At 68.4% G+C, this 57,671-nt stretch carries 45 protein-coding genes (1 of these 45 running past the window's edge); 44 read left to right on the forward strand and 1 reads right to left on the reverse strand.

All coding sequences use genetic code 11. The features are described from left to right. The first annotated feature begins 210 nt into the window (after positions 1-210). The 36 genes from pilB to VEW47_15485 all read left to right on the forward strand — a co-directional run bounded on the left by pilB (position 211) and on the right by VEW47_15485 (position 49,760). Positions 211-1,929 carry a type IV-A pilus assembly ATPase PilB gene (gene pilB, locus VEW47_15310; GenBank protein HYS06549.1) on the forward strand — a complete coding sequence of 573 codons (1,719 nt, stop codon included), beginning with the start codon at positions 211-213 and terminating at the stop codon, positions 1,927-1,929. 10 nt (positions 1,930-1,939) lie between these two features. Next, positions 1,940-3,070, forward strand: a complete 1,131-nt coding sequence (locus VEW47_15315; GenBank protein HYS06550.1) for a type IV pilus twitching motility protein PilT — start codon at positions 1,940-1,942, stop codon at positions 3,068-3,070. A 28-nt stretch (positions 3,071-3,098) separates the two neighbouring features. Continuing rightward, positions 3,099-4,301 carry a type II secretion system F family protein gene (locus tag VEW47_15320; GenBank protein HYS06551.1) on the forward strand — a complete coding sequence of 401 codons (1,203 nt, stop codon included), beginning with the start codon at positions 3,099-3,101 and terminating at the stop codon, positions 4,299-4,301. Between the two features lie 8 nt (positions 4,302-4,309). Beyond that, complete coding sequence (locus VEW47_15325; protein ID HYS06552.1) at positions 4,310-5,992, forward strand: ATP-binding protein; 1,683 nt, start codon at positions 4,310-4,312, stop codon at positions 5,990-5,992. Continuing rightward, positions 5,977-7,374, forward strand: coding sequence for a sigma-54 dependent transcriptional regulator (locus VEW47_15330; GenBank protein ID HYS06553.1), 1,398 nt, complete (start codon positions 5,977-5,979; stop codon positions 7,372-7,374). The genes VEW47_15325 and VEW47_15330 overlap by 16 nt, the downstream gene beginning before the upstream one ends. 47 nt (positions 7,375-7,421) lie before the next feature. Further along, entirely contained in the window at positions 7,422-9,839 is a 2,418-nt protein-coding gene (locus VEW47_15335) for a YfhO family protein (protein ID HYS06554.1), read from the forward strand. Then, positions 9,836-11,632 (forward strand): hypothetical protein, encoded by a 1,797-nt coding sequence (locus tag VEW47_15340; GenBank protein ID HYS06555.1) that lies wholly within the window; start codon positions 9,836-9,838, stop codon positions 11,630-11,632. The genes VEW47_15335 and VEW47_15340 overlap by 4 nt, the downstream gene beginning before the upstream one ends. Before the next feature lie 198 nt (positions 11,633-11,830). Next, positions 11,831-12,283 (forward strand): prepilin-type N-terminal cleavage/methylation domain-containing protein, encoded by a 453-nt coding sequence (locus tag VEW47_15345; GenBank protein HYS06556.1) that lies wholly within the window; start codon positions 11,831-11,833, stop codon positions 12,281-12,283. 82 nt (positions 12,284-12,365) lie between these two features. After that, the gene (locus tag VEW47_15350; GenBank protein HYS06557.1) at positions 12,366-14,039 is read left to right on the forward strand and encodes an O-antigen ligase family protein; all 1,674 of its coding nucleotides are present in this window, start codon (positions 12,366-12,368) and stop codon (positions 14,037-14,039) included. Next, complete coding sequence (locus VEW47_15355) at positions 14,036-15,982, forward strand: O-antigen ligase family protein (GenBank protein HYS06558.1); 1,947 nt, start codon at positions 14,036-14,038, stop codon at positions 15,980-15,982. The genes VEW47_15350 and VEW47_15355 overlap by 4 nt, the downstream gene beginning before the upstream one ends. Before the next feature lie 102 nt (positions 15,983-16,084). Continuing rightward, on the forward strand, positions 16,085-18,028 hold the full coding sequence (gene asnB / locus VEW47_15360; protein HYS06559.1) for an asparagine synthase (glutamine-hydrolyzing): 1,944 nt from the start codon (positions 16,085-16,087) through the stop codon (positions 18,026-18,028). Beyond that, positions 18,028-19,713 (forward strand): glycosyltransferase family 4 protein, encoded by a 1,686-nt coding sequence (locus VEW47_15365; GenBank protein ID HYS06560.1) that lies wholly within the window; start codon positions 18,028-18,030, stop codon positions 19,711-19,713. Before asnB (VEW47_15360) ends, VEW47_15365 begins: the two co-directional genes overlap by 1 nt. Further along, positions 19,704-21,770, forward strand: coding sequence for an alginate lyase family protein (locus VEW47_15370; protein ID HYS06561.1), 2,067 nt, complete (start codon positions 19,704-19,706; stop codon positions 21,768-21,770). The genes VEW47_15365 and VEW47_15370 overlap by 10 nt, the downstream gene beginning before the upstream one ends. After that, on the forward strand, positions 21,767-23,998 hold the full coding sequence (locus VEW47_15375) for a bi-domain-containing oxidoreductase (protein HYS06562.1): 2,232 nt from the start codon (positions 21,767-21,769) through the stop codon (positions 23,996-23,998). The genes VEW47_15370 and VEW47_15375 overlap by 4 nt, the downstream gene beginning before the upstream one ends. Further along, positions 23,995-25,194, forward strand: a complete 1,200-nt coding sequence (locus tag VEW47_15380) for a glycosyltransferase (protein ID HYS06563.1) — start codon at positions 23,995-23,997, stop codon at positions 25,192-25,194. Before VEW47_15375 ends, VEW47_15380 begins: the two co-directional genes overlap by 4 nt. Continuing rightward, positions 25,191-26,396, forward strand: a complete 1,206-nt coding sequence (locus VEW47_15385; GenBank protein ID HYS06564.1) for a glycosyltransferase — start codon at positions 25,191-25,193, stop codon at positions 26,394-26,396. The genes VEW47_15380 and VEW47_15385 overlap by 4 nt, the downstream gene beginning before the upstream one ends. Then, on the forward strand, positions 26,393-27,646 hold the full coding sequence (locus VEW47_15390; protein ID HYS06565.1) for a glycosyltransferase: 1,254 nt from the start codon (positions 26,393-26,395) through the stop codon (positions 27,644-27,646). Before VEW47_15385 ends, VEW47_15390 begins: the two co-directional genes overlap by 4 nt. Then, positions 27,643-28,653 (forward strand): MraY family glycosyltransferase, encoded by a 1,011-nt coding sequence (locus tag VEW47_15395; protein HYS06566.1) that lies wholly within the window; start codon positions 27,643-27,645, stop codon positions 28,651-28,653. Before VEW47_15390 ends, VEW47_15395 begins: the two co-directional genes overlap by 4 nt. Before the next feature lie 12 nt (positions 28,654-28,665). Continuing rightward, the gene (locus tag VEW47_15400) at positions 28,666-30,015 is read left to right on the forward strand and encodes an FAD-dependent oxidoreductase (protein HYS06567.1); all 1,350 of its coding nucleotides are present in this window, start codon (positions 28,666-28,668) and stop codon (positions 30,013-30,015) included. Between the two features lie 24 nt (positions 30,016-30,039). Further along, complete coding sequence (asnB, locus tag VEW47_15405) at positions 30,040-31,947, forward strand: asparagine synthase (glutamine-hydrolyzing) (protein ID HYS06568.1); 1,908 nt, start codon at positions 30,040-30,042, stop codon at positions 31,945-31,947. After that, positions 31,947-33,227: a glycosyltransferase family 4 protein gene (locus VEW47_15410; protein HYS06569.1), complete on the forward strand. Its 1,281-nt coding sequence runs from the start codon at positions 31,947-31,949 to the stop codon at positions 33,225-33,227. The genes asnB (VEW47_15405) and VEW47_15410 overlap by 1 nt, the downstream gene beginning before the upstream one ends. A gap of 84 nt (positions 33,228-33,311) precedes the next feature. Next, complete coding sequence (locus tag VEW47_15415) at positions 33,312-34,268, forward strand: ABC transporter ATP-binding protein (GenBank protein ID HYS06570.1); 957 nt, start codon at positions 33,312-33,314, stop codon at positions 34,266-34,268. After that, on the forward strand, positions 34,252-35,019 hold the full coding sequence (locus VEW47_15420; GenBank protein ID HYS06571.1) for an ABC transporter permease: 768 nt from the start codon (positions 34,252-34,254) through the stop codon (positions 35,017-35,019). Before VEW47_15415 ends, VEW47_15420 begins: the two co-directional genes overlap by 17 nt. Next, entirely contained in the window at positions 35,020-35,883 is an 864-nt protein-coding gene (locus VEW47_15425; protein ID HYS06572.1) for a tetratricopeptide repeat protein, read from the forward strand. 25 nt (positions 35,884-35,908) lie between these two features. Further along, positions 35,909-36,727, forward strand: a complete 819-nt coding sequence (locus VEW47_15430; protein HYS06573.1) for a prepilin peptidase — start codon at positions 35,909-35,911, stop codon at positions 36,725-36,727. Next, on the forward strand, positions 36,724-38,685 hold the full coding sequence (locus tag VEW47_15435; protein HYS06574.1) for an ATP-binding protein: 1,962 nt from the start codon (positions 36,724-36,726) through the stop codon (positions 38,683-38,685). Before VEW47_15430 ends, VEW47_15435 begins: the two co-directional genes overlap by 4 nt. Before the next feature lie 178 nt (positions 38,686-38,863). Continuing rightward, the gene (locus tag VEW47_15440) at positions 38,864-39,358 is read left to right on the forward strand and encodes a GspH/FimT family pseudopilin (GenBank protein ID HYS06575.1); all 495 of its coding nucleotides are present in this window, start codon (positions 38,864-38,866) and stop codon (positions 39,356-39,358) included. 16 nt (positions 39,359-39,374) lie between these two features. After that, positions 39,375-39,848 carry a hypothetical protein gene (locus VEW47_15445; protein HYS06576.1) on the forward strand — a complete coding sequence of 158 codons (474 nt, stop codon included), beginning with the start codon at positions 39,375-39,377 and terminating at the stop codon, positions 39,846-39,848. Between the two features lie 51 nt (positions 39,849-39,899). Continuing rightward, positions 39,900-42,614, forward strand: a complete 2,715-nt coding sequence (locus tag VEW47_15450) for a prepilin-type N-terminal cleavage/methylation domain-containing protein (GenBank protein HYS06577.1) — start codon at positions 39,900-39,902, stop codon at positions 42,612-42,614. 31 nt (positions 42,615-42,645) lie between these two features. Next, entirely contained in the window at positions 42,646-44,562 is a 1,917-nt protein-coding gene (locus tag VEW47_15455; GenBank protein HYS06578.1) for a hypothetical protein, read from the forward strand. Between the two features lie 162 nt (positions 44,563-44,724). Continuing rightward, entirely contained in the window at positions 44,725-45,636 is a 912-nt protein-coding gene (locus VEW47_15460; protein HYS06579.1) for a hypothetical protein, read from the forward strand. Then, complete coding sequence (locus tag VEW47_15465) at positions 45,633-46,823, forward strand: sigma-54 dependent transcriptional regulator (protein HYS06580.1); 1,191 nt, start codon at positions 45,633-45,635, stop codon at positions 46,821-46,823. Before VEW47_15460 ends, VEW47_15465 begins: the two co-directional genes overlap by 4 nt. 90 nt (positions 46,824-46,913) lie before the next feature. Beyond that, positions 46,914-47,432 (forward strand): GspH/FimT family pseudopilin, encoded by a 519-nt coding sequence (locus VEW47_15470; GenBank protein HYS06581.1) that lies wholly within the window; start codon positions 46,914-46,916, stop codon positions 47,430-47,432. Further along, positions 47,432-47,830, forward strand: a complete 399-nt coding sequence (locus tag VEW47_15475; GenBank protein HYS06582.1) for a prepilin-type N-terminal cleavage/methylation domain-containing protein — start codon at positions 47,432-47,434, stop codon at positions 47,828-47,830. Before VEW47_15470 ends, VEW47_15475 begins: the two co-directional genes overlap by 1 nt. Then, complete coding sequence (locus VEW47_15480) at positions 47,827-48,420, forward strand: prepilin-type N-terminal cleavage/methylation domain-containing protein (GenBank protein HYS06583.1); 594 nt, start codon at positions 47,827-47,829, stop codon at positions 48,418-48,420. Before VEW47_15475 ends, VEW47_15480 begins: the two co-directional genes overlap by 4 nt. Further along, positions 48,417-49,760, forward strand: a complete 1,344-nt coding sequence (locus tag VEW47_15485) for a pilus assembly PilX N-terminal domain-containing protein (GenBank protein ID HYS06584.1) — start codon at positions 48,417-48,419, stop codon at positions 49,758-49,760. The genes VEW47_15480 and VEW47_15485 overlap by 4 nt, the downstream gene beginning before the upstream one ends. 33 nt (positions 49,761-49,793) lie before the next feature. Here VEW47_15485 and VEW47_15490 read toward each other — a convergent pair whose 3' ends face one another. Then, entirely contained in the window at positions 49,794-50,354 is a 561-nt protein-coding gene (locus tag VEW47_15490; GenBank protein HYS06585.1) for a hypothetical protein, read from the reverse strand. 123 nt (positions 50,355-50,477) lie between these two features. Here VEW47_15490 and VEW47_15495 point away from each other — a divergent pair, with 123 nt between their 5' ends. From VEW47_15495 to tsf, 8 genes are all read left to right on the forward strand, one after another. Further along, on the forward strand, positions 50,478-51,755 hold the full coding sequence (locus tag VEW47_15495; protein ID HYS06586.1) for a hypothetical protein: 1,278 nt from the start codon (positions 50,478-50,480) through the stop codon (positions 51,753-51,755). A gap of 118 nt (positions 51,756-51,873) precedes the next feature. Next, the gene (locus VEW47_15500) at positions 51,874-53,187 is read left to right on the forward strand and encodes a cyclic 2,3-diphosphoglycerate synthase (protein HYS06587.1); all 1,314 of its coding nucleotides are present in this window, start codon (positions 51,874-51,876) and stop codon (positions 53,185-53,187) included. 8 nt (positions 53,188-53,195) lie between these two features. Further along, complete coding sequence (arcC, locus tag VEW47_15505; GenBank protein HYS06588.1) at positions 53,196-54,179, forward strand: carbamate kinase; 984 nt, start codon at positions 53,196-53,198, stop codon at positions 54,177-54,179. Next, complete coding sequence (gene argF, locus VEW47_15510; GenBank protein ID HYS06589.1) at positions 54,176-55,147, forward strand: ornithine carbamoyltransferase; 972 nt, start codon at positions 54,176-54,178, stop codon at positions 55,145-55,147. The genes arcC and argF overlap by 4 nt, the downstream gene beginning before the upstream one ends. 84 nt (positions 55,148-55,231) lie before the next feature. Then, positions 55,232-55,666 carry a 50S ribosomal protein L13 gene (gene rplM, locus VEW47_15515; GenBank protein ID HYS06590.1) on the forward strand — a complete coding sequence of 145 codons (435 nt, stop codon included), beginning with the start codon at positions 55,232-55,234 and terminating at the stop codon, positions 55,664-55,666. Positions 55,667-55,688: 22 nt separating this feature from the next. Next, on the forward strand, positions 55,689-56,081 hold the full coding sequence (gene rpsI / locus VEW47_15520; GenBank protein HYS06591.1) for a 30S ribosomal protein S9: 393 nt from the start codon (positions 55,689-55,691) through the stop codon (positions 56,079-56,081). 49 nt (positions 56,082-56,130) lie between these two features. After that, on the forward strand, positions 56,131-57,114 hold the full coding sequence (gene rpsB / locus VEW47_15525; protein HYS06592.1) for a 30S ribosomal protein S2: 984 nt from the start codon (positions 56,131-56,133) through the stop codon (positions 57,112-57,114). A 124-nt stretch (positions 57,115-57,238) separates the two neighbouring features. Next, a protein-coding gene (gene tsf / locus VEW47_15530) for a translation elongation factor Ts (GenBank protein ID HYS06593.1) crosses the window boundary here: on the forward strand, positions 57,239-57,671 show its 5' portion. 194 nt of this gene lie beyond the right edge of the window; only the first 433 of its 627 coding nucleotides appear in the window; its start codon is at positions 57,239-57,241; its stop codon lies off the right edge, out of view.

Raw genomic sequence — 57,671 nt, forward strand, 5'->3', positions numbered from 1 at the left:
ACCCGCATATCACGCTACGCCACAATAACTTAGATTCGATATCGCAAATGTCAACGTTTGCGTTGTCGATCCGTCAAATCTTTGTAGCCATATTTCCAGGAATCCCTTGACAGAAATTGTTCAGGTACATAATTTGTCACCCCGTACTCGAGTCTCCGCGTGATCACGCAAGGAGCCCCGTCCGTCGGCGGCTTCGCGGTGAGGTCCTGAATGGCAGTCAAACTGGGCGAGATGTTGATCAAGGCGGGGCTCCTTACCCCGCAGAAGCTCCAGGACGCCCTCGAGTACCAGAAGACCAACGGAGGCAAGCTCGGGCTGAACCTCATCAAGCTCGGCTTCGTCAAGGAAGAGGAGATCACCCGCGTCCTCTCCCAGCAGTACGGAGTGCCCGCAATCAACCTCTCGAAAATCGAGGTCGACGACTCGGTCGTCAAGCTGATCCCGAGCGAGGTGGCGCAGAAGTACCTGATCATGCCGGTCAGCCGCAGCGGCGCGACCCTGACCATCGCCATGGTGGATCCCACGAACGTGTTCGCCATGGACGACATCAAGTTCATGTCCGGCTACAACGTGGAGCCGGTGGTCGCCTCCGAGGTCGCCATCAAGGAGGCGATCGACCGGTACTACGGCTCGATCCATGCCCTGGAGCTGAAAAAGGTCATGGACGACCTGGCCCAGGAGGAGAACGACCAGAACCTGGAGCTCCTGGAGGAGGAACAGGAGGTCGACCTCGCGAAGCTGGAGGCGGCGACCGAGGAGGCGCCGGTCGTCAGGCTGGTGAACCTGATCCTGACCGACTCCATCAAGCGGGGCGCCTCCGATATCCACATCGAGCCGTACGAGAAGGATTTTCGCGTGCGCTTCCGGATCGACGGCGTCCTGTACGAGATCATGCAGCCGCCCATGAAGCTGCGGGACGCCATCACGTCGCGCCTCAAGATCATGGCGAAGCTCGACATCTCCGAGAAGCGGCTGCCCCAGGACGGGCGCATCAAGATCAAAATGAAGCTCCAGGGAAAGAACCGCGAGATGGACTACCGGGTCTCCGTGCTGCCGACCCTGTTCGGGGAGAAGATCGTCCTGCGGCTTCTCGACAAAGAGAACCTGATGCTGGACATGACCCGGCTCGGGTTCGAGCAGGAATCGCTCACCAAGTTCGAGAAGGCGATCTTCAAGCCGTACGGCATGGTCCTGGTCACCGGACCCACCGGCTCCGGGAAGACGAACACGCTGTACTCCTCGATCAGCAAGGTCAACTCGCCCGAGACCAACATAATCACCGCGGAAGATCCGGTCGAGTTCAACCTGCATGGCATCAACCAGGTCCAGATGAAAGAGCAGATCGGGCTCAACTTCGCCGCGGCGCTGCGCTCTTTCCTGAGACAGGACCCGAACATCATCCTGGTCGGGGAGATCCGCGACTTCGAGACGGCCGAGATCGCGGTCAAGGCGGCTCTCACGGGCCACCTGGTGCTGTCCACGCTGCACACGAACGACGCCCCGTCCACCGTGAACCGACTCATGAACATGGGCATCGAGCCCTACCTCGTGGCGACCTCGGTCCACCTGATCTGCGCGCAGCGCCTGGTCCGGCGCCTGTGCAAGGACTGCAAGGAGGAGGTCAACATGCCAGCGCAGGCCTTGATCGACATCGGCTACGGCGCCGACGAGGCGCCCAAGGTCAAGCTGTACAAAGGACGGGGCTGCCCGACGTGCAACAACACCGGCTACAAGGGACGCGTCGGACTGTACGAGGTGATGGAGATCACGGACGGGATGCGCGAGATGATCCTGACCGGCGCATCCTCCATCGAGCTGAAGAACAAAGCCATCGAAGAGGGAATGATCACCCTCCGCGGATCGGGCCTGCGCAAGATCAAGACGGGCCAGACCACCGTGGAGGAAGTCGTGCGCGAGACGGTGCTCTGAGGAGGAACAGATGGCGGTCACGCTGCATCAATTGCTGAAAACGCTGGTGGAGCAGAGTGGGACGGACCTGCACGTCACGACCAACTCTCCGCCGCAGATCCGCGTCGACGGCAAGCTGGTTCCCCTGCAGCTCCCGCCGCTCACGGCCCCCGAGACGAAGGCGCTGGCGTACAGCGTCCTGACCGACAACCAGAAGCACCGCTTCGAGGAAAACCTGGAGCTCGATTTCTCCTTCGGCGTCAGGGGGCTGGCGCGCTTCCGCGCCAACATCTTCAGCCAGAGGGGCGCCGTGGCGGCCGCGTTCCGGACCATCCCCTGGGAGGTGAAGAACTTCGCCGATCTCGGCCTGCCCGAAGTCGTGGCGACGCTGTGCGACAAGCCACGCGGGTTGATCCTGGTGACCGGTCCGACCGGCTCCGGCAAGTCGACCACCCTGGCCGCGATGATTGACAAGATCAACAACGAGGACAAGGGGCACATCGTCACGATCGAGGACCCGGTCGAATACCTGCACGGCCACAAGAGCTGTATCGTCAACCAGCGCGAGCTGTTCGCGGACACCCATTCGTTCAGCAATGCGCTCAAGTCGGTGCTGCGCCAGGATCCCGACGTGGTGCTCATCGGCGAGATGCGCGACCTCGAGACGATCGAGGCGGCCCTGCGCATCGCCGAGACCGGCCATCTTACATTTGGAACCCTGCACACCAACTCCGCGGCGCAGACCATCAACCGGATCATCGATGTCTTCCCGGCTCACCAGCAGTCGCAGATCCGCGCCCAGCTGTCGTTCGTGCTCGAGGGGATCCTCTGCCAGTCCCTCCTGCCCAAGGCCTCCGGGAAGGGACGCTGCCTGACGATGGAGATCCTGGTCCCCAACTCCGCCATCAGGAACCTCATCCGCGAGGACAAGATCCACCAGATCTACTCGATGATGCAGACCGGCCAGGCCCAGTTCGGGATGCAGACGTCCAACCAGTCCCTCGCCAGCCTCTACTTCAAGAAACAGATCACGCTGACCACCGCCCTGTCGCACAGCAGCAACCCGGACGAGCTGCAGGAGATGATCAACCGCGGCGCGGGGCTCATCAATCAGCCGACCGCGGCCAGCAACGCCGCCGTGCGGTCGGCCGCCCGCAAGTAACGTCCCGGGAGACGCACGAGGAGCCAACATGCCGAACTACACCTGGAAGGGCAAGAACCGGATGGGGAAGATGCAGGAGGGCACGGTCGCCGCCGAGAACAAGGAAGCGGTGATCTCGCTCCTCCGCCGCCAGCAGATCATGGTGTCGGCGGTCACCGAGAAGGGGAAGGAGCTTGCCGTCCCGAAGTTCGGAGGGGGCGTCGGCCAGAAGGAGATCGCCATCTTCACCCGCCAGTTCTCGGTCATGATCGACGCCGGTCTCCCGCTGGTGCAGTGCCTGGAGATCCTCGGGTCCCAGCAGAAGAACCGCGCCTTCCAGAAGGTGCTCTTCCAGGTGCGTCAGGACGTCGAGTCCGGCTCGACGCTCGCCGATTCGCTGCGCAAGCATCCCAAGGTGTTCAACAACCTGTACTGCAACATGATCGCCGCCGGCGAGTCGGGCGGCATCCTGGACACCATCCTGCAGCGCCTCGCGCAATACATCGAAAAGGCGGTCAAGCTGAAGGCGGCCGTCCGATCGGCGATGATCTATCCCGTGGCGGTCATCACGATCGCCATCGGCGTGGTCATCATCATCCTCTGGAAGGTCATCCCGACCTTCGCGATGCTGTTCCAGGGGCTCGGCGCGACCCTGCCGCTTCCGACCCGGATCACGATCGCCGTCAGCAACTTCCTGGGCCGGTTCATGCCGCTCCTGGTGCTGGCGCTCGGCGCCGTCGCCTTCTTCCTGAACCGCTACTACAAGACCTACAAGGGGCGCCGGCAGATCGACGCCTTCGTCCTCAAGATCCCCGTCCTCGGCGACCTGATGCGCAAGATCTCCGTCGCCCGCTTCTGCCGCACCCTGGGCACCCTCATCCAGTCGGGCGTGCCGATCCTGGAGGGGCTGGAGATCACCGCACGGACCTCGGGCAACGCCATCGTCGAGGACGCCATCATGGCGACGCGCAAGAGCATCGAGGAGGGCAAGACGATCGCCGGTCCGCTGGAGGACACGGGCGTGTTTCCGTCGATGGTCGTGCAGATGATCAGCGTCGGCGAGCAGACCGGGGCCCTCGACGCCATGCTCTCGAAGATCGCCGACTTCTACGAGGACGAGGTGGACGAGGCGGTCGAGAACCTGATGGCCCTGCTCGAGCCCGTCATGATCCTGTTCCTCGGGATCATGATCGGCGGCATCGTCATCTCCATGTACATGCCGATGTTCAGCCTGCTCGGCAAGATCGCCTAGGCGCATGAATGGGAGCGCAGGAGCGGGAGCTCCGCAGGCAGCTCGACTGGCTCATGACCTTCCGGGTCGTGATCATCACGACCCTCATGGTCTCGACGTTCGTCATCGAGCTGATGTACCGGCCGCTCCTGTCGCTCCAGCCGTTCTACGTGCTGGCGGTGGTCACCTACGCGATGACGATCGCCTACGCGATCCTGTCACGCACCCTGCGCGCGGTTCCGCCGCAGATCTACGCCCAGCTCATCGGCGATCTCCTGATCGTGACGGGGTTCGTCTACCTGACCGGCGGGGCGGAGAGTCCGTTCTCGTTCCTCTATCTGCTGACGATCATCATCGGCAGCATCCTCCTGGTGAGGCGCGGCGGGTTCCTCGTGGCCGCCTGCTCCTGGCTGATGTACGCCGGCATGGTCCTTCTGATCCAGAGGGGCGTCCTGACGCCGTACCCCGCGGGGAGCGAGGAGGGCGGGACCGCCACCGTGCGCATCCTGTACTCCCTGGTCGCGCACCTCGTGTCGTTCATCGCCGTGGCCTACCTGGCGTCCTACCTGACCGAGAACCTGAGACGCACGGGCCGGGAGCTGGAGATGCGCCGGGACGACCTGGCCCAGCTCCGCGACTACAACGACAACATCATCGAGAGCATGAATTCCGGGCTCCTGACCACCGACCCGGAGGGGACGATCACCTTCGCCAACCGGGGCGCCGCGGAGATCACCGGCCGGCCGATCACCGACCTCACGCGCCGCAACATCCTGGAGGTCCTGGGGCGATCCTCGGACTTCCTGGCGCGCGTGCGCGCGGCCCTCGAGAGCGAGAGACGGTACCGCAGCGAGCTGAACTACGAGGACGGCCGCGGCCGCAGGCTGTTTCTCGGGTTCACCGTCTCGGTCCTCAGGGATCGCACCGGGGATCCTCTCGGCATGATCTTCATCTTCCAGGACCTCACGGAGATCCGGGCCCTGGAGGACGAGGTCGCGCTGAAGAAGCGCATGGCGGCCCTGGGGGAGATGGCCGCCGGCGTGGCGCACGAGCTGCGGAATCCCCTGGCCTCGATCAGCGGGTCGGTGCAGGTCCTCAAGCGTGACCTGAAGCCGCAGGGAGAAGCGGCGGAGCTGATGGACATCGTGATCAAGGAGTCGAAGCGCCTGGACCAGATCATCCGGGACTTCCTGCTGTTCGCCAAACCCGGCCGCTTCCACGCGGAATCGGCGGACCTGGCGGCGGTCCTGCGGGAAACCCTCGGTCTCCTGGAGAACAGCGAGGAGCTGCGGCCGCACCACCGGGTCGAGACGCGCTTCCGCCCGGAGACGATCCGGGTGGACCTCGACGTCAACAGGATGAAGCAGGTCTTCTGGAACCTGGCCAAGAACGCCCTCAAGGCGATGCCCGAGGGGGGTACTCTGACCGTCAGCGCCCTCGATCCGGGTGACGGACAGGTGAGCGTGACCTTCGCCGACACCGGGATCGGCATGTCCGAGGAGGACATCGCCACGAACTTCCAGCCATTCCACGGGTCGTTCCCCAGCGGCACGGGGCTGGGGCTGGCGATCGTCTATCGCATCATCGAGGAGCACGGCGGGCGCATCCGCGTGAGGAGCCGCCGGGGGAAGGGCACGGAGATCGCCGTCCACCTCCCGCGCCAGACGGACGTCCGGACGGTACACGAGGAGAGGCGATGGACCGCGTCCTGATCATCGACGACGAAAAGGGGATGCGCGACTTCCTCTCCATCATGCTCAAGAAGGAGGGGTACTCGGTCGTCGTGTCGGAATCGGCGGACAAGGCCTCCGAGCTCGTCGGCAAGGGGGAGTTCGACCTCGTGATCACCGACATCTCCATGCCCGGGAAGTCGGGGATCGACATTCTGAAGCAGACCAAGGCCTCCAACCCCGGCACGCCGGTGATCATGATCACCGCGTACGCCTCGACGGAGAGCGCGATCGAGGCGCTCAAGCTCGGCGCCTACGACTACATCATCAAGCCGTTCGACGTCGAGGAGATGAAGACGGTCGTCGGCAACGCCCTGGAGAAGCGGCGCCTCGAGAACGAGAACCGGGTCCTGAAGCGCGAGCTCAAGGAGAAGCTGCGTTTCGACGAGATGGTGGGCGACAGCCCCCGGATGCGCGAAACCACGGAGCTCATCGCGAAGATCGCCCCGACCAACAGCACCGTCCTGATCTCGGGGGAATCGGGGACCGGCAAGGAGCTCGTCGCCCGGGCCATCCATGCGGGCAGTCCCTGCAAGGACCGTCCCTTCGTCTCGATCAACTGCGGGGCCCTGCCGGACGAGCTCCTGGAGAGCGAGCTGTTCGGCCACGTGCGCGGCTCCTTCACGGGAGCGATCACCGCCAAGAAGGGACTGTTCGAGGTGGCCGACGGCGGCACCATCTTCCTGGACGAGATCGGCGACACGACCCCGGCGATGCAGATCAAGCTCCTGCGCGTATTGCAGGAACGCCGCATCCGGCGCGTCGGCGGCACCGACGAGCTCGAGGTCAACGTGCGCGTCCTGGCGGCGACCAACCAGGACCTCGAGCAGCTGGTCCGCCAGAAGCGCTTCCGCGAGGACCTGTACTACCGCATCAATGTCATCCAGATCCGCATGCCGGCCCTGCGCGAGAAGCCCGAGGACATCCCGAAGCTGGCGCTGCACTTCCTCGTCAAGTACGGGCGGATCATGGGCAAGAAGATCACCCGCATCAGCGAGGAGGCGATGGCCCGACTGTCGGAGCACGACTGGCCAGGCAACGTGCGCGAGCTTGAAAACGTCATCGAGCGGGCCGTGGCGCTCGAATCCACCGACGCCATCACCATCGACAGCCTGTCGCGCGAGGTTCGAAGCGGCGGCCGTCCGCTGCAGGAGTTCCCGATCGTCCTGTCGGATGGCGGTATGGATCTGGAGCGCCAGCTCGAGCGGCTGCGCGAGCACTACATGGAAGAGGCGCTGCGCCGGGCGCAGGGGATCCAGACGCGGGCCGCCGAGATTCTCGGGATGAGCTTCCGCTCGTTCCGGTATTTCGCGAAGAAATACCGGCTGGCGGAGCGCAAGGAGCCCCGGGCGAACGTAGGTTAGCGCTCCGCCCTCGTCCACGACAGACGGTCTGGAGGCGCGTGTCGGCCATGCACTCCTCGAGCGCTGCGCGCCCCGGGCCGTCCCTGAGGGTGATCCCCGCCCTTGTCCTGGGCCTCCTTCTCCTGCTTGCCTTCCGGGGGATGCTCCAGGGACGTCTCTTCTACCTGCGCGACGTTTCCCAGAACCACTATCCCGTCCGGGGCCTCGTGACCGAGCGGCTCCGTTCCGGCGACCTGCCGCTCTGGGATCCCCTCCACGGCGGCGGCACGCCGCTCCTCGCCAACCCGAACGCGCTCGTGCTCCATCCGATCTCGCTCCTGTTCTTCGTTCTGCCGTTCAACACCGCGTTCGTCGCCTCGATCGTCCTGCAGTTCGTCCTCCTCGCGGCGGGGGGCTACCTGCTGGGCCGGTCGTTGCGTCTGGGGCGCGAAGCGTCGCTGCTCGTCGCCGCCGTCCTGTCGCTCTCCGGACCGGCGGCGTCCCTCGCGAGCCTGCAGAACGTCCTGTCGGCGGCCGCCTGGGTGCCGATCGCGCTGTGGGCCCTCCTGCAGGGTACCGTCCCGGGCCGGCGATTCCTCCTGGCGCCGGCCGCGCTGTGCAGCGCGGTCGTCCTGATCACCGCGGAGCCGGCCTGTGTCCTGGCCCTGGTCCTCCTGGGCGGCGCCCTCGTGGCGACGGAGCCCGCCCCCTCCCCGGGACTGCGGCTGAACCTCCCCGCCTGCCTGGCCTTCGGATTGGTCCTCGCCGCCGCGGCCCTCGTCGCCGCGGCGGAGATCGTCCCTGCGAAAGCGCTCCTGCCGTTGTCGGCGCGAGGCGCGGGTTTCGACGTCGTCGAGGGGCTGAAATGGTCCCTGCTGCCGCAGCGTCTGCCCGAGATCGCGCTCCCGCGGCTGTTTGGCGACCCGACCCGGATGTCGCCGGTCTCGTGGTGGGGCGGGTTCCTCTTCGAAGGGGGGTACCCCTTCCTTCTGTCGATCTACGTCGGGACTCTGCCGTGTGCGCTGGCGTGCATCGGCGCGTGGAACCGCGGCCCGGCTCTCGCGCGCCGGCGGGTCCTGGGTGTGATCGCCGTGCTGGCCCTCCTTCTGGCGCTCGGGCGGTACAGCACCCCGTACCGGCTTCTGTTCGGATCCGTCGAGCCGTTGCGGCAGGTGCGATACCCGGAGCGCTTCCTCCTGGTGTTCCTGTTCGCGGCGGCTCTTCTGGCCGGGTACGGGATCGAGCGGCTGCTCGCGTCGCCGCCGTCCCGGAAGGCGGTGTTCGGCATCGCTGCAGTCTGCGCGGCGGCCTTCGCGTTCTGCGCCTGCGCCGCAACCGCCCGGTTTGCCGACGGACTCCTGTCCCGCATCGCGGGCGTCCCGGGCCCCTTCCTCGCGGCGGACGGAGGGGCGACGCTGCGCGGGGCCGTCCTGCGCTCGAGCCTGTGGGCGTTCGGCGAATCGGCGCTGCTGCTCGTCCTGGCGCTCTATCTCGTGCGGCGTCCCTCCGGGACGCGGGCGCGGGTCGCGGCGCTCGCCGTTGTCGTCATGGCGTCGGTCTCCCTGGCGGTCGCGTCCTCCCCGGCCCGCTCCATGGCGGCCGCGGGCTGGCTGACCGCTCCTTCCCCGCTCCGGGGATTCGTCGGTCGGGGTGCCGTGGATCCCCGTCTGCACCACGCCCGGCGTCCTCCCGATCTGAGCGTGCGGGGCTCGACCGACGAGCTGGTGTGGGGGTACAGGTACGATCGCTTCGTGTACGCCTTGATGACCGGGCACACGGACTCGGTGCCGACGGCGCTCGACGCCGCAACCGACAGGATGGACCTGAAGGAGAGCGCCGATCTCGGGCGTTCCCTCGAGACACTGCCGCTGGACAGGCGCGTCCGGGCCCTGGCCGCCTGCCGCGTCGGCTACCTCCTCTCGTACGATCCGCTCGACGATCCGGGACTCCTGCCGGGACCCGTCCTCGACGACCTCAGCCGGCCGCCGGTGCGGCTCTACCGGGTGCGCGCCGTCGTGCCGCGGCTGCGCATCGTGGCGCGCGCCCGGCCGCTTCACCGCGACGCCGACCTCGCCGCGGCCCTTTCCGACCCCGCGTATGATCCAGGACGCGCCGTGCTGCTCGAGGATGCGGCGGGAGGGGCCCCGGCCGATGACGACGAGGCGGGGGGGACGGCGGCGGGCGGCGAAGCGGCCATCACGCAGGAGACGCCGGAGCGGATCACGATGCGCCTCAGCACCACCGGACCCGGTTACGCGGTCCTGGCCGATGCGTACGCGCCCGGGTGGAGGGCGACGCTCGACGACCGACCCGTCCCGATCCTCCGGGCCGATGGTCTGTTCCGCGCGGTGGCGCTGCCCGCCGGCGAGCACACGGTCGTGATGGAGTACAGGCCCGCGGAGGTGGTCGCGGGACTCGTCCTGGGCTTCGTGGGCGTTCTGCTCGTGACTCTCTACGGTGTCGCCGCCCGGTCGAGGGCGTGGTGAACGACCAGGCGACCGTCCGGACCGCAGAGTCGCGCGGCGATCGCGTCCTGCTCGTCGGTCTGCTCCTGCTCCTGGCCCTCGCCGTGTCGCTGACGCCGATTCGTAACTACGACTTCTGGTGGCACCTCAAGACCGGCAGTCTCATCCTGTCGCAGCACGCCGTTCCGCGGACCGATCCGTTCTCGTTCACGGCCGAGAACGCCCCCTGGGTGGATCACGAATGGCTGTCGCAGGTCCTCCTGGACGCCGGGTTCAGCCTCTTCGGTCCGGCCGGACTCATCGTGCTCAAATCCCTGCTCGTATGCGGCCTGTGCCTGCTCCTGCTCTCCCACGTGAGACGGGAGGGACACGGCCCGGCCGGCGCCTCACTCCTCCTGGCGGCGGCGCTCGTGGGGGCGTCGTTCCGTCTGGACGTGCGGCCGGAGCTGGCCACGCTTCTGCTTCTGCCGCTCGTCATCGACCTCGTGCTCAGGGGGCGCGCGACGGGCGACCCTCGCCCTCTCATTCTCGTCCCGCCTCTCGTGGCGCTCGGATCCAATCTTCATCCCGGCGCAATCCTGGCGCCGGTCCTCCTCGGTGCGGGCGTGGTCACGACGCTCGCGACGGAGCGTCTGGCGATCTTCGCAGGGGACCGGCCCGCGGGGCCGCGCCCTTCGTTTGCGCCGCGGCTCCTGCTGGTCGCCGTCGCCGCCTCGATCGCCGCCTGCGCGAACCCTTACGGGTATCGGATCTACACCGTGCCGTTCGAGGTCCGTCGTCTCCTGGACTCACTCCCGTCGCCGAACCTCGAGTGGACCCGTCCGGGCGTCCAGGACTTCCCGCTGTTCTGGCTGGCCGCGGCCGCGGCTTCGGTCGTGGTCCTCGCCGGCTGGCGGCGGTTCGATCCGATCGCGACGCCCGCTCTGTTCATCGCCGCGATACTCGCCGCGGCGCATCTGCGGAACATCGGCCTGTTCTTCGTGCTCCTGCCCTTCGGCCTCGCCCGTCCTGCCCGCGCGATCGCTTTGGCCTTCGAGCGCCGATGGAGACGGGCGCTTCCCGCCGCTCCCGGCGGCGTGCGACCCGGTTTCGTGATCGCCGGCGTCGTCCTGTTCTGCGCCGTGCCGATGCTGTCCGTTCTTTCCCCCGCCTTCGCCTGGGGCCTCGGCCCTGCTCCCGGCAATGAGCCGCGGCCGGCCGTCGATTTCGTCGAGCGGGAGGGAATCGGCCGGCGTCTGTACAACGATGTCCGCTTCGGAGGGTATCTCATCTGGAGGCGTTTCCCAGGACACAAGGTGTTCATCGACGGGCGGAACGAGATCTATCCCGCGCTCCTGCGGGAGGTGTTCCTGTCGCTCGGAGATTCCCGGACGTGGGAGACGTTCCTCGAGCGGCACCGCATCGACGCCGCCTTCCTGCGCTACAGTCCGGCGCTCGAAAAGGTGATCCGTCCGGGGCCCGACGGCCGGCCGGCGGGAGTCGTGGAGCGGGCCTTCTCGGTCAACCACTTTCCCAGGGAGGCCTGGGCGCTCGTCTACTGGGACGACGACGCGATGATCGTGGTCCGGCGGTCGGACGAGAACGCCGCCGTGATCGCCCGCCACGAGTACCGGGCGGTGCATCCCGAGGACTGGCGCTACCTGTACGCCGGAGTCATGACCGGGCACCTGCCCGTCGCACCGATCCTCGGTGAGCTGGAGAGAAAGGTGCGGGACGATCCCGGCTGTGTCCTGGCGCGATCGCTTCTGTCGAGGTTCAATCGCCTGGCGGGCCGCCTTGACGCGTCTCCGGACAAGGGTTCGGTCGACCGGTGACGCGCAGTGTCAGCCGGCGTCCCCCGACCTGACGAAACTTGTTACTATCGGGCGTATTCCCGGACCGCGGGACCGCTACGGATTCGGGATCGGAAAGGCAAATGGGCGTGACTCAGGCACTTGCGCCGGTCCTTACGGAGGCGCTTTTGGGTGGCATCCGGCTTGCTCACAGTAGATTGCCGAAAGGGGGTTACCCGAATGCGCAAGGACAAAGGCTTCACACTGATCGAGCTCCTGATCGTCGTGGCCATCATCGGGATCATCGCCGCCATAGCAATCCCGAACCTGCTGAACGCGATCGACAGGGGCAAGCAGAAGAGGACGATGGCCGACATGCGGTCCATCGGAACGGCGGTCGAGTCCTACGCGGTGGACAACAATTTCTACCCGAAGGGCATGTCCAGCGTCCCGGCCTCGGGCATCAGCACCTACGTCTCGCCGATCTACATCAAGACGGTGCCGACGACGGACGGCTGGAACAACGCCTGGGACTGCGACTCGGTGGCGGGCGGGACACAGTACACGATCACCAGCCCGGCGAAGGACGGCGTGCAGGGTACGCAGACCGGAGGTCAGACGACCGACTTCAACTGCGACATCCTGTTTGCCAACGGCCAGTTCTTCCAGTGGCCGCAGGGTACCCAGACCTAGTTCTCCCTGGGTTGAAGACGACACGGGCGGCGCCTCGCGGCGCCGCCCGTTTTTTTTCCAGCGGGACATGGACGCACAGCACTTGACCCGGACTCACATCCTGATGCCGGCGCTCGCGGTGGCGCTCCTGGTGCCGGCGGTGCTGCGTCCCCCGGAGACCTACGCGTGGTCCGGGGCCGTCTGCGCGATCCTGCTGGCCGCCGCAGGCTGGCTGGCCTGGCGTTCGGCGGACGGGGTGCCGCCGCTGCCCGCGTGGACGGCGGGGCTGCTGCCGCTCGCCTTTGCGAGTCTCCTCCTGTCCTCCTGCCGGGCGCGCGCCTTCGACGAGGCCGCCCTGGTCGCGACCGTCGTGCTCGCGGCTGTTCTGGGGCAGGCGATCGCCTCCGATCGGCGCGGGCGCGAGGTGGTCGCGGGGGTTCTCGTGGCCCTCGGATGCATCGCCGCCGTTCTGGCCGTGCTGCAGGCCCACATCACGTATCGTCAGGAACTGCAGAGTCTGCTCGAGGGGACCGCTCCGGTTTCACCGTACGTCCTGGCGCGCCTGCGGGACGGGAGGCCGGCCGGACCGTTCACGCTTCCCGCGGCGCTCGGAGGATTCTTCGCGCTGACGTTGCCCCTGACCCTTCTGGGGAGGCGCTCCCTCAGCGGACGCGGGATGCGGGGCGTCCTGGTCGCCGCCGCTCTTCTTCAGGCGTACGCACTCTTCCTGACCCGATCGATCGGCGGGCTCGCGGCGACCGCCGTCTCCTTGTCGCTGTCCCTCCCGTTCCTCGCCGCACGACGGCGCCTCGTTCTCCTCGCCGCGGTCGCGCTGGTGGTGCTCGCAGTCGGCGTCCACTTCCTGCGCGCCCGCAGCCAGGAGTTCGGCGCGCCCGGAGGCGATCCGTTCCTTCTGCGGGCCGGGAACTGGCGGGCGGCCGCCGGGATGATCCGCGACCATCCTGTGTTCGGAACGGGCCCCGGTTCGTTCGGAACCTTCTACCCGCGCTATATGCGCCCGGGCATGAACGAGACGCGGTACGCGCACAACTCGTATCTTCAAGTGATCGCCGGCTGGGGCGTCTGGGCGATCGTGCCGATGCTGGGCGTCCTGCTGGCCTTCGCGCGGAGGCTGCGGGAGTCCTGGCGCGGGCGCGCCGGCGAGCTGCCGTACGCGGCGGCCGCGGCCTCATTCCTGGTCCACAACCTGATGGACTTCACGGCGTTCCTGCCGAGCGTCGCCATCCCGGGGGCGCTTCTGGTCGGTCTGGCCTGTGGATCGCGCGCCCCGTCCGCGCCGTCCGCCCGGACCGTGCGGGGCGCAGGGCCCGCGGTGGGGCTGCGGGCCTTCCTTCTGGGGATGGCGCTGATCGGCTTCGTGGGACACTCTGTCGTCACCGCGCTCGCGACGGACCTGATCGACCGGGCGCGCGTCGCGGCCGTCGAGGGGAGCGACCGGGAGGCCCTGTCGCTGGCCCGGCGGGCCGCCCGGGTGCGACCATCGGATCCAGCGCCGCGCGCCTTCGTGGCGGAATGGGTCCTGGCGCACGGCATGAGCGACGGCGTCCTGAGCCGGGAGGGAAGGAGCCAGGCGGAGAGCGCCGTCCGCCTCGATCCCGAGTCGGCGATCCTGCACTACGATCTGTCGCTCTACATGAGGTCGTACCGCGAGACCGGAGCCGCCTACCGCGAACAGTGGATCGCGCACGTCCTGTTCCCGCTCAAGCAGGACTACAGTCTCCCGGAGGCGGTCCCCTGCAGGAGAAGCGAACCGTGAGGCGTCTCGTGCCCCTTCTCCCCGCCGCCGCGATCGTCATGCTCGCCCCGTTCGGTGAAGGGGGACGCGCGCCCCTGGCGCTCTTCGTGCTGCACACCCTGTCCCTGGCGTGCGTGGTCCTCGCCTGGACATCTCCCCGGGCGCGGGGTCCGCGTCCGGCTCCGCTCCTCGCCGGTCCGCTTCGAGGTCTTGGGGTCGTGGCCGTGGCGGGTCTCGGACTCGCCCTCCTCTCCGCGCTGCGCGCCGCCTACCCTCTGGCGGCGGCGCTGGCGGCCTGGGACATCGTCGTTCCCTTCCTCCTGTTCGCGGCGGCGGCGCTCGCGGTCTCGGACGATCGCGATCTCGGATGGCTGGTCCGCGCCGTCGTCGCCTCGACTTCTCTCCAGGCTCTTCTGGCCATCGCGCGCTATCCCGGCGGGAGGGCCGCGGCCGCCGGTTCGTCGTTCGTGAACCCGAACCACCTGGCGGCCTTCCTGAACCTCGGACTCTTCCTGATTCTGGTCGGGGTCCTGCGTCCCGCTCCGCCGCGGATCCGGGCGGCGTGGGGTGCTTTGGGGGGGATGCACGTCGTGGCGATTTTCCTCCTGGAGTCGCGGGGAGCGCTCGCCGGGTTCTTCGTCAGCCTCATCGTGCTCGGAGTGCTTCGACGTCACGCTCTGCCTCCCCACACCCGGAAAGTCGCCGTGGGTCTCATCCTGGCGTGCGCCCTGGGCGCGGCCCTCGTGCTGGGCGCCCGCTTCTCGCGCGCCGTCGATCCCTACCGCTACACGCGCCTGTCGATCTGGAAGGCCTCGGCCGGGATGATCGCCGAGCGGCCCCTCCTGGGGTTCGGCCCGGGGATGTTCCCGCACGTGTCGCCGCTGTTCAATTTCCCGGCGGACATCGGCCCGGTGCGCTACGGCCGCAATTTCCAGGGGGCGCACAGCGCCGGCCTCACCCTTGCGGCGGAAACGGGGATCCCGGCCGCTGCGCTGATCCTGGGGGCGATCGTCGGCGCGACTCTGCTGTGCCTGCGCGCCCCCTGGGATCAGGATGGAGTCTTCGGGGTCGGCCTGGGCTTCCTCGCGCTCCTGGTCCAGGGGTGCGTGGAGGACCTCGCCGTCCGTCCCGCCCTCACACTCGTGCCGGCCCTTCTCCTGGGCGGGGCCCTGGCGCGCCGACGACGGGGACCCGGACCGCCGGACCTCGCGCCGGCAGGGATCGCCGGCGCGCGCCGCCTGCGCCCGGCGCGGTTCGTCGGGGTGACGCTCGTGGTCTACCTGTTCGTGGTCGCGGTTCTGCTGCCCTACCGGGCCGATGCGGAGGCTTCGGCCGCCCTTCGCCTCGGGCGGGAGGGGGTCTTCTACATGGAGCGCGCCGCCCGTCACAACCCTTACCACCCGGACTACCGGAACGATCTCGCGATGGCGATTCTCAACTCCGGTCCGCTCACGCCGGATGGATACGCGCGCGCCGCCTTCAATCTTCTCGAGGCACGCCGTCTCAAGCCGATCGACTACCGCTTCCCGCTCCACCTGGCGCGGCTGGAGGCGCGCGCCGCCGCCAGCCTGTTCGACGACGCGACCGCCGCGTCGAGGGCCCTGGCGCTCTACCAGGAGGCGGTCCGCCTGACGCCGCTCGATCCGCGTCCCCGACTGGAGCTCGCGGCCCATTACGTCGATCTGAAGCGGCCGGATGACGCGCTCGGGGTCCTCCGCGAGGCGCTGGTCCTGGAGCCGAGCTTCGTGCGCGCGCGGGTGCTCGAGGCATCCATCCTGTTGGATGCCGGGCGCCGTGACGAGGCGCGTGCCTCCCTCGAGGTCGCGGAGCAGACCCTTGGGAGGCTGCGCAGCTACGAGCCGGACAGTGGATACGCCCGTGACATCACCATGGATGCCCGGAGCGAGCGGGAACGCCTGGCCGCCTCCCTGGGCGCGGGGGATTCCCCGGCGACGCGCTCCTGAGACGCCCGCCGGGCCCTGTCAAAATGTGGACGAGCCACCGGCCGGGCACTATATTGACCTTCCACAAGTTGTTTACAGGGTTTGAGATGACGGAGTCGGGCGGTGTGCGGCATCTGCGGGGTCTTTGAGTTCGGCGCGAACGCGCGGAAGGTCGAGGAGGCGGCTCTCATCCGGATGCGGGACACCATGACGCACCGCGGTCCTGACGACGCCGGCATCTACATCTCGCCGGATGGCCGCGTCGGTCTCGGTCACAGGCGTCTTTCGATCGTGGACCTGTCGCCGGCCGGCCGGCAGCCGATGTCGAACGAGGACGGCACCGTCTGGATCACCTTCAACGGCGAGATTTACAACCACGCCGTGCTCCGTGCCGAGGTCGAGAAGAAGGGCCACACCTACCGGTCGCGCACCGACACCGAGACCCTCGTACACCTCTACGAGGAGGAGGGACCCGGCTTCGTGCGCCGCCTGGAGGGGATGTTCGCCATCGGTCTGTGGGACGCGCGCAAGGGGGAGCTCCTCCTGGTGCGCGACCGGGTCGGGATCAAGCCGCTCTACTACGCCGTCCTCCCCGGAACGGTCCTGTTCGGCTCGGAGATCAAGGCGATCCTGACCCACCAGCGTGTGTCGCGTCGGATCGACCTCGCCGCTTTCTACCACTACCTGACGTTCATCGCCGCGCCGGCGCCGCGCACGCTGTTCCAGGGGATTCACAAGATCCCCCCGGCCACGTGCGTGACGATCGATCGGGAGGGAGGAATCCGCTCGGAGACTTTCTGGGACCCGCTCGAGGTCCCGCCGGAGCAAGGGGCGCCCTACGAGGACGGGGAGTTCGCCGCGGCGCGCATCCGCGACCTGCTCGCCCGGGCGGTGGAGAAGCGCATGATGGCCGATGTGCCGTTCGGCGTGTTCCTGTCGGGCGGGCTCGATTCTTCGGCCAACGTGGCGCTCATGGCGCGCGTGATGGATCGCCCGGTGCGCACGTTCTCCGTCGGCTTCAAGGATCAGCCGACGTACAACGAGTTCGACTATGCGCGCAAGGTCGCGAAGCTGTTCAAGACCGACCACCACGAAGTGGAGATCGGATCGCGCGACCTGCTCGATTTCATGCCCGAGCTCATCTTCCACCAGGACGAGCCGATCGCGGACTGGGTGTGCGTCCCTTTGCACTACGTGGCGCGCCTGGCTCGGCGGACCGGCACCATCGTGGTGCAGGTCGGGGAGGGGAGCGACGAGCAGTTCTTCGGTTACGAGCATTACATGCGCTCGTACAGGAACCACGCGCGCTACTTCAGACCGCTGATGCGCCTGCCGCGCAACGTCCGCGGTGCGATCTACGATGCCGCCCGCGGCCTGGCCTTCCTCCTGCGACGGGGGGGCGAGCGTCTCGATCTGCTGCGCTCGGCGGCGCGCGAAGAGACGTTCTTCTGGGGCGGGGCGATCGCGTGGCGCGAGGCCGAGAAGCGCCGTCTCCTGTCCCGCGACGCCCGTCTGCGGATCGACGGCCTGAACTCTCACGATATCGTGCTCGAGATCGACCGGCGCGCCCGTGAGCGCCTCGGCGACGACGACTTCGGGAAGCGCATGATCTATCTCGAGCTGCACAATCGCCTGGCGGAGCTCCTGCTCATGCGGGTCGACAAGATCACCATGGCCTCGTCGGTGGAGGCGCGCGTGCCGTTCCTGGATCACGCGCTGGTGGAGTTCACCATGCGCCTTCCGACCGACCTCAAGATCCGCGGAGGACAGACGAAGTATCTCCTGAAGAAGGCGATGACCGGGATCCTGCCGGACGAGATCATCCACCGCCCGAAACAGGGGTTCGGCGCGCCGGTCAAGGAGTGGCTGCGCGGCGAGCTCTACGGCGAGGCCTTCTCGGCCGTGATGCATTCGCGGATGCGGCAGGAGAACCTCCTGGACTACGACCACGTGGAGCGGCTGTTCCTGGCCCATCGGGCCTCGGCACGGGACCACTCGTGGCACCTCTGGACGCTGTACAACCTCAGCCGGTGGTACGACCACTGGATCGCGCGGGAGGCTGCGTGATGCCCTCCGTCCTGAAACGGGTGATCGAGGAGACACCTGTGACTCGCGCGCGGACCGGCGTCACGCGCGCCGCCGTCCTGCTCCTGGTGCGGGACGTCCCGGGGACCGAGCGCGCGCTCGAGACGCTGCTTCCCGGGCGCGCCGTCCTGCCCGTGCGCCGGGAGGACATCAGCACTCTCGGTCCCGTCGCCCTGGCGAGGTTTCTCAGGGCTCTCGGGGCCGACGAGATCGTGATCCTGGTCGACGATATCGACACCCACGAATCGATCGGGAGACTGCAGGCCCTCCTGGCGCTGCCCCTGGCGGCGCGGCGCCGGCTCGTCGACAGGAGCGGGCGCGCGCTGGACGTCTCGGCAGGACGCTTTCTCGTCCGGGACGTGCCGTTCCTCCTCGCCGGCTGCGCCGCCACCTCCGTGGCCCTCCTGCGCACCGGGTTCCGGCTGCGCCGGCTCCTGCGCGCGGCGCGGCACGCGCCCCGCCCCGCGGCCTCGAGGCGCGTCTGCTACCTGCGCACCGATCTGTGGAGCGGTGTCGCGGCGGGGGGCTCGGTCGGGCACACCGAGGGGGTCGCCTCGGGGCTCCGCGCCCTGGGGTGCGACGTCGACTTCGTCGCCACCACCCGGCCGGCGGCGATCGACCCGGCCCGCCACGAAATCCACGTCGTGCCGCCGCGCCGTCTCTACGCCGCCCGCCGCGAGCTTCCGGCGGTGGCGCACTCCCTGGTCTTCGAGACCGGGGCCGCGGCGTTCCTGGCGCGGCGCCCGGCCGGACTGCTGTACCAGCGGTTCGACCCGGCCAGCCACGCGGGGGTCGCCCTGTCGAGGACCATCGGACTGCCGCTGGTCCTGGAATACAACGGATCGGAGGTCTGGATCGCCGATCACTGGGGCCGGCCGCTCCGACACCGCCGGCTGTTCGAGAGGATCGAGGAGGTCAACCTGCGTCACGCCGACCTCGTCTCGGTCGTGTCGGAGCCGCTCCGGGACGGACTCCTGGCGCGTGGTGTCGCGGCGGATCGCGTCGTCGTCCTGCCGAACGGCGTCGACGTCGAGCGCTACCGCCCCGACATCGACGGGAGGAAAGAGCGGCAGCGGCACGGTGTCCCGGACGGGGTGGTCGTCGGCTTCATCGGGACGTTCGAGGCGTGGCACGGGGCCCCGGTCCTGGCGCGGGCCGCGGCGCGCGTGCTGGCGGAGCGCGCGCAGGCTTTCTTCCTGTTTGTCGGCGACGGGCCGCAGCGGGTGGCGTGCGAGACGTTCCTGAAGCGGAGCGGTCTGTCCGCCCGGGCGGTCTTCACCGGTCTCGTGCCCCAGGAGGAGGGACCGCGGCACCTCGCCGCGATGGATATCCTGGTGGCGCCGCACGTGCCGAACGCCGACGGCAGTCGCTTCTTCGGATCGCCGACCAAGCTGTTCGAGTACATGGCCATGGGAAAACCGATCGTCGCGAGCCGGCTGGAGCAGATCGCGGAGGTCCTGGACGACGGACGGACCGCTCTCCTCGTCCCGCCCGCCGACGAGGAGGCGCTGGCGAGGGCCGTCGTTCGTCTCATCGACGACGCCCCTCTGCGGGCGTCCCTCGGTGCTTCGGCCCGGATCCGGGCGGTCGAACGGCACACCTGGCGGGCGCGCGCCGCCGTCCTGGCCGCGAGGCTCAAGACCATGGGGCTCGTCGCATGGAGCTGAGCCGGGCTCTCAGCGCTCCGTTCGAGGCGGCGCGCGACCTGCGCCGGTGCGTCGGGCGGGCGGTGCGCCGCTTCCGTGACACGGCCCGGCTGTCCACGCCCTCGGAGAACGGTCTCCTGGGGGACCTGGGGGGGAGGTTCGGCACGTTCGACGAATTCCTGGCCGCCGCCGCGCGCGACAGTGGAAGCCTGCCGGTCGTCGATCTCCCGCGTCCTTACGCGGCCTCGTTCTTCGCGAACGAGGGCGGGGGGAGGCGGGACCGCATCCTCCGGGAGGCCGACGCGGCCCGGGCGCACCGGTTTACGCTTCTGGGCTCGGGTGCTAGAGACCTCGGGCCCCGGCTGCCCTGGCACGCGGATTTCAAGTCGGGACGGTCGTGGGACAAACGCGCCTACTTCGAGGACCTGCGTGCCGGGCTGGAGCAGAGCTTCGGACAGGGGGCCGACGTCAAGGTTCCGTGGGAGCTGTCGCGATTCCAGCACCTGCCGCTCCTGGGCCAGGCGCTCTGGCTCTCGGGAAACAGACAGTACTACGAGGAGTTCCGGGGCGAGGTGGTCGATTGGATCGCGGAGAACCGCCCGGGTCGGGGGGTCAACTGGACCTGCACCATGGATGTCGCCATCCGCGCGGTGAACTGGGTCTGGGCCTGGGTCCTGTTCCGCCCGGAGATCCTGGGGGACCGTCCGTTCGCGTCCCTGTTCCTGCGCTCGCTGTTCGTCCACGGACGTTTCATCGCCGCCAATCTCGAGAACGGGCATCCGGTCACCTCGAACCACTACTTCGCCGACCTGGTCGGGCTCCTGTTCCTCGGCACCCTGTTCCGCGGCGCCCCCGAGGCGGACGACTGGAAGGGCATGGCCGTGACGGAAATCGCGCGCGAGAACGAGCGGCAGACGCTGCCGGACGGAGTCGATTTCGAGGCCTCGACCGCGTATCACAGGCTCATGACCGAGATGGCGCTGACGTCCCTGCTGCTCCTCGAACGGGCCGGCTTCCGGCTGCCGGCGATGCGCGCGCGGGTGCGCCGCATGGTGGAGTACATCGCGCACTACACCAAGCCGGACGGGCGGGCGCCGCAGATCGGCGACAACGACGACGGCCGGCTGCAGATTCTCGGGGACCACGATGCCGACCGGCGCGATCACCGGCACCTCCTCGCGGTCGCCGGGTGCGTCTTCGACGATGACGCCCTGTTCGGTCTGGCGGGTGACCGCTGGGAGGAGGCGTTCTGGCTCTTCGGGGAGGACTGCGCGCGCCGTCTCGAAAGGCGGAGCCGGGCTTCGCGCGTGACCGTCACCGGGCGCCACTTCCAGTCGGCCGGGACCGTCGTGCTGCGCCACGACGATCTGTACGCGTTCCTCGACGCCGGGCCGGTAGGCCTGGAAGGGCAGGGGACGCACGCACACAACGACACCCTGGCGGTCGAGATCCAGGCCTTCGGACGCGACCTGATCGTGGACCCCGGCACCGGCACCTACACTCCGGATCTCGTCCTGCGGGACCGGTTCCGCTCGACCTCGTTCCACAACACCGTTCGCGTCGACGGCGAGGAGATCAATCCCATCCCGAAGACGCCCTTCGTGCTGCCGGGCACCGACCGTCCGCGCGTGCTCCGCTTCGAGTCGCGCGCCGGTTTCGACCTGGTCGACGCCCTGCACCACGGGTACACCCGTCTCCCGGATCCTGTGGTGCATCGTCGCATCGTGCTCCTCAACAAGAGGACGCGCCGGTTCGTCATCGAGGATCGCCTGGAGGGACGATCGAAACACCGCATCGAGTGGTTCTTCCATCTGGCGCCTCAGTTCAACCCCGCATTCCCGCCGTCCGGGCCGCCGGAACGCTTCGTCGCGGACGAGGTCGAGCTCGAGCTCGCGCCGATCGCCCTCCCCGAGGGGGCGCGCGCGCATCTCGAGGAAGGGCTGTTCTCGGCCGGGTACGGGCGGCTGGAGCGGGCGCCCGTCGTTCGCTACGACTGGACCGGAGAGCTTCCGATCATCGGTCGGTTCAGCCTGGAGGCGCGCCGTCGCGACCGCGCCGGCGAAAAGGAGCGTCCGTGAGGCAGGTCCTGCTGAGGCGCGGGAGGGCGGTGGTCGAGGAGGTTCCCGTCCCCTCCGCCGGGCCGGGCACGGTCCTGGTCAGGACGGCGTGGTCCGTCCTGAGCGCCGGCACGGAGCGGGCCGCCCTGCGCTCGGGCGAGGCGTCGACGCTCCTGGAGCGCGCCGCCGATCCGTCCACCTTCGCCCGGGCCATCGAGCTTTTGCGTCGCGAGGGGGCGGCCGCGGTGTGGGACAGGGTGCGCGCGGCGGGGGAAGGGGAGGAGATCGCCCCCGGCTATTCCGCCAGCGGCATCGTGCACGAGGCGGGACCCGGGGTCCTCGATCTCCCGCCCGGAACCCGCCTGGCCTGCGCCGGGGCGGGACGCGCATCGCACGCCGAGTGGATCTGCGTGCCGCGCAATCTGGCGGTGAGCGTGCCCGAAGAGGTGCCGCTCGACGAAGCGGCGTTCACCACGCTGGGATCGATAGCGCTTCAGGGGGTGCGGCGCTCGGGGATTCAGATCGGCGAGTGCGCCGTGGTTCTGGGGATCGGGCTCATCGGACTCCTGACCGCCCAGATCCTCCGGGCCGCCGGGGCGCGGGTCGTCGCGTTCGATCCGGATCCCGCCCGCGCGGCGCGCGGCCGCTCGCTGGGATTCGAGGCGTACGACTTCGCGGCTCGCGACCCGACCGACGAGGTGGCGCGGGCGAGCCGCGGTCTTCTCGCCGACGCCGTCCTGGTCTGCGCGCACTCGAGCGCCCCGGAGACGGCCAACCTGGCGATGCGCCTCGCGAGGAGGAAAGGACGGGTGGTGATCGTCGGTGACGTCCGCCTGGATCTGGATCGGTCCCTGATGTACGAGAAGGAGCTCGACCTGCTCATCAGCACCTCGTACGGTCCGGGCCGGTACGATCCGTCCTACGAGGACAAGGGGACCGACTACCCGGCGCCGTACGTCCGGTTCACGCTCAACCGCAACATGATCGCCTTCCTCGACCTGGTGCGCGACGGCCGTGTGGCGGTGCGTCCGCTCATCGACCGCGTCTTCCCGCTGCAGGAGGCGGCCGCCGCGTACGAGGAGATCGATAGGGACGCTCCCGCGGGCAGGCCGATCGGCGTCCTCCTGCGTTATGCCGCGGCGGCCGGAGCGGGGGAGGCGGGCGGCGAGGCGGCGGGCGCCCGTGCGGAGCCCGGTTCCCGGGCCGCCGGTGCGCCGGCGCCCGTGTCCCGTTCGTCCAGATACAGCGCCGCGCCGGCGGCGTTCGACCCGCTTCCCGCCGGAAGGTCGGAGGCCGGGGTCGGGATCTGCGGCGCCGGCGGCTTCGTGAAATCGGTTCACCTGCCGCTCCTGAAACGGGCGCCGGGGCTCCGGCTGCGCGGCGTCGCCACGGCATCGCCGCTCAACGCGCGGCAGACCGCGCGCCGCTTCGGAATGGCGCTCGCCACGACCGACCTTCAGGAGATGCTGCGGGACGACACGATCGACCTGGTGCTGGTCGGGACTCGGCACCACCTGCACGCGTCCCAGACGCTCCAGGCGCTGCGAGCCGGAAGACACGTCCTGGTGGAGAAGCCGCTCTGTCTCGATGAGGCGGAGATCGAACCGATCCTGGAGGAGGCGCGCCGGACGCGGCGTCTTCTGGCCGTGGGATTCAACCGACGGTACAGCCCGCTGGTGAAGCGGGCGGACGAGATCCTGTCGCGGCTCCCCGGCCCCACCTTCCTCGTGTACAGGGTCAACGCCCTGGCGCTGCCGCCCGATCACTGGGTCAACGACCCCGCGCAGGGGGGCGGGCGGATCCTCGGGGAGTGCTGCCATTTCCTCGACCTGATCCTGCATCTCACCGGCGGCGGTCCGGTGCTCGAAATCCAGGCGACGGCGCTGCCCTCGGACGGCGCCCTCGTGGTGCAGGGGGATTCGTTCGCGGCGCTTCTCGATCTCCCCGGCGGCTCGCGCGCCGTCCTGGCCTACACGGGCCTGGGGGACGCGGGTCTCCCGAAGGAGCGCCTGGAGATCTTCAAGGGCGGCGCCGCGATCGTCCTGGACGACTTCACGCGGCTCGAGGTCGCAGGCAAGCCCGGCGGCTCGCTCGACCTGGGCCGGCAGGACAAGGGGTTCGCCCGGCAGTGGGAGCAGATCGGCCGGGCGCTCCTGGGCCAGCCCCACGAGGTGATCGGTCTCGAGGAGATCGGGGCCGCCATGCGCGCCACCTTCGCGCTCGGACGGGCCGTGCGGGGTCAGACATGAACGTCCTGATGTGGGAGTCGTTCGCGCCGGGCGCTCCGATCCGGGTCGGCGGGCACCACTATGCCGAGCGATTCGTGCGCCGGGGTGATCGCGTCGCCTGGTGCGTCGGCCCCGTGTCGCCCGTGAACCTCGTCAAGCGGAACGACGAGACCCGAAGACGTCTGCGCCTCTACCGGCGGGGCGGGGAGTCGCTTCAGAAGGGACGCCTGTTCGCCTACGCACCGATGACGCTCCTGCCGTACAGACCCTATCCCCTCTTCGATCGCCCGCTCATGCACCGCCTGACTCTGCGGGCCACCGTGCCGAGGCTCAGGAAGGTCCTGGCCCGCGCCGGATTCGAGCGGGTCGATCTCCTGTGGATGTCGACCGGCAGCCCGTTCCTGGCGCTCCTCGACGAAGTGCCGCACACGGCGGCCGTCTATCGAATGAGCGACGACACCGCGGCGTTTCCGGACACGCCGCGGAGCTTCCCGATTCTCGAGACGGAGATCTGCCGCCGCGCCGACCTGGTCGTGGCGACGGCCCGGCGGCTGGTGGCCCGGGCCCGCGAGAAGGGAGCGCGGCGCGTCCTCCATCTGCCCAACGCCTGCGATCCCGGGCCGTTCGTGGCCGGCGGCGCCGAGCCGGAGGACATCCGGACCGCCGCGCGACCGCGCGCCGTCTACGCGGGGGCGATCGATGGCTGGTTCGACGTGGCTCTCCTCGTGGACACGGCGCGCCGCCTGCCGGGGTGGACGTTCCTGCTCATCGGCCCGCAGCGGGCCGACCTGTCCCCTCTGCGGGCCCTCTCGAACGTGCGTCTTCTCGGGCCCCGCCCGTATGCGGATCTGCCGGCGTACCTGAAGGCGTCCGACGCGGGGATCGTCCCCTTCGCGCTGAACGACCTGACGCATTCCATCCACCCTCTCAAGGTGTACGAGTACTGCGCCGCGGCGCTGCCCGTGGTCGCGACACCGATGGAGGAGACGGCCGCCATGGGGGCGCCGCTCCGTCTGGCGAAGACGGGGGAGGATTTCGCGCGCGCCCTCCAGCAGGCCCTCGCAGAGGACCAGGGCCCGCGCGGCGAGCAGGCGCGGGCCGAGCGCGTGGCGTACGCCCGACGCAACAGCTGGGACGGACGCTTCGAGATCCTGGAGGGCGCGCTCGCCTCCCTGACCGGGCGACCTGTGGCCCGGGCCGCGGGAGGGGTGGCGTGATCGCCACGCTGCGGAGGGCCGAAGCCGGGAGGAGCCCGACACTCGACTCCCCGGCCGCGCGGGGAGACCGCGATGTCCGTGTCCGGGTCCTGCATGTCCTGGCGACGCTCCTTCCCGGCGGCTCGGAAATTTCCGTCTTGCGGCTGGTGGCGGCCCTCGACACGACCCGATATCTCGTGCGCGTGGCCTGCCTCCGCGGAGAACCGCTCCTGGCGGACGAGTTCAGGGCGGCGGGAGTCGAGGTGGTGCGGTTCGGGATGCGTGGCAAGTTCGATCCCGGCTGCCTGCTCCGGTTGCGGCGGTACGTGGCCCGGGAGCGCATCGACATCGTGCATACCCACCTGGATCTGGCGGACTTCTACGGGGCCCTGGCCGGTCGTCTCGGCGGTGCGCGCGGTGTCGTGGCGACCAAACACGCCCCGGACGAGTTCCGGACCCGTCGCACCTGGAAGCGCTACCCCTTCCTCCTTCTCGAGCGGCTGGCGTACGAGATGGACGACGCGGTCATCGTTGTGTCCGAGGGGCTGCGTGCCTTTCTCGAGAAGGTGGAGCGCCTGCCGAGGCGCAAGATGGTCGTGATCGGCCATGGTATCGAGGCGACGCCCCACCCCGCGACGCGGGGGGAAGCGCGGCGCGCCCTGGGCCTCCCCTCGCACGGCCCGCTGATCGGCGCGGTCGGGCGACTGTCTCCCGAGAAGGGGCAGGGTTTTCTGATGCAGGCCCTGCCGGCGATTCTCGCGGCGTTCCCGCGGGCGGCCTGCGTCATCGCCGGGGAGGGACCCTCACGAGCGGCCCTCGAGGAGGAGTCGCGCCGGCTGGGAATCGGAGACCGGGTCGTTTTTCTCGGATTTCGCCGCGACGTGCCGATGGTGCTCGCGGCGCTCGACCTGTTCGTGCAGCCGTCGATCTACGAAGGGTTCGGTTTGAGCCTGCTCGAAGCCATGGCGGCGGGGCTGCCCGTCGTCGCCAGCCGGGTCGGCGGGATACCGGAAGTGATCGAGGACGGCCACACCGGCATCCTCGTACAGCCGCAGGACCCCGCGGCCCTCGCCGGGGCGGTCGTGCGGCTTCTGGGGGATACGGAGGGGGCGCGGCGGCTCGGTGAGTCCGCGGCGAACCGCGCCCGCGAGAGATATTCCCTGTCGCGGGTCGCGCAGCGCGTGGACGACCTGTACCGCGACATCCTGGCGAGGCCGCGATGAGCGCGACGCTTCCCCTGCAAGCGCCGCAGGCCCCCGGTCCCGGGGTGGCGGCCGCCGCGCGCCCGGCGCCGGCCCACCACGCCGGCCGGCCGCGCGTGCTGATCCTGACGGTGGGGTTCACGGTCGGCGGAGCGGAGCAGCTGATCCTGACCACGGCGCCGCGCCTTCAGCGCGACGGCTTCGAGGTGACCGTCGCCTGCCTGAAGGGATGGGGAATCCTCGGCGACGAGCTAGACGCGCGCGGCGTGCGGGCGATGGCGCTCGGCGCGAAGGGAGTCTGGGACCTGCGGGTCTTCGGGCGGCTGCTTTCGATCCTGAGGCGCGAGCGGATCCAGATTCTCCGGAGCCATCTGTACTGGGCCAATCTCGTGGCGCGCGTCGTCGGACGTCTCGCCTCGGTCCCGGTGATCGTCACGGCGCACCACGACACGTTTTCCTGGATGCGCTGGCACCAGCGCCTCGCCGAGCGTCTGACGGCTCCGATGTCGGATGCGATCACGACCTGCTCCGAGTCGGTGCGGCGCGAGGCGATCGAGACGTTCGGACTGAGGTCCGGCCTGGTGCGCACGCTCCGCAACGCCATCGAGCTGCCGGACTCCATTCCCGAGCAGGCCGTCCGCGAGCGTGTGCGCCGGGAGCTGGGGGCCTCCGCCGACGATCTCCTGATCGGCACGCTCGGAAGGCTCATCGAGCCCAAGAAGGGGCTGGCCGTCTTCCTCAAGGCGGCACGCCTGCTGTCGCGCGAGCTGCCGCGCGTCCGTTTCGCGATCGTCGGCGAGGGACCGGCGCGCCCCTCCCTCGAGGCGCTCGCCGCGCGCGAAGGGGTGAGTCACTGCACCGTGTTCCCCGGGTTGCGCCGGGACGTCCCCGAGATCATGCGCGCCTTCGACCTGCTGGTGCAGCCGTCCCTGTGGGAGGGGTTCGGGCTGACGCTGGCGGAGGCGATGGCGGTGGGCACGCCGGTCGTCGCCAGCCGGGTGGGCGGCGTCCCCGAGGCGGTCGTGGACGGCGTGACCGGTCTTCTGGTGCCGCCCGGTGATGCGCAGGCGCTGGCATCCGCATGTGCCTCGATTCTCGGGGATCGCGTACGCGCCGCGCAGATGGGGCGGGCCGGAATCGACAGGGCCCGCGCCGAGTTCGGAATCGAGAGACTGGTGCGGGAGATCGAAGACCTGTACCGGGAGCTCCTGGACCGGGACCGGGCCGGTCACGACAGCGGCACGGCCGCGGGACGGCGGGGTGCCCTGTGACCGGGTGGCTCCTCGGCTGCGGCCTGGCGTTCGCGCTGGCCCTGGTGATTTCCCTCTATACAACTCCCCTGATGAGGGCGGCGGCGCTGCGCTTCGGGATAGTCGACCGGCCGGACGGGCGGCTGAAGACACAGGCGCAACCGGTTCCGTACCTGGGCGGGCTGGCGATCTTCCTGTCGTTCCTCCTGGCGCTGACCGCGACCAGGCGATTCGATTCGACCGAGGTGCTCGGAATGCTCCTGGCCGGCGCCATCGTCCTGATCCTGGGGCTCGTCGACGACCTGGGTGTCCTGACGCCCGGGATCAAGCTGGCCGGGCAGGTGGTCGCGGTGCTCACGCTGATCAACGCCTCGGTGTACATCAAGCTCGGGTTCCTGTGGCCGCCCCTGGCGATCGTGCTGTCGTTCCTCTGGCTTCTCGGGATCACCAACGCCTTCAATCTCATCGACATCATGGACGGCCTGGCGGCCGGTGTCGCGGCGGCCGCGTCGTTCATCCTGTTCCTGATCGCGGCGGTCAACGGCCGCCAGACGTATGCCGTCCTGCTGGCGGCCCTGTGCGGCTCGCTGTGCGGCTTCCTTCGTTACAACGTTGAGCCGGCCCGGATCTACATGGGGGACACCGGGAGCATGTTCGTGGGGCTGATGCTGGGGGCGCTGTCGATGAACAACTCCTACACGCGCCGGAACCTCGCCGCCGCGGTCGCGCCTGTGATCGTCCTGGGCGTGCCGATCTTCGACATGCTGTTCGTCATGTACGTCCGATTCCGGCGCGGTCTCCCCGTGTTCCTGGGGAGCCCGGACCACTTCGCCCTGCGTCTCAGAAAATGGCGTCTGAGCACGCGACAGACGGTCCTGCTCTCCTGGGCCGCCACCGCGGTCCTCGGGGTCCTGGCGATCGTCATGATGCTGTCGCCGACCGATGTGGCCGTCCTCCTGCTCGCGGCGATTTTCCTCGGCGCTCTCGGCCTCGGGCTGTTTCTGCGGCGCATCGACATGTCTTTGTGAGGGGGTGATCGGGTGAGCGCGAAGTCGTACCCCGTCGTCATCCTGGGGGCGGGTCTGACGGGTCTTTCGGTCGGCTATCACCTCGGCGCGCCGAGCCTGATTCTCGAGCGCGAGGAGGAGGTCGGCGGCCTGGCCCGCACCCACGCCGAGGAGGGGTTCACCTTCGACTGCACCGGCCACCTCCTGCACCTGCGCGACAAGCGGGTCGCGGGACTCGTCGACCAGATCCTGCCGGGGGCCTTCGCCCGTCACGAGCGGCGGGCGCTCATCTTCTCGAAGGGTGTGTACACCGCCTACCCGTTCCAGGCGAACCTGCACGGCCTGCCGCTCGAGGTGGTGAAGGAGTGCATCGCCGGGTTCGTGCGGGCGGAGGTCCGGCGCGCCGCCGAGGGGGAGCCCGACCTCGAAACGATCGGCTTCCGCGAATGGGCCGAGCGCACGTTCGGCGCGGGGATCGCGGACCACTTCCTTCTGCCGTACAACGCCAAGCTGTGGCGCACCGATCTGGACGAGATCGAATGCGGCTGGGTGTCCTGGTCGATCCCGCGTCCGACTCTCCAGGAGATCCTGGACGGCGCCTTCGGCGCCACCGTGCGGGGGCTCGGCTACAACCCGATGTTCCTGTACCCCCGTCAGGGGGGCATCAGCGTCCTGCCCGAGGCGTTCGCCCTGCGCGGGCCGGAGGTGCGGCTGGGCCGGACGGTCACGTCGGTGGACGCGCGCGCGCGCGAGGTTCACCTCTCCACCGGCGAGGTGGTCGCATACGAAAGGCTCGTCTCGACCATTCCGCTCGACCGCCTGCTGCGCATCACACGCGGACTGCCTTCCGACCTGCCGCGCATCGGCGAGGGGTTGCGGGCCGTGAAGGTCCTGAACATCAGCCTCGGCGTCGACCGTGACGCGGTGTCCGGAGCGCACTGGATCTATTTCCCCGAGAAGGAATACTCCTTCTACCGGGTCGGCTTCCCGGCGAACCTGTCGCGGACACTGGCGCCGCGCGGCTGCTCGTCGCTCTACGTGGAACGCTCGCTCCTGCGCGACGAGCCGTTCGACCCCGAGGAGGTCATCGAGCGTGCCGTCGACGATCTGCGCCGGGCCGGCATCCTCTGGAAGGGGGATCGCCTCGTCTACAGGCGGCTGTCGGTCCTCGATCCGGCGTACGTCATCTACGATCGCTTCAGGGCGAAGAACCTGCCGGAGGCGCACCGGGCGCTGAACGAGGCCGGCATCCTCTCGGCGGGGCGGTTCGGCTCGTGGGAGTACTCCTCGATGGAAGGGGCGATCAAGACAGGGATGGAACTGGCGGAGCGTCTGTCCGGAGCCGTTCCGGAGCGCCCGCCGGTGCTGAGGACGGGCTCGTGACGCCCCGAACGGAGGTGCGCTGACATGTGCGGCATCGCCGGCATCGCCTATCCCGACCAGAGACCCCCCGATCCGGTGGCGCTGCGGGCCATGGCCCGGGCGCTCGGGCACCGCGGCCCCGACGACGAGGGGGAGCACCTGGAGCCGGGGATCGGTCTGGCCAGCCGGAGACTGTCGATCCAGGATCTGTCTCCCGCGGGGCACATGCCGATGGCCAGTCCGGACGGCCGCGTCGTCCTGTCCTGGAACGGCGAGATCTACAATCACGTCGAGCTGCGGGAGGAGATGAAGCGGCGCGGCGTGCGTTTTCGATCGACGGGGGACACCGAGGTCCTTTTGCAGCTGTACCTGGCGCACGGGGCCGAGTTCCTGCGCCGCCTCGTCGGGATGTTCGCCATCTCCCTGTGGGACGCGAGAAAACGCGTCCTGCTCCTGGCGCGCGACCGCCTGGGGGTGAAGCCGCTGGTCTACCGTCTGGACGACGGGGGGCTGCGGTTCGCCTCCGAGATCGGGGGTCTTCTGGCGGAGCCTGGCTTTTCCCCGGCCCCCGATCCCGAGGCGATCCACAGCGTCCTCGCGCTGCGCTTCATCCCGAATCCAGGAACGGCCTTCGCCTCCATCCTGCAGGTGCCGCCGGCCCACGTCCTCGTGTACCAGGGCGGCCGGGCGCGTCTCGAGCGCTACTGGTCGCTCCCGGAGATCGTGGACGCTCCCGCGACACGTCTGCGCGAGTCCCAGGAGCGCTACCGGAGCCTGATGGACGAGGCCGTCAAGATCCGTCTGAGAAGCGACGTGCCGACGGCCCTTCTCCTCTCCGGCGGGATCGACTCGACGGCGATCGCCTATCACGTCAGGCGCAACCATGCCGGCAGCTTCCGCGCCTTCACCGTCCGTTTCAGCGAGGCGGACTACGACGAGATACCCAGGGCGCGCGCCGCCGCGGCTCGGCTCGGTCTCGCGCTGGAGGAGATCACCATCCGCGAACCGGTCCTCGATACTCTCGAGACGATCGTGGGGCACATGCAGACTCCCTTCGCCGATCCGTCGATAGTACCGTCGTGGGTCCTGGCGCGGGAGGTGTCGCGCCACGTGAAGGTCGGTCTGGTGGGGGACGGCGGCGACGAGAATTTCGGCGGGTACGATCGATACCGCGCCCATCTCCTCGCCGACCGGTTCGGCTGGCTGCCGGGAGTGGTCTCGCGGACTCCGTTCTTCGCCCTCCTCGATGCCGTGTCCTCGGAGAAGAACCGGCGCAACTATCCGGGACGGATCAGGCGGTTCCTCGAAGGATGGGAGCTGCCCGCCCGCGAGCGCAACGCCCTGTGGATGGCCAACCCCGGGGCGCGCCGGATCACCCGGCTGTACCAGCCGGACTTCGCGGCCCGGGTCGCGGGGATCGACGCGACCCGCGCCCTCGGGATGCTCCCGAACGACTGGGGCTCGGTCCGGCTCATCGACCGCGTGCTGCGCGCCGATCTCGGGCGCTACCTGCCGGACGATCTCCTGTTCAAGGCCGACATCACGTCGATGGCGTTCGGTCTCGAGCTCAGGAGCCCGTTCCTCGATCATCGGGTGGTGGAGTTCGCCGCCGCCCTGCCCCCCGGGTGGAAGGTGCGCGGTAGCGGGGGGAAGTGGTTCCTGCGGGAGGTCTACCGTGGACACATTCCCGAGAGCGTGCGCCGGGCCCGCAAGGCCGGCTTCGGGATGCCGATCGATCACTGGTTCCGCGATGGCCTCAGGGAGCCGGCGCACGACCTCCTGCTCGGGCGTGGCGCGCTGTCGCGCGAGTATCTCAGGGCCGACTCGGTCGGGGCGGTGCTGAAGATCCATCGGATGGGTCAGCGCAACTACGACGAGATGATCTGGACGCTCCTGGTCCTCGAGCTGTGGCTGCGCTCGCGGCGCGGCCGGCCGGCGCGCGAGGCCGCCTGATGCAGGGGACGATCCGGGTCTGCCACGTGATCACGATCCTCGAGCTGGGGGGCGCCCAGGACAATACCCTCTACACCGTGTCCCACATGAAGCCGCCCTTCGCGGCGTCCCTGGTGTGCGGTCCGGGGGGGATCCTGGATGAGGACGCGAAGCGCCTCGGGATCAAGGTGCGCTTCATTCCGTCGCTCGTCAGGGCCGTGCGGCCGGCGCGCGACCTTGCGGCCCTCCTGGCGCTGGTCCGGATCTTCCGCGAGGAGCGACCCGACATCGTCCACACCCATTCGTCCAAGGCGGGCATTCTCGGACGGCTGGCGGCGCGCCGGGCGCGCGTGCCGAGGGTCGTGCACACGATCCACGGGTACGGATTCCACGCGGCGCAGCCGCGATGGCAGTACCGGACGTTTCTGGCGCTCGAGCGCCTGGCGGCGCGCTTCACCGACCGCTTCATCGCCGTGTCGCGGGCCAATCTGGAGCAGGGGTTGGCGCTGGGCCTGTTCACGCCCGAGAAAGTCAGCCTGATCAGGAGCGGCATCGCGCTGCGGGAATTCGACGACGCCACGCGCGCTCCCGACGGGCCCGGGAGGCGCGGGGTCCTGCGGCGGGAGCTCGGTCTGCCGGCGGACGCGCGGCTCGTCGGCATGGTCGCGTGCCTGAAGCCGCAGAAGTCGCCGCTGACCTTCGTCGAGGTGGCGGCGCGCGTGACGCGGGAAGTGCCCGGAGCCGTCTTCGTCATCGCCGGCGACGGCGAGATGCGGCCCGCGGTCGAGAGACGCGCGGCGGAGCTCGGTCTGGAAGGACGGCTGCGACTGCTCGGCTGGCGGCGCGACGTCCCGAACGTGATGGCGTCTCTCGATGTCCTGCTGCACACCTCGCTGTGGGAGGGGCTGCCGCGCGTTCTGCCCGAAGCGATCGCCTCGGGCGTGCCGATCGTCGCGACCTCGGCGGACGGGACGTCCGACATCCTGGAGGACGGCTCGACCGGCATCGTCTGCGCCCCCGGCGACATCGAAGGGCTGGCCGGCGGAGTCCGCCGCCTCCTTCGCGACCCGGGTCTCGGACGCGTCCTGGCCGGGCGCGCCCGGGCGGTCCTGCGGGAATTCGACATCGACGAGATGGTGCGCGACCAGGAGCGCCTCTACCTGTCGCTTCACGGTGGAGGGCCGCGCGGCGCCGGAGCCCGGCCGGCTGCGACCGATACTAATAATAATGATGACGGAAGGGGGGGTGCCTCCCGGGGCGATCCCCGCGCCGCGCGCACCCGGGCGGCCGCAACTCGTTGAACAGCCGACACTTGAAAAGCCGGGCGGCATCATTATATTGAGACTTGCGGCGGGTGACCGTCCGCCCGTCTTCAGAGGTCAGCCATGGCGGTCCTCGATCTCCTCGACATTCACAAGAGCTATCGATCCCACCTGTCGATCCGCAAGTACTGGATCCTCCGAGGTCTCAGCCTGTCGATCGGGGAAGGGGAGGTGTTCGGCTTCATCGGGACCAACGGGGCCGGCAAGACCACCACGATCAAACTGGCTCTGGGCCTCATTTTTCCGGACCAGGGGTCGGTCCGTCTTTTTGGCGAGGATGCCTCGAGAGTCGAGCTCAGACGACGCGTCGGATTCCTGCCCGAGAACCCGTACCTCTACGACTACCTCACGGGGGAGGAGTTCCTCGACTTCCACGCGCGCCTGTTCGGGCTCGACAGGATCACGCGTCGGAAGCGGGTCAAGGACCTCCTGGAGCGCGTCGGCCTGGGGAACCGGGGGTACCGTCAGCTGCGTCATTACTCGAAGGGGATGCTGCAGAGGATCGGCCTCGCCCAGGCGCTCATCAACGATCCCGATCTCGTCGTGCTCGACGAGCCGATGTCGGGTCTCGACCCGATCGGCCGTCGCGAGGTCCGCGACATCATCCTCGATCTGAAGACGCGCGGCCGCACGGTCTTCTTCTCCACCCACATCCTGTCGGACACCGAGATGATCTGCGACCGGGTCGGCCTCCTGGTGAAAGGGGCGCTCAAGGCTGTCGGAACGATCGACGAGCTGGTGTCGCGCGACGTGCCCTACTGGGAGGTGGCGCTGCAGGGTGTTGTGAACGGCAACCTGCCGTGCGGCCGGATCGTGTCCCGCCGCGAGGACCGCGTCCTGGTCCGGGTCGACACACAGGGGGACCTGCACCGGCTGCTGTCGATCCTCAACGGGCAGGGGGCCCGCCTTGTGTCGGTGACACCCGCGCGCCAGTCGCTCGAGGACCTGTTCATCAGGGAGGCGCGGGCCGCCTCGGTTCCCACCGCGCGGCTCGAAGAAGGCCATGCTCGCCAGAGTTAACGCGATAGCACTCAACACGTTCCGCGAGGCCATCCGGCATCGAATCCTGTACCTTCTCCTGGTGTTCGCGGTGGTCCTGATCTCCTTCGCCCAGATCCTGTCGCTCCTGACCGTCGGGAGCGAGGAGAAGATCATCAAGGACTTCGGCCTCGCCACAATCGACGTCTTCGGCGTCCTGACGGCGGTGTTCATCGGCATCGGCCTGGTGAGCCGTGAGATCGAGAGGCGGACGGTGTACACCCTCCTGGCCAAGCCGATCCACCGTTTCGAGTTCGTGCTGGGAAAGTACGCCGGTCTGGCGCTGACGCTCCTGGTGAACACCTGTGTCATGACCGCCTGGTTTTTCCTGGTCCTGCTCATCAAGGGGATGTTCGACCCCCGCCTCGGGATCGCCGTCCTTCTCCTGTTCTTCCAGTTCCTGTTGATCACCGCGCTGGCCGTCCTGTTCTCGTGCGTGTCCACCCCGATCCTCGCGAGCGTCATGACCCTGGCGCTCTACGTGGTCGGCCACCTGCTGTGGAGCCTCGACCTTCTGGCGAAGCGTCTCCAGACCGAGACCGGCAGGATCCTGTGCCGGGTCCTGTACTACCTCCTCCCGAACCTCGGGAACTTCGACATCAAGGGGGAGATCGTGCACGGCCTGGCGATCGCTCCGGGCCGCATCGCCTGGGCCACGATCTATCTTCTGGTCTATGGTTGCGCGATCCTGTGGACCGCGTGCGCCGTCTTCGAGCGCAAGGAGCTGCAGTAGATGGCCGCCTCGTTCGTCCAGCGCCGGAGGCGGCAGATCATGGCCCTGGGTGCGCTCGCCTGCCTGCTCGCCGCGATCTTCGTGCAGGGGCGCATCGAAGGACTGAAGCCCGGCGCGACCGCCCACCCTCTCCTGTACCTCCCGTCGGGGAAATACCTCAAGGTCGCGGCGCTCGGCTTCGACGGACTCCTCGCCGATCTGCTCTACCTCTGGTCGATCCAGTTCTACGGCAGTTACGACATCAAGGACCGCTATACCTACCTGGAGCGGATCTACGACCAGGTGATCACCGAGCTCGACCCGCATTACCTCGATCCGTACCTGGTCGGGGCGCTCATCATGACGGCCGAGGCGCGCAACCCGGAGATGGCGCTCCGGCTTCTCGACAAGGCGGTCAACGCCAACCCCGACCAGTGGCTGCCTGCTTTCGAGGCCGGTTTCCTGTGCTACAACGACCTGCATGACTACACGCGGGCCGCGTCCTACTTCGAGAAAGCGCTCCGCGTCCCCGGCGTTCACCCTCTGGTGCGTCGCTTCTACGCCGAGATGTACAACCGCGCCGGCGACAAGCGGACGTCCCTCAAGGAATGGCTCGAGATCTATCAGACGTCCGACGACCCCTACGCGCACGGCATCGCCTGGAACCATGTCCACGACCTGAAGGTCGACGTGGATATCGCCGACCTGACCTCGGCCGTGGGCCGCTTCCGCGACCGCGAGAAGCGCCCGCCGCGCCACCTTCAGGAGATCCTGACGGCCGGTCTTCTGCCGGCGCTGCCGCGCGACCCCGAGGACCGCGATTACCTGTACGATCCGCAGACGGGGGCGGTCCGCTACGGCGGCGGCCTGGTCCTGGGAAGGTAGATCGGACCGCGCCGGGGTGCCGCACATGCCGAACGTAATCCTGTGGTTCTTCGTGATCGCCGCGGGCGCCTGCGTCGGCTCGTTCCTGAACGTCTGCATCCATCGTCTGCCGCGGCGACTCTCCGTCGTCCGTCCCCGTTCCGCCTGCCCCGCGTGCGGCCGGGGGATCTCCTGGCATGACAACGTCCCGGTCCTTTCGTACATCCTCCTGCGGGGGCGATGCCGTCACTGCCGGACGTCGATTTCGCCGGAGTATCCTCTGGTCGAGGCGGCGACCGCGGTGCTGTTCGCCCTGCTGTTCGCGAGGAACGGTCCGTCCCCCGCCTTCGTGCTGCAGGCGATCCTGTCGTCGGCGCTCGTCGCTCTCATCGTCATCGACGCGCGACACCAGATCCTGCCGAACGCCATCACCCTGCCGGGGATCCTCTTCGGGCTGCTCACAAGCCCGCTGCGTGCGGACACGGCGTCCCATCCCGTACGGGACGCGCTTCTGGGGTCGATCCTCGGCTACGCGATCCCCTGGACGATCAATGCCTGCTATCTCCTCTGGCAGAAGGCGCGCTCTGTGCCGAAGGAGCGTCGCGAGGACGGCATCGGGCAGGGGGACTTCAAGCTCCTGGCGATGATCGGCGCCTGTCTCGGTCCGAAGCTCCTCCTGTTCACCCTGTTCTTCGGCGCCGTCTCGGGGGCCGTCTACGGCGTCGCGATGATCCTGTTCCGCGGCTACGGCTGGAAGTCGAGGCTGCCGTACGGCGTGTTCCTGGGCGGTGCGGCGCTCCTGGCGCTGTTCGTGGGGGAGCCGTGGGTCAGGTGGTACGCCGGTCTTCTCGGGGCCGCCCGATGACCCGCCCCCTGCCGCACAGCTACGAGGGGCAGATCAAGATCTTCCTGGTGCTCCTCGTGCTGTTCCTCTCGGTCGCGATCGTCCTCGATTTCCATCTCCTGGTCTCGGCGCGCGACGCCATCCAGGAGGAGGTCGGCCGGAGGGTCGCGCTGGAGGCGGACGTCGTGCGGGCGGAGCTGGAGCGCGACCAGATGCTGCGCGGCCTGCGGGCCGAGCCCGGCACCCCCCCCTACATCCCGCCAGCGTTCCTCGACCTGATGGCCCGCCAGAAGGGGATGCTGGCCATCGAAATCCTGACGACCGAGGGCAAGGTCCTGTCCTCCTCGGACGCCGCGCGGGTCGGCAGGCCGGACCCGCTGATCGCCGGCAATCCCGCCGCGGCGGCCCGTCTGCGAAGCGGCGGCGGACTCGTGGCGCAACCCGAAAGGCTGCCACGGTCGCGCTACACCACGCTCGCCGCCTACGGCCCGATCCAGGACAGGAGCCGCGCGACCATCGCGGTGGTCCGAGTCCTGACCGAGGTCCCGGCCCTCGGCAGCGTCGCTTTCAACCTGACCCTGATCGCGGCATTCCAGGCGGCCGGTCTGGTGTTCATCCTGACGCTGGTGATCCTGTTCGCCCGCTGGCTGCTGCAGCCCTACCGGCGGCTGCTCCGGGCCGCCGTGCAGGCTCCCGGACAGGTGCCGGGGCCTCCGCCGGAGGGGGGGAAGGATGAGCCCGATTACCTCGTCGAGGCGTTCCAGGGAGTGCTCGACAAGCTGCGCGCCCAGGAGCAGGAGCTGACGCGGCTGAAGGTCCCGGCCGGCCCCGTGTCCCAGTCGACGCTCCCGGGCGACCACCTGGTGGGGGGGATGTCGAGCGCCGTTCTCGTCTTCGATCGCGGCGGCCGGCTGACCGTCCTGAACCCCGCGGCGGAGCGGCTTCTGTCGTTCGATCGGTCCGCGTCCGTCGGACGCAAGTACGGCGACCTGCTCGGCGGAGCGGAGCGCCTGATCGAGCTCATCGAGCGCAGCCTGCGCACGGGTGAGAGCCTGTCGCGTGAGGTCGTGCCGCTCACGGGTCCGGGAGGCAAGGTCACGCACCTGGGCGTCATGGTGTCGCCGATCCGCCCGGGGGACGAGGCGCAGGGGGGCCCCTCGCCGATCGAAGGAGTCCTGTGCCTGCTGGCCGATCTGACCGAGATCAAGTCCCTCCGGGAGAAGGTCGGGCTCAAGGAGAACCTGGCGGTCCTGGGGGAGATGTCGGCGGGAATCGCCCATGAATTCAGGAACGCCCTGGCGACGATTCACGGGCTGGCGCGTCTGATCCTCAAGGGGAACGGCAACGGAGCGGGGCATGCTGCAGCCCCTCGCGAGCACGCGGAGACGATCCTGCGCGAGGTGGAGGGGATCGAGAAGGTCGTGACCGACTTTCTGCGCTACGCCCGTCCGCTCCATCTGAACCTGTCGGAGGTCGATCTCAAGGAGGTCATCGACAACCTGGCGCGCGACCTGGCCGAGGACGCGCGCACGGCGGGCGTCACGCTCACGGTCGGCGGCACCTTTCCGCGCATCGTCGCCGACGAGGCGCTGATCCGCCAGGCGGTGAGGAACCTCCTCCTGAACGCCCTCGAGTCGTTCACGGCGACTCTTGCCGGAGGGGACGTACCGGCGCCGGATCCCACCGACGGGCGTCGCGTCGTCGTCCGGTGCGAGGCGATCACGGGAGGGGAGGGGGGAGTGAGGATCGTCGTGCGGGACAACGGCGCTGGGATCGCGGCGGAGGACCTGCCGCGCATCTTCACGCCGTTCTTCACCACGAAGGAGAAGGGAACCGGTCTGGGACTGGCGCTCGTGCAGAAGACGGCCGTGGTGCACGACGGCCAGGTGGAGGTGCAGAGCGAGAAAGGGCATGGAGCCTCGTTCGCCCTCGTCCTGCCGGCGCGCCCGGGAGGCGGCGCCGCCCTTCCCGATTTGTGAACGGCCGAACACGCTGTTACGTCCTGTAACAGAGCCCTGCCCGGGAACGATTCCGTAACCGCGGTCGCTTCCCGGTCACCCCGCTTAACTCCCGCAGGTGCATCACATCCCGCCGACGCATAGGCGATCCCGATCGTGGCACATTGCTTGCTCTTTCAGCGGAGCGGGAGAGACGAACATGAAGCCGGTATCCACACGAACACAAGACGCGGGCCACGACAGAGGGTACTCGCTCCCCGAGCTCCTCATCGTGATCGCCCTCATCGGGCTGTTCGTCCTCTTCGGCGGGCCCGCCATGGCCGACGCGTTCAGGGCCTACAAGGTGAGAAGCGTCGCCAACAACGTCACCACGGACCTCAGGGCCCTGCGCTACAACGCGGTGTCGACGCGGACTCCGCGCACCATGACGATCAACAACACCGTGAGCGCACCGGCGAACCAGTACGCCTACACCAACTTCAAAGGGGATCCGATCACGGTGCTGATCGAGCCGGGCGTCTCCATCGAGACCACCAGCGCCGCGTCGATCACCTTCAACATCAACGGCTCGACCGGCGCCACCGGCAACCAGACGGTTTCGCTCAGCATGTTCATCAGCGGATCGCGCAACGACCGGTACACCATCACGATCACGCCGTCCGGCACGATCTCGAGCGCCTACAGCACCTTCTAGGGACGAGGAGAGAGTCATGATCGCGCGCAGACCATGGAGATCGGGGCAGTCGGGGGAGACGGGATTCAGCCTGATCGAGGTGGTGATCGCGATCGGCGTCCTGGCGGGGGTGCTCCTGTCGATCTGCTCGATGTTCATCATGGGCGGGCGTCAGCTCAAGGGCGGCAAGACGATGACCGAGGCGACTGCCATCGCGCACGACATCATGGAGACCTTCGACAAGCTGTCGTTCAATTCGCTCTACACGACCTTCGGTGCGACGACCACGTCCACCACGATCAGCATCACCACGAGCACCGGCTCGAACGTGATCACGCCGTGGAAGACGGAGGTCACGAGAAAGCTGGACAACGGCGTCGCGACCGCGACGCTCGACCCGGTCGGCGGGACGAACTTCGGAAACGCCATCGGCATCAAGATGACCGTGACCTTGACCTGGAGCGAGCTGGGGCGCCCCCAAACGGTGACCCTGTCGACGATAAGGTTCTAGCAGGGAGGCAGGACGAGCCGCCGGCCATCCGGCGGCGGATCGGAGGACAGCGTGAACGGGCTTCTGAAGTCGGAACACGGAAACGAGCGCGGGTTCAGCCTGATCGAAATGATGGTGGCGTCGGCGATCTTCGCGATCGCCGCGGCGGTGGCGTTCATCCTCTACAGTGCCGCCCAGAAGTCGTACAAATCGGGCGAGAACTTCACCGACCAGCAGCAGTCCACGCGCGTGGCCTTCGACCGGATGCTCTCCGACATCCGTCTCGCCGGGTTCAACACCAACCCCGACGGCGATGCCAGCCGCATCGATGAGCAGGTCGAGGGGATGTGGGACACGGCGATCACCATCCGCGGCGACTTCGACTTCGAGGATCCGGTCGCCAGCACGACGCCGGAGTCCTCCCTCCCCGGGATCCAGTACAACGTGGTGTCCACCGGCAACGACGAGATCGTCACCTACATCCTGGCCAAGCCCGGCCCGGTGGGGTCCGACACGCTGACCTTGCGCGTCGATGCGGATCGGCCGCGCACCAAGACGTTGAAGACCATCACCATCCCGAACGTGGTCGAGGTGCAGAACAACCCGCCGTACACCCTGTACCGCGTCACGCTCGCCGACGTGAACGGCGCCTTCCCGGCCTCGCCGCAGGCGGCGACCAATTTCGTGTACGAGCCGGTGGCGGAGAACGTCCGGACCATGACGTTCCTTTATTATGACGACGCCGGCACCCTGCTCAATCCGAATACGCCGGCCAACTCGGCCGACGACATCGGCGGCGGCGACGCCAACACGACGATCCGCGCGCGCGTGCGGCGTATCGCCGTCAGCATCGTGGGAATGACCCAGGACGAGGACCTCGACTATACCGACCCGACCGACGCCACGGCCACCAGCCACTACAGGAAGTTCGATCTGACGTCGGACGTCAACCCAGAGAACCTCGGCAAGACGGGAGTGAAGGACATCGACATCACGCCCCCTCCCGTGCCGACGAACATCTCGATCGTCAACGGTCATTGCCAGGGGACGCTCGTGAAGTGGGACCAGCCGTCGCCGACCTCGGGCGTGACGTCCTACGTCGTCAAGTACTATCCGCAGGGGACGCCGACCGCGTTCTCGACGCGCAGCTTCACCTACCCGCACCTGGATTACGGCACCCTCGATTACCTGGGCCACGGTTTCGTCACGGGGTTGACCCAGCTGAACAACTACTGCTTCCAGGTCCAGGCCCGCGATCTGGCGGGAAACCAGAGCGGCTGGGCGCCGGCCATCTCACCGCCGTGCGGACAGGTCGTGAACAACACGACGCCCGGGACGCCCTCGAACCTGACGGCGTCCTACTACTCCAGCACCGTGGGGATGCCCACGACCCTCGACGGCAAGGTCCAGCTCAACTGGGACGAGCTCAGGGTCAACACCGTCGGCACGTCGCTTGCGGGCGACCCGAACTCGATCGGCGGCGCGACGATTCTGCGCGACCTGGCGGGGTACAAGGTGTACCGCGACTCCAGCGCCGGGTTCAGCACGCCGCTCGTCGTCATGACACCCACGCAAGTTCCGGTCGGGACACAGACGGCGCAGGACGTTGTCACGGCCTGCAAGGACTACTTCTACAAGGTGTCGGCGGTCGACCTGTGCGGCACGGAGGGGACGCAGAGCTCCATCGTCACAGGGCGCGCCAACACCCTGTATCTCCCGGTGGCTCCGACCGGCCTGGCCGCCACGCGCCTCGACCCGAACACGATGCACCTGACGTGGTCGCCCGTGGCCACGAACACCGCGTCCCCGTCCCAGACCATCATCGTGGAGCAGTACAAGATTTACCGGGCGGTCGGTGATCCGGCACTCACCCCCTCGGACCCGTCCCTGACGTACGCGTACGTGACCACGGCCACACCGAGCGGCCCGCCCAACTACGACGACAACATCATCTCGATCAAGAACACCCTCAAGACGCAGAAGGCCTTCTACAAAATCTCGGCTCTCGACTACTGCCCGAACGAGGGCGCGCTGTCGGACGGCTCGGGGGCGAGCTGCGTGTTCAACGGAACGCTCGTCCAGTCTCCAGCGAACAATGCCGCCGGGGGCGGGGACGTCATCCTGTCGCTGGCGATCTCGGGCGGCACCGACCCGGGCTACGTCGGACGGGTGCACGTCACGAAGGATTCGGACGGCTCCGTGGCGCTGGATGCCTCCTTCCCGAGCATCACCTCGACTCCGAGCACCACGACGTGGTCATCCGTCGACACGGGCGTCTTCACCATCTACTGGGAGATTGAGAACACCCGGGGCTGCATCGCGTCGATGACGACGAAGTACACTCGCACGAGCAGTCTGCCCTGCAAGCTGTCGGCCTCGGGCGCCACTCTCCTGCCGGCGTCGGGTGGCCTGAAGACGAACATCCTGACGCTCAACCTGACCAATACGTACACCAAGAGCCTGACCATCGACGATATCACGGTCAGCTGGACGAACCCCGGCACGAGGGTCGTCAACGAATACGATCTCCCGTTCACCCCGAAATCAGCCTACTGCGGTCCGGCCGCAAACAAGGCCAGTGGAGTGCCGTGTGTGCCGGCATTCTCGTCCGCGATCCTGCCGGGCGCGACGAATGACACTAAGTACATCTGGAACGCTTCGGTGGCCGGCGAGACCATCACCTTGAAGTACGACTACACGGACAGCTCCAACCTGACCGGTGTCTGCACGTTCTGCGTCAGCCCGACCCAGACCATCACCGTTTCGACCAGCGGGGCGTGCCCATAGGAGCGCGATCATGATCAGGGGAAGTGCTCAAATGAACGGACGCGAGGTTCGCAGCGGCAAGGGCGAGCAGGGATCGGCCCTGATCATCGCCACCCTGGTGACGGTGATCCTGGCCCTGCTCGGCCTGTCGTATCTCATGATGGCTCAGACGGAGAGCACCATCGCCGAGAACGAGCGCAACGCGGCGACCGCCATGTACGTCGCGGAGGCCGGGGCGAGGCTCGTGACCGGCTGGTTCAACGACCCGACGTCCACCGGGTACCTGGTCCCGACGGTCGGCAACGTCGATCGGACGCTGCGGGTGTACGACAACGATGCCAATCCAGGGACGGCGCGGGTGCAGGGGGTGTCGGGGGACGCGACCAAGCCGATCTACAAGGATTCCACCCTGACGACGAGCCCCATCTTCGACCGTCCGTACAGGGCGGACAACGCCAACACCTTCCTGGGGGTCGAGACCGGAGCCGACGCCGGGTTTCCGACGGCGGGGCCCGACCTCGTGGTGAGCGCCGCCGCCCTGACGACGATCAACAACACGCTGTTCCCGAACTTCCCTAAACCGGACCTGCGGGCGCGCATCTCGCGGATCGAAGTGTACGCTCCGCCATTCGCGAACATCGGTGGATCCCTCACGCGGCTCGGCGTCGCCACGATCAAGGTCACGGCCGGCGTCTTCATGTACCCCGGGACGGTCAACGAGCGCCAGATCGCCACGCGGGTCGTCAAGGCCGTGGTGAACGAGGTCCCGGTCCCCGGCCCGGTCGGACCGCTGCAGTCGTGCTCCGACATGAGCTACAACGGCGCCTTCGAGATCCACTGGGGGACCGGCTCGGCCCTGGCGGCGGCGACTCCTCCGAGTAACTTGAACAGCAAGGTCGCCACGGGATTGCCGTACGCCCTCAACGACCCCGGGACCTACTATTCGGATGTGGTGCCCCACACCCTGGCGACGTGGGCGGCCGATGCGGCTATCAACAACAACAAGATCGAGGACCCCTGGTTCAAGTTCATCTCGGGCGGATCGATCACCAATCTGTCACCGGCGACGTCGAACCCGCAGCCCTACCCGGTCACCTATCCGGGTGACGGCCAGACGAGCCACTCCAACATCTTCCAGAACACGGTCATCAACTGCCCGGCGTTCGACTACAACTTGTGGAAATCGATCGCCCAGGGAGGGAATCGCGGAAACTATTACTACTCCTACGGCGACCCGAACCCGGCCACCAACACCAATAACTTCAAGCTGGACGGCACGGGCGCCGCCCAGACGTTCGCTGCTGCAACTTCGGGGAAGAGCGGCATCTTTTTCTTCGACACCCGGGATGCCCAGCCGCCGCGCGGCCTCTATTCCGACGCCTACCCGACGACCAACCTGACGCCGGGCATGAGCATCAACAGCTCGGACAACTGGGATGGTGTCGTCGGGTTCGCGTATCTCAACTCCTCGACCTTCCAGACGACCGGGTCCGGCGGCATGGGTATCCTCCGGACGATCATCCCGCCGGGCGAGCCGTTCGACGGGAGCGGTTTCGTCAACCTGCAATACCCAGGTGACCTCAGCGACAACTACATCGTCCGGAGCGGCACCGTGTCTCACCAGGAATACTGGGACGGCGCCGCGGGCATCCGGTATTGCACCGACGCGGCCACTTGCCCTCAGAGCTGCTGTACGGCTGGCACTGCGGCCGCGACCCCCCAGCGCGACGACACCGGACTGGCGTTCCAGACCACCACCGTCCTCGACGGCGTCATGTACAACAGCGGCACCTTCACTGCGAGCGGCAACGCGGTCTACTTCGGATCGTTCGTTGCCCAGCAGGGGGTGCTCGACGGCAGCGGCAACCCCGCCTTCTACTTCGACGAGAGCCTCGTGAAGGGGAACTGGCCGCGCAAGGGGATGAACATGCCGCGCGTCATCGTGTCGTCCTGGCAGACGGGGCTCTAGCGCGAGGAGAACAGGCGCCTGGAGGCTTGATCCTCGCACCGCCGGACACTACATTTCCGTCACCGGAGAGAGGTGATGGATCCGAAACCCCGGAACTCCAAAAGACAGCGTGAAACCGGGACCGTCCGGTTCGCTCCGACCCTAGGGGCCGGGGCGATTCTCTTGGGTCTCTGCGTTCTGGTCCTGCCGGGCGTGCCGCCCGCCCTCGCCGACGATCGGGCTGCAGCATCGTCCTCAGATAAGTCGGGCCAGGAGCCTGACAGCACCGAGGCCGCCAGGAGCGCGACGTCGCAACCGGCGACGACTCCCGCGCCGAAGCCGAGCCCGACGCCCAAGACCCCGGCAACGCAGGCGAAGCGTCCGGCCGCGGCCGCAAAGCCGGCAGCGCCGGCGCAGGCCCCCACACCGACGCTGCGGTTCGACGACTTCGACCTGGAGAAATTTCACAAGCCGATCCCGCAGCCGGAAGACGGCGAGTCCGAAGAGGAGGAAGGCCTGGTGATACCGGCGGGACCGACCGCCGCCGCTTCGCCGGCCCCCGCCACCACGATCAAAGGGCCCCGGGCGAAGACCAGGCCGAAGCCGATCGCGGCGCAGCCCGAGCAGGATCCGCTCAAGCCGTTCAAGGAGCGGGAGGCCAAGGAAAAATTCCGCCAGATGCAGATCGAGACCGGACGCGACCGCATCGCCAAGCTCCAGGCCCGGCTCGACTATCTGAACGCCAAACGGGATGCGCTCACGAACCCCGCGCCCCTCCTGGCGGGCCAGACGCAGACCCAGAACCCGCCGGCCAAGCCGGGCGAGCCCCCTCCACCGCCCACTCCCATCCAGGGCCCGGGCAGGGGGCTCACGGCGACCCCCGGGGCGGGAAAATTCCCGGTCGCAGGCCTGTTCCCGCCCCTGCCCCCTCCGCAGACCGACGAGGACAAGGAGAACGACAAGAAGCTGAAGGTGAGAGACCTCATCGACCAGGTCGAGGCGGAGATCAAGAGCGTCACGGAAGAGCTCGAGACCGCCCGGGACGAGCTGGCGTCCGTCGAGACACGCTTCGCGCAGGAATCGCAGTCCCGGTGAAGGCCGCGGACCGCATTCTCCTGGTGGAGGACAAGGAAAGCCTGCGCGCCGTCCTGAAGAGGACGCTGGAGTCGGAGGGATTCGGGGTCGACGAGGCGTCGGACGGGCGGGCGGCGATGGACAGGATAAGGCGCGATCGCTTCGCCATGGTCCTCACCGATCTGCGCCTGCCCCGGGCCGACGGCCACGAGGTCCTGAAGGCCGCCCAGGACGCCGATCCCGAGATGCCGGTCATCCTCATGACGGCGTTCGGGACGATCAGGGACGCGGTCAGCGCCATGAAGGCGGGGGCCTACGACTACCTCGAGAAACCGGTCGACACCGATCATCTCCTGGCGCTGATCCGGAGGGCCCTCGATCACGGCAACCTCCTGCGCGAGAACACTCTCCTGAAAGAGCGCTTCTCGCAGGAGCTGGACGTCCCCGAGATCCTCGGCGACAGCCCGGCGCTCAAAGGCGCCCTGGACCAGGTGCGGCGCGTCGCCCCGACCGACGCCACGGTCCTGCTCCTGGGGGAGAGCGGCACGGGGAAGGAGCTGTTCGCGCGCGCCGTGCACCACCTGAGCGGACGCAAGACGCACTCGTTCTTTCCGATCAACTGTGCCGCCATCCCCGAAAACCTCCTCGAGAGCGAGCTGTTCGGCTACGAGAAGGGGGCGTTCACCGGGGCGTCCGGGACGAAGCGGGGAAAGTTCGAGATCGCCGACAAGGGGACGCTGTTCCTGGACGAGATCGGCGACCTTTCGCTCGGCCTGCAGGGGAAGGTCCTGCGCGTCATCGAGCAGCGCCAGTTCGAGAGGGTCGGCGGGACCGAGACCCGGAGCGTGGACATCCGCCTGGTCGCGGCCACCAATAAGGATCTGAAAGCCCTCGCGGCGCAGGGGACATTCAGGCAGGACCTCTTCTTCCGGCTTGCGGTCTTCCCGATCACCGTGCCCCCCCTGCGCGATCGCGCGCAGGATGTGCCGATCCTCGCCCGGCACTTCGTCAAGAAATTCGCGGCCGAGCAGAAGAGGCGAGGATCGATCACGCTCACGCCGGAGACCCTCAGGGCGCTCGCGGCCTACTCCTGGCCGGGAAACGTCAGGGAGCTCGAGAACACCATCGAGCGCGCCCTCATCCTGGGGGAGGGGGATCGCCTCCTGCCTGAGGACCTCCACCTCCCCGCCGGCCCGCAGGCCGCCTGACTCCGGATCGGCCGACCCCTTAAGCCAAGGGGCTCTTTGACTTGTCCCGCCTCGGACCCTAAATTCTGCCGGGCAGACCGGGGTCGATCCATGCGCAGCGAACGGGGGATGAGCCTGGCGGAGGTGACCGTCGTGATGGTCGTCGTGGCGATCATCGCGACCGCCGCGGCCACCTACACGATCCCGTGGCTCGGGCGCGAGGAGATGCGCGGCGCCGTGTACGAGGTGCAGCAGTATCTCCAGCTCGCCCGCGTGCACGCCATCTCGCGCAACCGCTCCTGCCGCTTCCAGATCGACACCTCGAGCCGGCGCATGACCGTGTTCGACCTGAACGATCCCGCCAGCACCACCGACGATATCCTGCTCAACGACGCGACGCTGTCCTCCAAGATCTCCTTCGCCCGTCCCGACAGCGGTTCCGCGGTCACGCTGACCTCACTGGGGGGCAACCTGTACGGGGCGACCTTCGCGTCGGACGGCAGCGTCTCGGCGGGGGCCGGCCTCGTGGCGATTCAAGGAGGAGACGGGAGCTACAGGGTGAACCTCTACGGGGCGGGCGGCGTGCGCGTCGAGCGCTGGAACGGCTCGACCTGGGTGCTGGGGTCCTGATGCCGACCCGGCGTGAGTCGCGCGGCTTCACCCTGGTCGAGGTCCTCCTGGCCCTGGCGCTCCTGTTCGTGGGGGTCGTGGCGGCGGCGCCGATGTTCATATTCGCCATGAAGGAGACCGCCGCCGGGGCCGACATGGGTTCGGTGGGCGCCGCGGCCGTCGACCGGATGGAGCTCCTGCGGGCGACGGACTTCTACTCCCTCACGGCCGGGGGCGGGCTCACCTCCAATGTCAGCGGCTACTCCGACACCTCGAGCACCAAATACACGGTGCGCTGGCAGATCACCGACAACGGCACCCCCGCCACGGTGAAGACGATCAGCGTCCGGACGATTGCTGCGCGCCAGGTGATCGGCATCGCCAAGGAGGTCACACTGAGCTCGTTGAGGGCTCGATGAGAGGTGCGGGAAGCGAGGGGGGCTTCACCCTGGTCGAGCTGCTCGTGAGCCTCGCGTTGCTGTCCATGGTCCTGGGCGGAGTCGCCGGCCTCCTGATCCAGAACTCGCAGGTGAACAGGGCCGAGCAGATGAGCGCCGAGGTCCAGTCGACCGCACGCAGCTGCCTGTCGATGATCGTCCAGACCCTGCGCTCGGCGGGCTGGGACCCGCGCAACGCCGGGTTCGCCGCGGTCGCCCTCGATCCGTCGCCCACCAACAGCAACAACTTCATCGAGGTGTTCGCGGACCTGAACGAGGACGGGGACACGAGCGACGCCGGCGAGGACGTGACCATCCGCTGGACGTCCGAGCGCATCGAGTGGCGCCAGAGCAGCGACACGACCCAGCCCTATGTGATCCTCGCCGATTCCATCAGCAACGACGCGGACGGTGACGGCACGGCGGAGACGATGTTCGTGGCCGACTCGATGAGCAACCCCACGCGAATCACCGTCCGGATCACCGCCCGCTCGCCGGTCCCGGACCCGCGCACGGGGCAGTACATCCGCTACACCGTATCGAGCGAGGTGGTCCTGAGGAAGAAGCTGTGAGACCGGCACCTCCGTGCCCGATGCAGGACGGCAGGATCACGCGGCGGGAGGAGCGCGGCTCCGCCCTCGTGATGGCGCTTTTCGTCCTCGTGCTCCTGACGGCCATGGGAGCCGCCCTGCTGTTCGTCTCCGAGAACGAGATGAAGACCGGGCAGGTGGACCTGCGCTCGAAGACGGTGTTCTACGCCTCCGAGGCGGGGCTCGAGGACGCGCGCGAGACGCTGCGCGTGGTGAATCTCGCGGGCGTCAACGCGGCGCTGCGCAGCAGCTTCAACGACGAGCTGACGGCCGCCGCCGGCGCGAACGCCACGATCAATTTCGATCCGGCCGCCCTGAAGCCGGTGTTCGACTCGAACGGCGACGCCACCGGGTTCACCGGCTACGGCGACGACGTGCCGCTCAAGGGGGTGACCGCGTTCGGCCAGGGGAAGTACGCGGCATTCCTGACCAACGACGCGGTGGACGGGCGGACCAGCAAGATCGACTCGAACGATCGGGTGATGGTCACCGCCATCGGGACCGGCCCGAACTACTCGAGCGCGATCGTCCAGGCGATCGTCGAGCGCGACCCGTTCCCCACGATGCCGGCCACCATCACGATGATCGGGCCGCAGCCGAATTTCGACGGCGGGAACAGCAACGCCAAGAAATACGTGGGGGACGATTGCGCGGGGGGTGTCTCCGGCCTGTCCGTTCCGACCGTGGGTGTGGTCGGGTCCGCCGCCGAGACCCACGCCGAGCTGGGCGTGAACAAGCCGGGCACCTACACTTCGGGCGGCGTCACCGGGGTGGCCACGGTGAGCAACATCAGCGGCACGGTCGATCCATCCTGGAAGGACTGCACCTACCTCCACGACCTGGCGCGCAAGGTGCGCGGCGGCGCGGACGTCGTCGGGACGAGCTCGACACCGAACAGCTCGCTGGGGACGACCGTCACGCCGAAGATCGTCTACATCGAGGGGGACTACACGGTCGGCGGCGGATACAACGGGGCAGGTCTCCTGTGGGTGACGGGGACGCTGACCTTCGACGGCAACGCCGGCTGGAAAGGGACGATATTCACCGTCGGCAAGGGAAACTTCCAGCGCAGCGGCGGCGGCAACGGCGTGATCTCGGGAGCGAACTTCGTCGCCAACGTCGCCGGGCCGGACGGCCTCATGTGGACGTCCGACGACTGTTCCGGTCCCGATGGGATTCTAGGCAACTCCGATGACGGCGCGGCCGTTGCGACCTACAACAACGGGGGAGGCGGTACGGGGGACACGGTCTACTGCACCACCGACATCTCTTCGAGCCAGGACGAATTCCCGTTCAGGGTCGTCGCGTTCCGCCAGCGCTGAGACACTTCGATCCCGGGCGCGCCGCGGATTCGTTCAGGGGGTGTCGCCGGCCGAGCCGGCGCCGATTTCCTCGGCGACGAGACTGACGCTGAACATCTCCTGGGCCGACAGGACGTGCGCCCGGTTGATCGCGAGGAAGGACGAGGTGAATTCGTGTCCCGGGCCGGTCACGACGGCGGACTGCAAAGCGATGAAGCGGTGGGCGGTCTGGTTCAGCCGAAGGAGCGAGCTGCCTGCCGATCCCGTGTGGACGTACCCTTCGACCGAGAACTCGCCCACTCGAAGCCGGATGGCCGCGCGGCCGAATTGCCTGAGCTCAGGGTCCTCGTCGGTCCTGCGGAGCGTCATTCCGAGCTCCTTGATCTCGACGACGAACAGGATGGAGGCCTTGTTGACGGCGACGGGCCCGTCCGCCATCTCCCAGGATCCGCCGACCAGTCGAGGCGTCGCCAGCGTGAGGAATGTACGTGCCTCGAGGTTCAGCTCGTCGAGAGTGCGCCCTCCCAGGCTGATGTTGAGCAGGCCGTCGAAGGTGAGTCGATCCGCGAAGATGCGCACCGGTCTGACCACCCGGTTCTCGAAGACGTTGGCCATCGTCCCGGCTCCCTCGCGGATTCGCGCCATCCGGTTTGACACCCGTAACTTAGGGCCCTAGATTCAGTCCGTCAACCCGCCCCGCCCGCGCGGGAGCGGATCGCCTGTGGCCGGGATGACGAGGTGCCGATGCGGTTCCGCTGCGCCCAGTGCCGAGCCCTGACCCAGGTCCAGATCCCGGCGAAGATCACCGCGCCCGTCATCACGGCCTGCTCCGGCTGCGGTCGCAAGTATCGCTTCGCCGTGGATCGCCCGCGGGCCGCGGACGACCAGGAACGCTACCGCCGGGCCAAGGAATTCGCCGAGACAAACCAGATCGACCTGGGGAGCGCCTACTCGGTGCTCGAAGGCGTCATGACGCTCGAGGAGGCGCACGGTATCAGGAAAGGGCTGCCGGTCCCGCGTCTTCCCCAGGACGGACAGGAAGCGAAGCCGGGTATCCCCCCCGCGGCGCCCCTCCCGGCTCCGGAGATCACGCCGCTGGCCGCGGAGCCGTCCCTCCGGCCGACACCGGCCTGGCGAAGCGCGCCGACCCAGGTCACAGCACCGGCCCCATTCATTCCGGCCCAGCGACCGAATCTCTCCGAGTCGGAGGCGTCGTACGACCCCGGCTTCGCCGCGGCCGTGCGGGACGGCTGCCTGACGCCGCAGCAGGCCCTGGAGCGCGGCGATCGCAAGGCGCTCGCCCTGCGCCTGTCGCAGCGCCACAGGCTGCCGATGGAGCTGGCGTTCAGGGTGGCGGAAAACCGGGTGACCGTTCACCAGGCGCTGCAGCAGAAGGCGGTCATCGAGGCGAAGGAGCCGCCGCGCCCGCAGACATCGGTGTCGCACGGAGTGTGGAACTTCATGATCTTCAGCGTCGGAGCCTTGATCCTGGCCGGGCTGGGCGTGCATGTCTATCACGTCTGGGGGGACTACCTGGCGCAGCGCGGCATGGCGATGCTCGAGCCGACTCCGGCCGCCGCGTCGACCCGGGCCCACGTGCCGGCTCCCGTGGAGGCTCCCGCCGTGCCGGCCCCGCCGCCGCCGATGACGGTGCCGAAGACCGACTCGACCGGCCAGGTCGTCGAGGTCGTGGGTCCCGATCCGAGAAGCGTCCTGATCTCGTTCTGCATGACCGGGCGGCAGTCGGGGCGGCGGGAGGCGATCGAGATCGCCCCGACGTCGCCGCCGGACGCCTCGGCCCGCTGGGGCGTCTTCCGCAGCCTGGACAACTCCGCAATACCGCTGCGCGCCATCCTGATCCGCAAGGACCAGCGCACGGGGCGCTGGAGCGCGGGGGACGGTCGCACGCCGATCATGACCGAGGCGCCGCCGGCCCTGCCGCCGGGGACGCGGACGGTGCCGGTCTCGGCGACCGAGGCGGTGTCCGACGCGCCGGCCGCCGGCGGCTCTTCTTGACAAGAACTCCTCCTCTGCTATAGTGACCCGGTTCCCGCGAGCGTCATGCGCCGCACATAATCCTCAGGAGCGATCGGAACGCGCGATTGCTCCTTCGTTTTTTCCGGGGAGAAGCTGAATGAGTGCACGACGTGTCCTGATCATGGGCGCGGCCGGCAGGGACTTCCACAACTTCAATCTCTGCTACCGGGACAACCGGGCCTTCGAGGTCGTCGGATTCACCGCGACCCAGATCCCGAACATCAGCGGAAGGCGGTACCCCGCGCCGCTGGCCGGGTCGCTCTATCCCGACGGCATCCCGATCTACGAAGAGGACCGGATCGAGGAGCTGATCCGCACGCAGTCGGTCGACCTGGTCGTGTTCGCGTACTCCGACGTGTCGCACGCGCACGTCATGCACAAGGGCTCGCAGGTGGTGGCCGCCGGCGCCGACTTCGTGCTCCTGGGGTTCGACGCCACTTCCTTGAAGTCGAAGAAGCCGGTCGTGTCGGTGTGCGCGGTGCGCACCGGCGCGGGCAAGAGCCAGACGACGCGCCGCGTCTGCAGGAAGCTCCTCGACCAGGGGAGGCGCGTCGTGGCGGTGCGTCACCCGATGCCCTATGGCGATCTCGTGAAGCAGCGCGTGCAGCGCTTCGCCACCTTCGATGACCTCGACCGGCACGAGTGCACCATCGAAGAGCGCGAGGAATACGAGCCGCACCTCAAGAACGGAACGGTCGTCTACGCCGGCGTCGATTACGGCGCCATCCTGCAGGAGGCGGAGGGCGAGGCCGACGTCATCGTCTGGGACGGCGGCAACAACGACCTGCCCTTCTACAAGCCGGACGTCGAGATCGTCGTGGTCGACCCGCACCGCCCGGGGCACGAGATCCAGTACCATCCCGGGGAAGCCAACTTCCGCCGCGCCTCGTGCCTGATCATCAACAAGATCGACACGGCCGACAAGAAGGGGATCGAGGACGTCAAGGCGAACATCGCCCGCTACAACCCGAAGGCTCTGGTCGTCGAGGCCGCGTCCCCCGTCACCGTGGAGGACCCGGCCGCCATCCGCGGCAAGCGCGTCCTGGTGGTGGAGGACGGCCCCACGCTGACGCACGGCGAGATGGGATACGGGGCCGGTGTCATCGCCGCGCAGCGCTTCGGCGCGGCGTCGATCGTCGATCCGCGCAGCGCCGCGGTCGGTTCGATCGCGGCGACCTTCCGCAAGTATCCGGGGATCGGCACGCTCCTGCCGGCCGTGGGGTACGGCGAAAAGCAGATGGACGAGCTGAAGCAGACCATCGACAAGGTGGATTGCGACCTGGTGCTGATCGCCACGCCCATCGATTTGCGCCGGGCCATCCACTTCGAGAAGCCGGCGCTGCGCGTCACCTACGAGCTGCAGGAGATCGGCAAGCCGGACCTGGACGACGTCCTGGCGAAGCTGCCTTAAATCCCTCCATGCGGGAATCGAGGAAGCTAGCTGTCGTCGCCTTCGGCGGCAACGCGCTCATCCGGAAGGGCCAGGAAGGGACGCAATGGGAGCAGCTCGAGAACGCGCAGGCCACGGCGCGCTCGCTGATCCCGATCCTCAAGGACGGCTACGGCCTGGTCCTGGTGCACGGCAACGGACCCCAGGTCGGAAACGTCCTGATCCAGGTCGAGGAGGCGGTGACCAAGGTGCCGCCCCTGTCCCTGGACGTCTGCGTGGCGATGTCCGAGGGGAGCATCGGCTACATGCTGGAGGTGGCGGTCAAGAACGAGCTCAGACGGAGGCGTCTGAAGCGTCCCGGCATCGTCACGCTGATCACGGAGGTGGTCGTCGATCAGCGCGACCCCGGGTTCCGCAGACCGACGAAGCCGATCGGGCCGTTCTACCCGCGCTTCCGCGCCGAGGATCTGATGCACAAGCAGGGATGGTCGATGGTCGAGGACGCCGGCCGCGGCTGGCGCAAGGTCGTGCCGTCGCCGCGGCCGCTCGAGGTCGTGCAGAGCGAGGCGATCAGGAGCGCGGTCCGGGACGGGAGGATCGTCATCGCCGGCGGCGGCGGAGGCATCCCCGTCTATCGCACGAAGGAGGGTGACCTGCGCGGCGTGGAGGCGGTCATCGACAAAGACTACACGGCGTCGCTCATCGCCTCCGACCTCGGGGCCGACCTGTTCGTCATCCTGACGGGGGTCGACCATGTGTCGATCCGTTTCGGCAGACCGGACCAGAAGGCGATCCGGACGATGGATCTCGATGAGGCACGGGCGCATCAGACCGGCGGCGAGTTCCCGGAGGGAAGCATGGGGCCGAAGATTCGCGCCGCCATCGAGTTCGTCCAGGCGACCGGCCGCGAGGTGCTGATCACCTCGAGCGCCCGGCTGCTGGAGGCGGTGCACGGCACGGGGGGAACCCGGATCGTGCCGACGGCCGGCGGGCGGCGGAGGTCCCGGACATGACGAGCGTCGATCTGATCTCGATCCACGATCTGACGCGCGAGGAGGTGCTGGAGATCCTCGACCTCGCCCTGGAGGTGAAGAAGGATCCCGACGCCTACGGCCGGGCCCTGCAACGGAAGACGCTGGCGATGATCTTCGAGAAGCCGTCCCTGCGCACGCGCGTCAGCTTCGAAGCGGGCATGACGCAGCTCGGAGGGCACGCCATCAACCTGGGGCCCGCCGACATTGCCATGGGAACGCGCGAAAGCGTCGCCGACATCGCCCGCACGCTCTCCGGCATGGTCGACGGCATCATGGCACGCACCTTCTCGCACCAGGCCATCGTCGACCTGGCCCGGCACGCCGCGGTTCCGGTCATCAACGGTCTCTCGGACCACCTGCATCCCTGCCAGGCGCTCGCCGACTTCCTGACCGTGCGCGAAGTGTTCGGGCGCTGTGAAGGGATCCGACTTGCGTACGTCGGGGACGGGAACAACGTGGCGCACTCGCTGATGTACGCCGGCGCCAAGCTCGGGGCGCACGTCCGCGTGGCCACGCCGCCCGGTTACGCACCCGATCCGGGCGTCGTGTCGCGGGCCCTCCAGGACGCCGCGTCCACGGGCGGCAGCATCAAGGTCGGCACCGATCTCGGGGAGGCGATCGCGTCCGCCGACGTGGTCTACACCGACACCTGGGCGAGCATGGGGCAGGAGGCGGAGCACGACGAGCGCGTCCGCATCTTCCGGTCCTACCAGGTGAACGCCTCCGTGATGGCCCATGCGAGCCGCGGGGCCGTGTTCATGCACTGCCTGCCCGCGCACCGGGGAGAGGAAGTCACCGAGGACGTCTTCGAGTCGAAGGCGTCGGTGGTCTTCCGCCAGGCCGCCAACCGGCTGCATGCCCAGAAGGCGGTCCTGCTCCTGCTCCTGGGCGGCGAATCGGAAGGATCTCGGGGCCGCAGGACAGGCTCCCAGGCAGATCAGACTTGACAGTTCTCGCGCCGACCTGCCACAATGACCGGCTCGCGGAACAAGACAGTCATCCTTGATTTTCGGATTTTCGCGTGAGGGTGGATGGGCACGTACGTCTGTAAACAAGCAGAGGCGGATCGCAAGTGGGTCGTGGTGGACGCGGCCGGGCAGACGCTCGGGCGCCTGTCCACGCACGTGGCGCGCATCCTGATGGGCAAGCACCGCCCCACCTACACGCCGCACGCCGACACCGGCGATTTCGTGGTGGTCGTCAACGCCGGGAAGGTTCGCCTGACCGGTCGCAAGGCCGAGAAGAAGTTCTATCGCTGGCACACCGGCTACCCCGGAGGCCTCAAGGAGGTCGCCGCGGGCCGTATGCTCAAGACCAGGCCGACCCGCGTCATCGAGTGGTCCGTCAAGGGCATGCTCCCGAAGGGGAGCCTCGGCCGGCGGCTCGGGATGAAGCTCAAGGTGTACGCCGGCCCGAACCATCCACACCAGGCCCAGAAGCCCCAGGTGATGTCGATCCCGGCCTGAGGCCGGCACGGAGACGCGTCGAATGTCGGTGATGCAGTATTACGCGACGGGCAGGAGAAAGACCTCCACAGCACGGGTCTATCTGCGGGCCGGTTCGGGGACCATGCAGGTCAACCGCAGGCCGCTGGACACGTACTTCCACACCGACGCGTTGAAGCGCGTCGTGAGGGAGCCGCTGGTCCTGACCGAGACGCAGGGGAAGTTCGACGTCCTCGTGAACGTGGCGGGCGGCGGCGAAGCGGGGCAGGCGGGGGCCGTGCGGCACGGGATCGCCCGGGCCCTGGTGCAGTTCGAGCCGGCGCTGCGCGCCCGGCTGAAAGAGGCGGGATTCCTCACGCGCGACTCGCGCGTGAAGGAGAGGAAGAAGTACGGACAGCGCGGGGCGCGCGCCCGCTTCCAGTTCTCGAAGCGCTAGGAACGGTGACGCCCCCCGGGGGGCCGCCGATAAGGACAGGAGGAACGATTTGACGTCGGTGACGATGAAGGAGCTCCTGGAGGCGGGTGTCCACTTCGGGCACCAGACCAAGAGGTGGAACCCGAAGATGCGCGAGTACATCTTCGGCCAGCGCAACGGCATCTACATCATCAATCTCCAGAAGACCCTCATCAAGTTCCGCGAGGCCCTCGAGTTCGTACTGCAGGAGTCGGGCCAGGGGGGGACGATCCTGTTCGTCGGCACCAAGCGACAGGCCCAGGAGACGATCGCCGAGGAAGCGAACCGCGTCGGCATGCCGTTCGTGAACGTGCGCTGGCTCGGCGGAACGCTCACCAACTACCGGACGATCAAGAAGCGCATCGAGCGGCTGCGGTGGCTCGAGACCTTCCTGGAGAAGCCGGTCGAGGGGCGCTATTCCAAGAAGGAGCTCCTTCAGCTCGAGAAGGAGCGCGTCAAGCTGGCGAAGGTCCTCTCGGGCATCAAGACGCTCGATCGCCTGCCGGACGCCCTCTTCGTGATCGACCCCAAGAAGGAGCACATCGCGGTCCAGGAGGCGCGCAAGCTCGATGTCCCGGTCGTCGCGGTGGTGGATACCAATTGCGATCCGGAGGACATCGACTACCCGATACCGGGCAACGACGACGCGATACGCGCCATCAAGCTGTTCGCGTCCCGCGTCGCCGACGCCATCCTGGACGGCCGCAGCGTCTACGAGAAGCAGGGGGAGCAGGAATCCGAAGGGGCCCTGGCGGCCGCGGGCGGAGGGGGCGTGGTCGTGGCCGGCATGCCGGCACTCGGCGAGGAGTCGCCCGGAAGACCGTCGCGTCGCCCGTCGGGCGGCGACAGCCGCCGCTCGGCGCCGCGTCGCAAGATCACCGGTCCCCGGAGCGAGCCGCCGGCGGCCGAGGTCGAGTCCGCGGGCTCCGCCGAACCGGAGGGCGGTACCGTGAAGGTCGAAGGATCGGCGGAGCGCACCGCCGTCGTTCCGGGCGGCCGCGCCACCACCGACTAGACCGCAAGCGCACCCAGAAGACCCCCGCCCAGCCGAAGGACGACCCGGATGCGATGACCCCCGGGCGCGAGCAGCCGGGCGCGGATCGCGCGGAGAGCGGGCGATACGGATCGAGGAGGAGTGAATGGCCATCAGCGCGACCCTGGTCAAGGAGCTCCGCGACAAGAGCGGAGCGCCGATGATGGACTGCAAGACCGCCCTGGTCGAGGCGGAAGGTGATCTGGAGAAGGCCCACAGGATCCTCCGCCAGAAGGGACAGGCGACCGCCGTGAAGCGCTCCTCGAAGGCGACCAGCGAGGGGGCGGTCGGCTCGTACATCCACGCGGGCGGGCGGATTGGGGTCCTGATCGAGGTGAACTGCGAGACCGACTTCGTGGCCCGCACGGCCGACTTCCAGACGCTCGTGAAGGACCTGGCAATGCACATCGCCGCCTCCGAGCCGCGCGTCGTGGACCGCGAGGAGGTGACCGAGGACGTGCTCAATGAGGAACGGGAGATCTACCGGCAGCAGGCCGCCGCGTCGGGGAAGCCTCCGGCCGTGGTGGAGAAGATCGTCG

The sequence above is a fragment of the Candidatus Dormiibacterota bacterium genome (assembly GCA_035635555.1).
Lineage (GTDB): Bacteria > Acidobacteriota > Polarisedimenticolia > Gp22-AA2 > Gp22-AA2 > Gp22-AA3.

Bases quoted from the DNA above. Each gene is read 5' to 3' on its own strand.
- pilB (HYS06549.1), top strand. From the start codon at position 211: ATGGCAGTCAAACTGGGCGAGATGTTGATCAAGGCGGGGCTCCTTACC.
- VEW47_15315 (HYS06550.1), top strand. From the start codon at position 1,940: ATGGCGGTCACGCTGCATCAATTGCTGAAAACGCTGGTGGAGCAGAGT.
- VEW47_15320 (HYS06551.1), top strand. From the start codon at position 3,099: ATGCCGAACTACACCTGGAAGGGCAAGAACCGGATGGGGAAGATGCAG.
- VEW47_15325 (HYS06552.1), top strand. From the start codon at position 4,310: ATGGGAGCGCAGGAGCGGGAGCTCCGCAGGCAGCTCGACTGGCTCATG.
- VEW47_15330 (HYS06553.1), top strand. From the start codon at position 5,977: ATGGACCGCGTCCTGATCATCGACGACGAAAAGGGGATGCGCGACTTC.
- VEW47_15335 (HYS06554.1), top strand. From the start codon at position 7,422: ATGCACTCCTCGAGCGCTGCGCGCCCCGGGCCGTCCCTGAGGGTGATC.
- VEW47_15345 (HYS06556.1), top strand. From the start codon at position 11,831: ATGCGCAAGGACAAAGGCTTCACACTGATCGAGCTCCTGATCGTCGTG.
- VEW47_15365 (HYS06560.1), top strand. From the start codon at position 18,028: ATGCCCTCCGTCCTGAAACGGGTGATCGAGGAGACACCTGTGACTCGC.
- VEW47_15370 (HYS06561.1), top strand. From the start codon at position 19,704: ATGGAGCTGAGCCGGGCTCTCAGCGCTCCGTTCGAGGCGGCGCGCGAC.
- VEW47_15380 (HYS06563.1), top strand. From the start codon at position 23,995: ATGAACGTCCTGATGTGGGAGTCGTTCGCGCCGGGCGCTCCGATCCGG.
- VEW47_15390 (HYS06565.1), top strand. From the start codon at position 26,393: ATGAGCGCGACGCTTCCCCTGCAAGCGCCGCAGGCCCCCGGTCCCGGG.
- asnB (HYS06568.1), top strand. From the start codon at position 30,040: ATGTGCGGCATCGCCGGCATCGCCTATCCCGACCAGAGACCCCCCGAT.
- VEW47_15410 (HYS06569.1), top strand. From the start codon at position 31,947: ATGCAGGGGACGATCCGGGTCTGCCACGTGATCACGATCCTCGAGCTG.
- VEW47_15415 (HYS06570.1), top strand. From the start codon at position 33,312: ATGGCGGTCCTCGATCTCCTCGACATTCACAAGAGCTATCGATCCCAC.
- VEW47_15420 (HYS06571.1), top strand. From the start codon at position 34,252: ATGCTCGCCAGAGTTAACGCGATAGCACTCAACACGTTCCGCGAGGCC.
- VEW47_15425 (HYS06572.1), top strand. From the start codon at position 35,020: ATGGCCGCCTCGTTCGTCCAGCGCCGGAGGCGGCAGATCATGGCCCTG.
- VEW47_15430 (HYS06573.1), top strand. From the start codon at position 35,909: ATGCCGAACGTAATCCTGTGGTTCTTCGTGATCGCCGCGGGCGCCTGC.
- VEW47_15435 (HYS06574.1), top strand. From the start codon at position 36,724: ATGACCCGCCCCCTGCCGCACAGCTACGAGGGGCAGATCAAGATCTTC.
- VEW47_15440 (HYS06575.1), top strand. From the start codon at position 38,864: ATGAAGCCGGTATCCACACGAACACAAGACGCGGGCCACGACAGAGGG.
- VEW47_15445 (HYS06576.1), top strand. From the start codon at position 39,375: ATGATCGCGCGCAGACCATGGAGATCGGGGCAGTCGGGGGAGACGGGA.
- VEW47_15455 (HYS06578.1), top strand. From the start codon at position 42,646: ATGAACGGACGCGAGGTTCGCAGCGGCAAGGGCGAGCAGGGATCGGCC.
- VEW47_15470 (HYS06581.1), top strand. From the start codon at position 46,914: ATGCGCAGCGAACGGGGGATGAGCCTGGCGGAGGTGACCGTCGTGATG.
- VEW47_15475 (HYS06582.1), top strand. From the start codon at position 47,432: ATGCCGACCCGGCGTGAGTCGCGCGGCTTCACCCTGGTCGAGGTCCTC.
- VEW47_15480 (HYS06583.1), top strand. From the start codon at position 47,827: ATGAGAGGTGCGGGAAGCGAGGGGGGCTTCACCCTGGTCGAGCTGCTC.
- VEW47_15490 (HYS06585.1), bottom strand. From the start codon at position 50,354: ATGGCCAACGTCTTCGAGAACCGGGTGGTCAGACCGGTGCGCATCTTC.
- VEW47_15500 (HYS06587.1), top strand. From the start codon at position 51,874: ATGAGTGCACGACGTGTCCTGATCATGGGCGCGGCCGGCAGGGACTTC.
- arcC (HYS06588.1), top strand. From the start codon at position 53,196: ATGCGGGAATCGAGGAAGCTAGCTGTCGTCGCCTTCGGCGGCAACGCG.
- argF (HYS06589.1), top strand. From the start codon at position 54,176: ATGACGAGCGTCGATCTGATCTCGATCCACGATCTGACGCGCGAGGAG.
- rplM (HYS06590.1), top strand. From the start codon at position 55,232: ATGGGCACGTACGTCTGTAAACAAGCAGAGGCGGATCGCAAGTGGGTC.
- rpsI (HYS06591.1), top strand. From the start codon at position 55,689: ATGTCGGTGATGCAGTATTACGCGACGGGCAGGAGAAAGACCTCCACA.